Below are 55,319 nucleotides of genomic sequence, written 5' to 3' on the forward strand. Positions count from 1 at the left end.
AACTGCCCCCAACCCTTGGCTGATCCAGTGACCAATCCATTGGTTGACCTGGCTTTCGTCCTGGCCGGCCTGGCGCAGCCGGTTGAGCACGCTGACGTTGTGCAGCGGATGGATATCGCAGCCGATGATCGCCGCCACGCCCCGCACCTTGGCACGCGCCTCGGCCGTGGCCGGTAACAGCGCAGGTTGTGGATAAACCTCTTCCAGGTACTCGATGATCGCCGGCGACTGCACCAGCAGCTCACCGCCATCGGTACGCAACGCCGGAACGCGCCCCTGCGGGTTGACCGCGACATAACCCGCGCCGCGCTGTTCGCCCTGCAGCAGGTTGACCGGAAGGGACTGGTAACCCAGCCCCTTCAGTGCCAAAGCAATGCGTACCCGGTAGGACGAGGTGGAACGGTAATAGGTGTACAGCTCCATGCCCCTGCCTCCTCAGTTGGCCGCGACGACCTTGCCGCGGCATTCGCCGAAACCGATGCTGGCCACGCCCTCACGCACGCAGCGGGCACGCAGGATGATCTCGTCGCCGTCTTCGAGGAACTTGCGCACCTCGCCACTGGCCAGTTCCACCGGGTGCTTGCCACCTTCGGTTATCTCCAGCAGGCTGCCGAACGAACCTGGCGTGGCGCCCGACAGCGTGCCCGAACCGAACAGGTCGCCCGGTTGCAGCTGGCAGCCGTTGACGCTGTGGTGCGCGACCAGCTGCGCCACGGTCCAGTACATGCTGCGGGTGTTGCTCAGGGTCAGGCGGTGCGGGGCGAGGCCCTGCTCGCGCATTTGCTCGGTCAGCAGCAATACCTCAAGCTCGATATCGAATGCACCTGCGGCCTGGTCGCGCTTGTCCAGCAGGTACGACAGTGGCTGCGGGTCGCCCTCCGGGCGTGACGGCTGGGCACAGCGGAACGGCTCAAGCGCTTCGGCGGTAACTACCCAAGGCGAGATGGTGGTGATGAAGCTCTTGGACAGGAACGGCCCCAGCGGCTGGTATTCCCAGGCCTGGATATCGCGCGCCGACCAGTCGTTGAGCAGGCACAGGCCAGCCACGTGCTCGGCGGCATCGCCTACCGGGATCGCCTGGCCAATGTCGTTGCCCTGGCCGATCCAGATACCCAGCTCCAGCTCGTAGTCCAGGCGCGCGCAGGGGCCGAAGCTTGGCTCGGTGTGCCCGGCCGGCAGAGTCTGGCCCTTGGGCCGGCGCACATCGGTGCCGGATGGGCGGATGGTCGAGGCGCGGCCGTGATAACCGATCGGCACGTACTTGTAGTTGGGCAGCAGCGGGTTGTCGGGGCGGAACAGCTTGCCCACGTTCTTGGCGTGCTCGATGCCCACGTAGAAGTCGGTGTAGTCACCGATCTGCGCCGGTACATGCAGCTGGCAGGCGGTTGCCGGGTACAGTGCGGCCTGCAGAGCCGCCTTATGTTCACTGTGTTCGCCCAGCAGCACCAGCAGGCGCTCGCGCAGGGCAACGCGGGCACCGCGGCCGAGGGCGAAGAATGCGTTCAAGACCCCACCACGGGTGGCCTCGACCGCGGCCTTGGCTGCACCGTCGAACAGGCCGGCGGCCAGCACCGCCTCCAGGTCCAGGATCGCGTCGCCGATGGCCACGCCACAGCGCTTGGCTTCACCCGGCCGGCTGAAGATGCCCAACGGCAGGTTCTGCAGCGGGAAGTCGCTGTGCCCGTTGGCGTGCTCGACCCAGCTACGGGCAATGGCGGTCTGATTCATGGGTTATCTCCGGTTCGGGTTGAAGGTGCTCGGCAAGGTGGCCCAGCAACTATCGTAGTCGGCCTGCAACTGCGGGCATTCAAGGGCTTGCAGGCTCGGGCGCAGCACCTGGCTGGTCTCGAACATGAAGGCCATGGTGTTGTCGATCTTGTGCGGTGCCAGGTCGGCAGCAATAGCCTTTTCGCAGGTTTCGGCGTCGGGGCCATGGGCGCTCATAACCCCGTGCAGCGAGGCGCCACCCGGCAGGAAGCCCTCGGCCTTGGCGTCGTAGGCACCATTGATCAGGCCCATGAACTCGTTCATCAGGTTGCGGTGGAACCATGGTGGACGGAAGGTGTTCTCGGCCACCATCCAGCGTGGCGGGAAGATCACGAAGTCCATGTTGGCCATGCCATGCACGCTGGTCGGCGAGGTCAGCACAGTGAAGATCGACGGGTCCGGGTGGTCGAAGCTGACCGTGCCGATGGTGTTGAAGCGACGCAGGTCGTACTTGTACGGCACGTTGCTGCCGTGCCAGGCGACCACGTCCAGCGGCGAGTGCTGCAGTTCGCAGGCCCAATGTTCGCCCAGGAACTTCTGCACCAGCTGCACCGGGCCATCGGCCTCTTCGTAGTGCGCCACAGGGGTGAGGAAGTCGCGCGGGTTGGCCAGGCCGTTGCTGCCTATCGGGCCCAGGTCCGGGATGCGCAGCGGTGCGCCGTGGTTTTCGGCGATATAGCCGCGGGCCTCGCCGTCGAGCAGTTCGACGCGAAACTTCATGCCACGCGGGATGACCGCGATTTCCAGCGGCTCGACTTCCATCACCCCCAGTTCGGTGGCAATGCGCAGGCGGCCCTGTTGCGGCACCAGCAGTAGTTCACCGTCGGCGTTGAAGAACACCCGCTCCATCGACCGGTTGGCGCGGTAGATGTAGATGCTCACGCCGGCCGGTTTTTCCGCAGCGGCGTTGGCCACCATGGGCAGCCAGCCCTCGATGAAATCGGTCGGTTCGACGGGGATCGGCTGGGGGTTCCAGCGCAGGCGGTTGGGAGTGATGGGCCCCAGCGGGCCGGTCAGCGGCTGACGCACCAGGCGTTCGAAACGCGGGTGCAAGGCAGACGGACGAATACGATACAGCCAGGTGCGGCGCAGCTCGCTGCGGGTCATGGTGAACGCCGTGCCCGAGAGCAGCTCGGCATACAGCCCATAGGGCGCCTTCTGCGGCGAGTTCTGCCCGACCGGCAAGGCCCCTGGCAGCGCTTCGCTGGCAAACTCGTTGCCGAAGCCGCTGAGGTAGTGAAGGTCGGGTGACGTATCGCGATTCATCGATGCCTCCGGGCTCTGGCCGAGCCGTTGCTGGCAGCTGGCTGCTGGCCCGGGGCGGGATGGCAGCACGTCTGCATTGTTTTTATCGTAATCAGATTACGAATAACGTAATTTGCTACGGGCAATGCGTCAAGCTATAAAGGCGCGACTCGACGAATCCGGAAGAAGATGTCCATGGCCAAAGCCAGCTCCCCCGCCGACAACGGCAAGCAGAAAGTCCGCTCGGCGGAGGTCGGCACCGACATCCTGAAGGCTCTTGCCGAGCTCTCCCCGTCCACCTCTCTGTCGCGCCTGGCGGAACATGTGCAGATGCCAGCGAGCAAGGTGCACCGTTACCTTCAGGCATTGATCGCCAGCGGTTTTGCCGAACAGGATGCGGCCACCAACCATTACGGCCTGGGGCGCGAGGCACTGCGGGTGGGGCTGGCGGCGCTGGGCAGTATCGATGTGCTGAAGATTGCCGCGCTGCCGTTGTCTCAACTGCGCGATGAACTGAACGAGAGCTGCTTCGTTGCCGTATGGGGCAACCAGGGCGCGACAGTGGTCAGCATCGAGCCGGCAGTACGCGCGGTCACGGTGGTAACGCAGATCGGCTCGGTACTGCCGCTGCTCACTTCGTCCACCGGGCTGGTGTTCGCCGCCTATCTTCCCGAGCGCGAGACCGTGGAGTTGCGTGACCGGGAACTGGCCGCCCTGCAGCACAGCGCCGCCGACTACCAGGCAGTACTGGCGGGCATTCGTGAACGTGGCCTGCACCATGTGCACGGGCTGTTGATGCCGGGCGTGGATGCGCTGTCGGCCCCGGTGTTCAATGCCATGGGGCAGATCGCCGCGGTGATGACGGTGGTCGGGCCAACCTCGATCTTCCATGCCGACGAGCATGGTCCGGCGGCGCAACGGTTGCTGGCAGCAGCACGGGAAACCAGCTGGCGCATGGGCTATTCGCCCGCCAACTGAGCGCCTTCGGCACTATTGCCCGATACGTAAAGGTGAATGTCATAAGCGGCTATTTTTCCTGCAGGATCAGGCGCTTATTCTTACCTCACTGGCCGGCATGAAGGGCTCTCCCCCCCGCCTTTCAGGCCTGCGAGGTTCACCGACGTAGATTTTGAAGCTCCTTGATCTGACGTCTCGATTGGCCGCTGCGGCTTGCAGCGGCCTTTTTTATCTGCCCTGAAAATTTCTTCGCCTGTGCTGGCCTCTTCGCGGGTAAACCCGCTCCCACAGAGATATCACTACCCCAGGGGCTTGTGGTGTACCTGTGGGAGCGGGTTTACCCGCGAAGAGGTCAGCACAGGCATACAAGTTTCAGCCCAGCGGATACTTCTGCAAGTTCGCCATCATCTGCTGCAACGCCTGCAAGCTGTCCTGTGGGTGCACTGCCCCGTCGAAGTCGCCAATCCGTGCCCAGTTCTCCGCCACCTGCTCCGGAGTAAAGCCTTCACGCGGATCGAAGCCTACCCCCAGGCTGCGCTCCCAACGCACCTTGCCCACCCAACCGCCACCCACTTCGAACAGCTCACCACTGCCCTGGCACTGCTCGCTGCCCAGATACACCACCAGCGGGCTGACCAGCTCAGGCTTGAGCCGCTCGAACACCTGGGGCGGGATCAACCCTTCGGTCATGCGGGTGCCACCCGTGGGGGCGATGGCGTTGACCAGGATGCCGTGCTTGCGCCCTTCGATCGCCAGGGTACGTGTCAGCCCATACAGGCCCAGCTTGGCCATGCCGTAATTGGCCTGGCCGAAGTTGCCGTAGATGCCGGACGTGGAAGCGGTGAAGATCACCCGCCCCCAGTTCTGCTCGCGCAGGTGCGGCCAGGCGGCGCGGGTGACCTTGTAAGCCCCCTCGACATGCACCTGATACACCTGCTCCCAGTCGCTGTCTTCCATCTTGTGGAAGGTTTTGTCACGCAGGATGCCGGCATTGTTCACCAGCACATCGACCCGGCCGAAGCTGTCCAGGGCCTGCTCGACAATACGCGCGCCTTGGCTGACCGAATCATGGTTGGCAATGGCACTGCCACCAGCGGCGCGGATCTCCGCTACAACTCGGTCGGCGGCGGAGGCGCTGGCACCTTCACCGTGGGTGGACCCGCCGAGGTCGTTGACCACCACCCGCGCACCACGGGCAGCGAACAGCAGCGCATGGGCACGGCCCAGGCCGCCCCCGGCTCCGGTGACTATCACCACGCGATCTTGCAGACAGACAGGCTCGCTCATGCTCATGGCTCCAGGCAGATTCAGGTAGGCCGAGTGTCCGCCGCCAGCGGCGGGTGGACAATCAAGCTCACGCAGGCTGAATGCCTGGCAATAACGCAGCACGATGGTTACGGGGCCGCTTTGCGGCCCATCGCCGGCAAGCCAGCTCCCAAACCAACCGCGCCGGCCTCCAGGCATGCGCTGTACCTGTGGGAGCCAGCTTGCCGGCGATGAGGCCCTGTCAGGACCACGCCACTTTCTGCTGGAAACAGCTCAACGGTTGTTCACGAAAGGCCAGGTAATGGCGCAGCACCTGCACCGGCGCTTCGGTATGCGGGTAATGGCCGATGCCGTGCAACTGCACGGTGTCCGGCTCCGGCACCAGTTGCCGGTAGCGCTCCACCATGTGTGCGCCGGAAAGCGGGTCGTCCACGCCATTGATAAAGCGCAGCGGCACGCCTTCGTGCTGCATCGCGCCAACCCAGCGGTCCCGGTGCAACCTGCGCTCTGGCATGTAACCCACCAGCTTGTGCAGGATGCGCGTGCCACGGTTGGCGGCTATCAGGCTCCAGCAGTCATCCAGCGCACTTTCACTGGGGTGGGTGCAAGGGCCGTAGACCTGGGTCAAGTTGCGCACCAGGTCGTCGCGACCGAACGAGCGCCCTACCAGCCAGCCCAGGCGGCTGAGCAACAGCTTCTGTACCAGCAGCATGCGGCAGCTTTCGGGGAACAGCCCGCTGTTCAGGAACACGCAGCTGGCAATGCTGGCGCGCTGTTCATGATGCCGCGCCAGCATTTCCTGGGCCACACTGCCGCCGTAGTCATGGGCCAACAGATGCACCGGCTGGTCGACCTTCAGCTCGGCGAGCAAAGCCTGCTGCAGGTCGGCCTGCTCCATCAGGCTATACACGTGATCGACCGGTTTGGCCGAATCGCCAAAGCCGAGCATGTCACAGGCGATAACCCGGAAGCGCTGGGCCAAAGGCCCCCACAGGTAGTGCCAATCCCAGCTGGCGGTGGGGAAACCGTGCAACAGAAGCAGGGGCTCTCCTTGCCCTGCGGTCCAGTAGCGGATGCTCTGGCCCCGGAAGCTGAAACTCTGTCCCCGGGTACGCCAGACGCACAATGGAATTTCGGCCATGGGCATCAGAACGGTCCCGGTGAAGTGGTGTTGGCGGAATAGAGCAAGGCTGCGGTCATTGCATGTCACCTCGGCACTTACATGTGCTCTCTATGTCGAGGCTGAGTCTAGCCAGCAGCCCATGGGCTGGAACTTGCGTTGCCAGCCAGCTTGATGACTTGGCGAGTCAGTGGCACGAACGGTCAGAGCAGCATGGCCAGCAGCGGTGCCGCGAACAGGTTCAGCAGCCCGGTCAGGACCATGACCAGGCCGGCCACCGAGCCCTCCTCGCGGCCTACCTCCTGTGCCCGGCTGACACCGGCACCATGGGCGCCCACGCCGAACAGCGCGCCCCGCGCCAGCGGCGTGCGCAACGGCAACCAGCGCAGCAGCACACCGCCGAACATGGCGCCCAGCACGCCGGTGAACATCACGAACACCGCCGTGAGCTCCGGTACGCCACCCAGGTCATGGGCCAATGGCATGGCAAAGGGCGTGGTGATCGAACGCGGCACAAGCGACAGGCTGGTCGCGCTGTCCAGCGCCAACATATGAGCCAACCCCCAGGAACTGGCGATCGAAGCGCTGCTGCCGGCGACCATGCCCACCATCAGTGCCGGCCAGTGGCGCGCCAGCATGGCCCGTTGCTGCCAGATCGGCACCGCGAAGGCCACGGTCACCGGGCCAAGCACGCTCATCAGCCAGTGGGTGTTGCGGGCGTACTCGGCATAGGCGGTGTGCAGCGGCACGGCCACCGCCAGCAACAAAACCGGCACCAGGATCAGCGGCGACAGCAGGTAGCGCCCGCTGCGCCGGTACAACCAGCGGCTGCCCAGGTACGCCAGCAAGGTCAGGGCCAGCCAGAACAGCGGCATAGGTTCAAGGCTCATGGCGCAACCTCCAGCGGCACACCAGTTCCACGGTCAACGCGGTCACAACCATTACCATCAGGGTGCTCACGGCGATCACCAGCAGGATGCGCCAGCCCTCGTCACGAATCAGGGCGCCGTAATCGAGCAGGCTCATCAGCGCCGGGATGAAGAACAGCAGCATCTCAGCCATCAGCCAGCCGGCGCCCAGTTGCAGCATGGCCGGCTTGAGCACACCCGAGGCGAACAGCAACAGCAGCAATGCCAGGCCCATCACGCCGCCAGGAATCGGCCAGCCCAGCCAAGTGGCAAGCTGGCCACCGAGCAGGAACAGAGCACAGAGGATCGCCAACTCGACGAGCAGGCGCAGGGCTTTTTTCAACAACGCGGGTTTCATGGGGGGTTCCTCTACAGGCCCTCATTTTAAGATTTGGCTGCCTAGGCCAGAAGCGAATTGTTAGACTGAACACCATTCCAGAATGGAATGGTGATCATGGAATTCAAACAGCTGCGCAGCTTTATCGAAGTGGTCCACCGCGGCGGTTTTACCCAGGCCGCGCAGACCCTGCACATCAGCCAGTCGGCGGTGAGCAAGCAGGTGGCTCAGTTGGAGCAAGATGTGGGCCAGCCGCTGCTGGAGCGCCAGGCCTCGCAGTTGCACCTGACCGCTGCCGGGCGCATCGTGCTGGAGCGTGGCGAAGCCTTGCTGCGCCAGCGTCAGGCACTGCTCAGCGAACTGGACGACCTCAGCCAGATGGGCCGCGGTGAGCTGCGCCTGGGCTTGCCGATGCTGGGCAGCGACGCGCTGTTCGCCGGGTTGTTCGCCGAATATCGGCGGCGTCACCCGAACATCGCGATCCAGTTGCTCGAAGGCGGCAGCCGCAGCATCGAACAGGCGGTCAGGAGTGGCGAACTGGAACTGGGTGGCAGCCTGACGCCCAGTGACGAGGCGTTCGACTACCAGCCCTTCTGCAACGAGCCAATGGATGCCCTGTTGCCTGCCGGGCACGAGCTGGCAGGCCAGGAAGTGGTAGATCTGCGGCAGCTGGCCGATACGCCGTTCCTGCTTTACCAACGCAGCTTCGTGCTCAATGACCGGCTGCTGAAGGCGTGCCAGCAGCAGGGCTTTACCCCCAAGGAAGGCGGGCGCAGTGGCCAGGCGGACTTCCTCGCGGCGCTGGCGGCAGCGGGCCAGGGCGTGGTGCTGCTGCCCCGTGTGGTGGCGAAAGCGCTGGAGCGCCCCGGTGTGGTGCGCTTGCCGCTGCGCTCGCCGGCAGATTTGCGTTGGGATATCGCGTTCATCTGGCGGCGCGGGGCGTATCTGTCACGGGCGGCGCAGGCGTGGTTGGCACTGGTGAGCGAGTGGCCGGTGCTCGGCAGCAAGGGATGAGTTGCCGTTGCCGGCCTCTTCGCGGGTAAACCCGCTCCCACAGGAACACCACAGCCTCTGAAATCTGTGCAGTACCTGTGGGAGCGGGTTCACCCGCGAAGAGGCCGGTACAGGCGAAAAATACCCGTCAGGCGTTAAGTGTACTCACCAACTCAGCCAACCAAGGCTCTGCATCCGCCTCCGGAGTCACCGTCTCGCTGGCATCCAGGCGCAACATCGGCTGCACTTCGCGCACGCCCAGTTCGGCAAACAGTTCGCGCATCTGCTCGCCACCACCGCAATAGGTATCGCCATAACTGCTATCACCCAGCGCAATCACCGCACCCGGCAGGCCACGCCAGGCCGCAGGCAGGGTATCGCGAATGCTGCAATACAACGGCATGAGGTTGTCCGGCAGTTCGCCCATGCCAGTGGTCGAGGTCACGGCCAGCAAGGCGTCGGGGGCGAAACCTTCAAGGTCCTGCAAGGTGGCGCGCGCCGCATGCCAGGCCTCCAGGCCAGCAGCCTTGAGCAGCGATTCAGCGTGACGGGCGACTTCTTCGGCGGTGCCGTAGACCGATCCGGAAATAATGGCGACTTTCATCGGGTAGAGGATTCCGAAACTGAGTGAAAACGTAGGATACTAGCATCCGGCGCTGGCAAAAGGCCGCCTCTACCAAAGTCACCATCCTCAGCCCTGCTTCGCACCTTTGTTCACTCAATGGCCCGAACATGATCAATGCGCAACTACTGCAATCCATGGTCGATGCGTCCAACGACGGCATCGTGGTCGCCGAACAGGAAGGCGACGACACCATCCTCATCTACGTGAACGCGGCCTTCGAACGCCTGACCGGCTACAGCCGTGACGAAATCCTCTATCAGGATTGCCGCTTCCTGCAGGCCGACGACCGCGACCAGCTTGGCCGCGCCCGCATCCGCAAGGCCCTGGCCGAAGGCCGCCCGTGCCGCGAAGTGCTGCGCAACTACCGCAAGGATGGCAGCCCTTTCTGGAACGAACTGTCGATCACCCCGGTAAGGCACGATGCCGAACAGCGCACTTACTTCATCGGCATTCAGAAAGACGTCACTCGCCAGGTAGAACTGGAGCGGGAACTGGCACAACTGCGCGTTCGTCAGAAACCCGACGAACGCACCTGAACCAAGTTCGCCACGCACGGTCAATCCCGTTGAAGAAATCGCCATCGAGTTCGATCATGCAAGCAGAAGCGCTCCTGACCCAGGACGAGCTGGATTTCATACAGAACATGCAGCATTCGCCGCAGTTGAACCTGGCCGACCCCATGTCGAGCCTGCTGGTCAATGGCGACCATCGCATCCAGAGCTTGCTCACCCGCTTGGTGGCCAACGAGCAGGTAACTCTGCAGGCGCAGTTCAACAACCAGCAAATCAGCTTCCCGCTGCAACTGGTGGAAGACGAGTTCCACGCCCTGCACCTGCAACTGGGCTCACCGGAAATCTACGAGGACGGCCCCATGCTGCGCCCCTGGCGCCTGTCGATGGAGAAGCCGAGCGCACTGCTCGATGCCCATGGGCAGGAAACTGGCCTGTGGGTTCGCGAGATCTCGTTCAAGGGCACATTGCTGGAAGTCCGTGGCCTGCCAGCGGCACCAGCCCACTTCGAATTGCGTTTCGCCCCTGATGGCATCCCCCCCATCGAACTGCATGGCGTGCTGGGCCGGCGCATCGGCCCGGACCTGGCAGCCTACGACCTCAGCCAAAGCCCGGCCGAAGAGATCGAACGCCTGCGCGACTACATCCTCCAGGCCCATCGCCGGGCCCACCCCGAGCTACACACTCAGGTATCGAACTGACCGGCCAGAAACTGCCGCAAACGCTGGCGCATCACGCTACCCTGCGCACCCAGGCAAGCGATCGGGCTGCCAGCCAGGCTGTCCTGTGCCAGTTCCGCCGCTTCACCCGCCAGTAACAACGGGCACTCCAGCCCTGCCACTAGGCGCGTCAGCCGCCGTGTGAGCTCCGCCGTGGGCGGCTGATGGGAAAACAGCACCAGGGCATCCGGTTTCAGGCGTTCGCAGACCAGTGCCAGTTCTGCCAGCGGCTGCCCGCTCGCCAGTGGCGTCACGCCAACTTCATCGCTGCCCAAGGTCAGGCTGGTCACCAGCAAATCCAACTCGTGGCACTGCCCCGGCAATGGCGCCAGCAGCACCATGCGGCTGCGCGGCGCACGGGCGAGTTGCAAGCGGGTATACACCCGGCCACGCAGGAACTGATCGAGGAACAGCCACTCGCTGGCCTGCCCGTAGCCGCCCTGACCGGCCGCCAGGTCATGCCACACCGGCATGAACACTTCACTGAATACCTGGTCCAGGGTGCAGGCGGCAAATACCTCGTCGAACAGGCGGTCCAGGCCGACAAGGTCAAAACGTTGTAACGCCTGGCGAATCTGCTGCTGCCAGCGCCCCCAGGCGCCCGTCGCGCCACCTGCCTGCCCGGCACGGGCATGGTCGCGCGCGAGGATGCTGGCAACCTTGCTTACCGCCACGCCGCGCTCCAGCCAGCCAAGGATGCGGCGGATGTCATCGATGTCGGCCTGGGAATACAGGCGGTGGCCGCTGTCGGTGCGGGTTGGCTGGATCAGACCGTGGCGGCGCTCCCAGGCGCGCAAGGTCACGGCATTGACGCCGGTCAGGCGGGAAACCTCACGGATCGGAAACAGGTCCTGCGCGAGGCCCGCATCGATTACCGGATTCAGTCCCTGTTCGTTCATCTGCACGGGGTTCCCTGTGTGTCCAAGTTGAACACCTAGTCTACTACGGCAATACCAGACGCTGGGGCGCAACCGTTTGCCGGCTTACAGTTGCCGAAGATCGCGGATGGGCGATAATCCGCGCCCGATTCTTGCATGCATGCCTGTGTCGCCCACCACCCCGGGCCACTCAGCCAAAGGGGCCGGCTACCCGCCAGCCCCGTTGCCAGGAGATACACAATGTCTACCCCACCCGTCACCTTGATGGTGTCGCGCCGCGCCGCCCATGGCCGCTACCAGGACTTGCTGGCCTGGCTGCATGAAGGCGAGCAGCTGGCCACCGACTTCCCCGGCTACCTTGGCTCGGGCATCCTCGCGCCCCCCCACGACAGCGACGAATTCCAGATCATCTTCCGTTTCAGCGACGAGCCTACTCTGCATGCCTGGGAACATTCCGCCTCGCGTCGGGCCTGGTTGCAACGCGGGAACGGGCTCTTCGAACGCCCCAAGGAAGCGCGCGTGAGCGGCATCGACGACTGGTTTGGCACCAACATGGTGCAAAAACCACCACGTTGGAAGCAGGCTGTGGCCATCTGGCTGGCCTTCTTCCCGGTCTCGCTGGTGTTCAACCTGGTGTTCGGCCACTGGCTCGCTGCGCTGGACCTGGTACCACGGGTACTGCTCAGCACCCTGGGCCTGACGCCGGTGATGGTCTACCTGTTCATCCCCCTGTCCACCCGTTTGCTGGCCGGCTGGCTGCATGCGTCCCCCGCCCCTGCCGGCGCCCTGCGCAGCCGCTGAGGCCAGGCCGTACACGCGGTAGACAGTTCGGGTATGCTGGGCGGCAACCAAAGGACAGACAAGTTGACCGCCCCGAACATGAACAGCCCCATTCTCGTTACCGGAGCCAGCCAGCGCGTCGGGCTGGCCCTGGCCCTTGAACTGGCACAGGCCGGCCATACGGTGGTCAGTGCCAGCCGCAGCATCCAGCCACAGGCGGCCCACCCGAACATCGTGCAGTTCCAGGCCGACCTGTGCCAGCTGGCCGATCGACAGGCCCTGATCGACTACTTGCACAACCATTACGACGGCCTGCGCGCGGTCATCCACAACGCCTCGTTGTGGCTCGACGATGGCCTCGACAACCTCGAGACCATGTTCCGCCTTCACGTCGAAGCGCCCTACCACCTCAACCTGGCCTTGGGCGACCTGCTGGCCAAGGTGGAAAAGGCCGACATCATCCACATTTGCGACGAAACCTCTTCGCGCGGCAGCAAAAGCCACATCGGCTACGCCGCGACCAAGGCCGCGTTGCAGAACATGGTGCTGTCGTTCGCCGAAAAATATGCGCCCAAGGTGCGTGTGAACGGTATCCTGCCCGGGCTGCTGATCCTCAAGGAAGGGGGTGACGAAACCTACCGCCAGCAGACCCTGAAAAAGGCCCTGCTGGAGTTCGAACCCGGCGCCGGCCCGCTGATCGAGACGGTAAAGTACCTGCTCGCCAGCCAGTACAGCACCGGCAGCCAGGTGGTCATCAACGGTGGCCGCCACCTGAAGAACCGCATGACCTGAGAGAAGCCCATGACCCCACAGCAACAGCTCGAACTCGAGGCCGCCGCGTTCCGGCGCCTGATCGAACACCTGCAGAAGCGCACCGACGTGCAGAACATCGACCTGATGAACCTGTCCGGTTTCTGCCGCAACTGCCTCTCCAAGTGGTACAAGGCCGCGGCTGACGAGCGCCAGCTCGACCTGAGCCTGGATGACGCCCGCGAAGCGGTGTACGGCATGCCTTACGCCGAGTGGAAAGCCCAATACCAGAAAGAAGCCAGCGCCGACCAACAAGCGGCGTTCGAAAAAGGAAAACCTCGTGACTGACCTGAACACACTGCGCGCCAGCCTGGCCAGCGGCCAACACGTGTTTGCCGACACCCTGGCGTTCATTGCCGACAACTACAGCTACCAGCCACAGGCCTTCGACAATGGCGGCGTGGCGAATGCAGCCGGGCAGAACGAAGGTTCGTGCAAGACCCTGGGCCTGGCGCTGCTGGAAGGGCTGAGCGACCAGGAAGCGCTGCTGGCCTTTGGCGAGCACTACCGTGACGTGGTGGCCACGCCCGAGGGCAGCGACCATGGCAATATCCGGGCGCTGATCAAGCATGGGCTGGCGGGCGTCAAGTTCGCCGAGCTGCCGCTTGCGCGCAAGGCTTGAGATTTTGGGGCCGCTCCGCGGCCCTTTCGCCGGCGCAGACAGCATCAACCCATGATCCTTCCTGGGACCTCACCCGCCAACCCACCCTGCTGCAACCACTGCAAGGCCACCGGCCACAACCTTTCGCGAAAGCGGTCATGGAAGAACGCGAAATGGCCAATTTCATCGACCGAGATATCCACAGGCGCAATACGCAGGTGCTGGCGCTCGGCGCCCTGCAGATAACCCAGCAAACGCTCGGTCGCCGCCACGGTACCAAAGGGGTCATCGGTCAGGCTGATGGCCAGCGTCGCCGCCCGCACCTGGGCGAACGGTAGTGCCTCCAGTGCAAGCCCGCTGGGTCGGTGCTCATAGCGCGGGGTACGGGTGGTCCAATCGTGCACCACGCCGGATGGCGTGTCCTCCAGCCAACCCAGGCGCTTGCCGGGAAAATAACCGAACACGCGGGTGAGCAGCGGCATTACCACATGCCACTTGCAGAACAGCTGCCAACGCTGGTCAGCCGCATAATCACGCCAGTAGGCGAATTGCGCGCCAACCATCACCACCCGGCGAACCTTGCTCGCCGACGGTGCCAGCCCCACTGCGCACCCGCCAAAACTGTGCCCCACCACGTCCACCGGCTGGCCGGGGAAATGTTCTGCGGCATGCACCAGCATGGCTTCGAAATCCAGCCGGCCCCAGTCGCTCCATGATGCCTGGAAGCCACGCAGCGATGCCGGGCGGGATTCGCCGATGCCACGGTAGTCGTATGTCAGCACATCGCAACCTTGCGCGAACAGGTAGTCGGCGAAACGCGAGTAGTAGTGGCAGCGTACCGAAGTGGCAGCGTTGATGATCACCAGCGGGCGCTGGGGGTCAGGTCGGGCGTGGCGCCAGCGGAAACCGCCGAGGCTGTAGCCGTCGGCTGTGGTGTGGCGAAAGGCAGTGGCGGGTTGGGTGAGGCTGCTCATGGCACATTCCCTGTTGTTGTGCGCCAAAGCTAGCAAAGATTTTATAGCCTGTACCGGCCTCTTCGCGGGTAAACCCGCTCCTACAGGTACTCCATTCCCCTCAAGTTAGAAGTGATCCCTGTGGGAGCGGGTTTACCCGCGAAAGGGCCGGTACAGGCCGGCAGCGATTACAGCTCGATGCAGTCGAACTTCACATCGGTAGCCACGTCTTCGTCGTAGTTGACGTCAGCGCGCTCGAAGCCGAACAGGTTGAGGAACTGCTTCTTGTAACCGGCATAGTCGGTCAGCTCGAACAGGTTCTCGGTGGTCACCTGTGGCCACAGCGCCTTGCAAGCGTCCTGCACGTCATCACGCAGTTCCCAGTCGTCCAGGCGCAGGCGGCCCTTCTCGTCGACCTCGGCCGGCGCGCCGTCGGCACGGTACATGCGGTCGCGGTACATGCGGTCCAGCTGGTCCTGGGTGCCTTCGTGAACACCCTTCTCCTGCATGATCTTGAACACCATCGACAGGTACAGCGGCATCACCGGGATGGCCGAGCTGGCCTGGGTAACCACCGACTTCAGCACCGCCACGTTGGCGCCGCCCTTGACTTCATCGGCCAGCTTCTTGTCCAGGCGCAGGGCGGTTTCGTCCAGGTCCTGCTTGGCCTGGCCCAGCGCACCGTGCCAGTAGATCGGCCAGGTGATGTCGCTGCCGATGTAGCTGAAGGCCACGGTGCGGGCGCCTTCGGCCAGCACGTTGGCACCAGCCAGGGCGTCGATCCACAACTGCCAGTCCTGGCCACCCATGACGGTGACGGTGTCGGCGATTTCCTGCTCGGTAGCCGGCTCGATGCTGGCCTCGATGATGGTGTCCTTGTTGGTGTCGATGGCGGTCGACTTGTACGGCTGGCCGATCGGCTTCAGGGCCGAACGCACCAGTTCACCGGTCTGCGGCAGCTTGCGTACTGGCGAGGCCAGCGAGTAGATGACCAGGTCGACCTTGCCGCCCATTTCGTTCTTGATCAGCTCGATGACCTTGGCACGAGCTTCGTCGGAGAAGGCGTCACCATTGATCGATTTGCTGTACAGGCCCTCGGCCTTGGCGAACTTGTCGAAGGCTGCAGCGTTGTACCAGCCAGCGGTGCCGGCCTTGGTCTCGGTGCCTGGTTTTTCGAAGAACACGCCCAGGGTGTCGGCCTTGAAGCCGAACGCCGCGGTGATGCGGGCTGCCAGGCCGTAGCCGCTGGAAGCACCGATGACCAGAACCTTCTTCGGGCCATCCTCGCGCACGCCCAGCTTGCGGGTGGCTTCGATCTGGTCACGGACGTTGAGCTCGCAGCCCTTCGGGTGAGTCGTGGTGCAGATGAAACCGCGGACCTTAGGATGAATGATGGCCAATGTCTGTACCTCGTCAGGTTTATGCCGGGGGAAGCGCCGCCATGGGCGATTCCGGTTGATCAGAGGGTGAGACTACCCCCGCAGGTTATCCGACACATATTACGGGGTGATCAAAGGGATTCAAAACCGAGGTTTGCCTCTGCCGGCCTCCTCGCGGGTAAACCTGCCCACAGGGACCGCGCAGATCTTGAGGGCTGCGCAGCAGCTGTGGGAGCAGGTTCAGCCGGGAAGTGGCTGCCAACGTCAATCGCGGTGCCGACGGCGCCCCGTGATCATCGACCACGGCAGGTTTTCCCGCATGCGCACGCTCTCGTAGATGGCCGCCAGCACATGCACGCAAACCAGCACCAGCAGCGCGTTGGCCAGCCAGCTGTGCAGGTCCATCGGCCAGTCGACACCAAACAGTGCGTCCACCTCCTGCGACGCCCATCCGGTAAGGCCCAGGCCGGCGATGCAAGTCAGCATCAGCACCATCACCAGGGCGCCAATCGGCGAATGCCCCATATGATGGTCAAGCCCCCCATGCAGCAGCGCACGGGCATGTCCGACCAGGCTTGCCGGGGATGGCCAGAAATCGGCCCAGCGCGCGCTGCGTGGCCCGACAAAGCCCCAGACCACACGCACCACCACAACGGCTAGTGCGTAGTAGCCCAGCCACTGGTGCCAGTCTTCACCCTCTTCGTTGAAGAAGTAGTTGGCGAAGAACACCACGGCGATAGACCAGTGGCACAGCCGCAGTAGGGGGTCCCACAGCTGTACCGTGCCGTCGCTGTTCAATCGTGGTACTCGGTCTTGACTGCCTTGCCCGTCACTGGGTCATGGTAGATCTCGACCTTCTTGCCATCCTTGTCGAAACCGTAGATCTCGTAGCAGTTACCCTTGGTGACCTTGAACTTGTTGATCTTGTAGCCCTGCTCCTTGAGCTGCGCCTGGAATTTTTCCTGATCCTGCCAGGTGCTTTTGTCAGCGGTGGTGCATTCGGTGGCGGCGAATGCAGCGCTGCTGCCGATCAGGAGGGTCATGGCGATCAATATACGCATGGGCATGTGCTCCCATCCAGATGAGTGTAATAGCGCATCCCTGAGCATAGTTCCGCAGGTCGCTTCGCGCTCATTCATTTGCTTTACACATCAATCGCAAAGAAAAACAAACTTAACAAATGAGCCAAAGCCACCGATGCTTGAGGCATTACGCCCATCGCACGGAGAACAACAACATGAACGACGTGGTGATCGTCGCCGCAACCCGTACCGCCATCGGCAGCTTCCAGGGCGCCTTGGCCACTGTGCCTGCAGTAGACCTCGGTGCCGCCGTGATCAAGCGCCTGCTGGAACAGACCGGGCTGGCCCCGGAGCAGGTCGACGAAGTCATCCTCGGCCAGGTGCTTACCGCCGGTGCCGGGCAGAACCCGGCACGCCAGGCCGCGATCAAGGCCGGCCTGCCCTTCAGCGTGCCGGCAATGACCCTGAACAAGGTCTGCGGCTCGGGCCTGAAGGCACTGCACCTGGCCGCTCAGGCCATTCGCTGCGGTGATGCCGAGGTGGTCATCGCCGGCGGCCAGGAGAACATGAGCCTTGCCCCTTATGTGATGCCTTCAGCCCGCACCGGCCAGCGCATGGGCCATGGCCAGCTGATCGACAGCATGATCAGCGACGGCCTGTGGGATGCCTTCAACGACTACCACATGGGTATCACCGCTGAAAACCTGGTGGACCAGTACGGCCTCAGCCGTGAGCAGCAGGATGCCTTCGCCGCCGAGTCGCAGCGCAAGGCGGTGGCGGCGATGGAAGCCGGCCGCTTCGATGATGAAATCACCCCGATCGTGCTGCCGCAGAAGAAGGGAGAACCCAAGGTGTTCGCGCGGGACGAACAGCCACGCCCGGATACCACCGCTGAATCCCTGAGCAAACTTCGCCCGGCGTTCAAGAAGGACGGCAGCGTCACCGCTGGCAACGCCTCGAGCCTGAATGACGGTGCCGCCGCCGTACTGCTGATGAGCGCCGCCAAGGCAAAGGCCCTGGGCCTGCCGGTGCTGGCCAAGATCGCGGCTTACGCCAGTGCCGGTGTAGATCCGGCGATCATGGGCATCGGCCCGGTGTCGGCCACCCAGCGCTGCCTGGACAAGGCCGGCTGGCAACTGGCCGAGCTGGACCTGATCGAAGCCAATGAAGCCTTTGCCGCGCAGGCGCTGGCCGTGGGCAAGGCGCTGGAATGGGATGCCACGCGGGTCAACGTGAATGGCGGGGCGATTGCCCTTGGCCACCCGATTGGTGCGTCCGGGTGCCGGGTGCTGGTGACCCTGCTGCACGAGATGATCAAGCGGGACGCCAGGAAAGGCCTGGCAACCCTGTGCATTGGTGGCGGGCAAGGCGTGGCCCTGGCAATCGAGCGGTGATCACAGATTGAATTGAACAGGCCTGGCCCTTTCGCGGGTAAACCCGCTCCCACAGGAACCCCACTGAAGCTGAATCCAGTGGGGACCCTGTGGGAGCGGGTTTACCCGCGAAAGGGCCGGTACAGCCAGCGAAAAATCAGGCGGTGGCACGCAGCTCGCGGGCAGCTGCGACCATGTTCACCAGCGCTGCCTCGGTCTCCGGCCAGCCGCGGGTCTTCAGCCCGCAATCCGGGTTGACCCACAGGCGCTCGGCCGGGATACGCTGGGCAGCCTTGTGCAGCAGCTTGACCATTTCCTCACGGGTCGGCACCCGTGGCGAGTGAATGTCATACACACCCGGGCCGATGTCGTTGGGGTAGGCGAACCGTTCGAAAGCCGCCAGCAGCTCCATGTCGGAGCGCGAGGTCTCGATGGTGATCACATCGGCATCCATCGCCGCGATCGACTCGATCACGTCGTTGAACTCGCTGTAGCACATGTGGGTGTGAATCTGGGTTTCGTCACGCACCCCCGAAGCACACAGGCGGAAGGCCTCGGTGGCCCACTCCAGGTAATGGGCCCAGGCGCCGTGGCGCAGCGGCAAGCCTTCACGGAACGCCGCTTCGTCGATCTGCACGATCCTGATACCCGCCGCTTCCAGGTCGACCACTTCGTCGCGGATCGCCAGCGCCAGCTGGCGCGCCTGCACTTCGCGGCTCACGTCTTCACGCGGGAACGACCACATCAGCATGGTCACCGGGCCGGTCAGCATGCCCTTCATCACCTTGCTGGTCAGGCCCTGGGCATAAGTGATCCACTCCACGGTCATGGCCTTCGGCCGGCTCAGGTCGCCAACGATCACCGCAGGCTTCACACATCGCGAACCATAGCTCTGCACCCAACCGAAGCGGGTGAATACATAGCCATCGATCTGCTCGGCGAAGTACTCGACCATGTCGTTGCGCTCGGCCTCGCCATGCACCAGCACATCCAGGCCCAGGTCCTCCTGGATTTTCACCGCATGGCGGATCTCGCTGTGCATGGCCTCGACGTAATCGGCCTCGGTCAGCTTGCCCTGCCTGTAGGCCTGGCGTGCCAGACGAATCGCCGAGGTCTGCGGGAACGAACCGATGGTGGTGGTCGGGAACGCCGGCAGGTCGAGCCCCGCACGTTGCTTGACGATACGTTGGGCAAAGGCTGATTTTCGCTGGCTGTCAGCGGGCTTGATGGCTGCCAGGCGGGCCTGCACGCCAGGCTTGTGAATACGCGGCGAAGCGGCGCGGCTGGCCTGCACGGCCTGGCTCTGGGCCAATGCGGCGGCCACGTCGGCGGCGTGCGGGGCATTGATGGCCTTGGCCAGCAGCGCCACTTCCTGGCACTTCTGCACGGCGAAGGCCAGCCAGCTGTGCAGTTCGGCATCGAGCTGGTCTTCACGGTCCAGGTCCACCGGGCTGTGCAGCAGCGAGCAGGACGGCGCCACCCACAGCCGCTCACCCAGGCGCTCATGGGCATGGCGCAGTACCTCCAGCGCCTTTTCCAGGTCGCAGCGCCAGACGTTGCGGCCATTGACCAGGCCCAGCGACAGCACCTTGTAGGCCGGCAGGCGGTCGAGGATGGTCGGGTACTGCTCGGGCGCCCGCACCAGGTCGATGTGCAGGCCATCGACCGGAAGGTTGGCGGCCAGGCCCAGGTTGTCTTCCAGGCCGCCGAAGTAGGTGGCGATCAGCTTCTTCAGTGGCGCCCGCTGAAGGATGTTGTAGACGCGCTCGTAGGCATTCTTCCAGTCCTGAGGCAGGTCCAGGGCCAGGATCGGCTCATCGATCTGCACCCATTCCACGCCTTGGGCAGCCAGGCGGTTGAGGATCTGGTCATACAGCGGCAGCAGGCGGTCGAGCAGCTCCAGCTTGTCGAAATCGCCACCTTTGGTCTTGCCCAGCCACAGGTAGGTCAGCGGGCCGATTACCACCGGTTTGACCGCATGGCCCAGGGCCTGGGCTTCTGCCACTTCTTCGAACAGTTGCTCCCAGCTCAGGGCAAACTGTTGGTCGACAGTGAATTCGGGGACCAGGTAGTGGTAGTTGGTGTCGAACCACTTGGTCATTTCCTGGGCGTGCGCGCCGCCGCAGCAATTGTCACCCACGGCGCCACGGGCCATGGCGAACAGGGTCTGGAGAGTGGGCCTGGCAGCGTCGTGGCTGCGGAAGCGCTGCGGGATCACGCCGAATGTCAGCGAGTGGGTGAGCACTTGGTCGTACCAGGCGAAGTCGCCAACCGGCAGCAGTTCGATGCCGGCGTCTTTCTGCACCTGCCAGTGGCGGGCACGCAGCTCGCGGCCGACGGCGCGCAGGCCGGCTTCGTCGAGTTCGCCCTTCCAGAAGGCTTCCTGGGCCTTTTTCAGCTCGCGGTCGCGGCCGATACGTGGAAAGCCCAGGTTGTGTGCCAGTGCCATGTCTTGTCCCTCAGCATGCATAAATGAATGAGGGGATTTTCCCGGCGCCGGCATCTTGAGACAAACTCATTAAATTTGAGATGAACTCAAGATTTTCTCATGTTTGTGAATTTGTACTGCCTGTACTGGCCCTTTCGCGGCTAAAGCCGCTCCTACAGGTACCGCGCCACCCTGTGGGAGCGGCTTTAGCCGCGAAAGGGCCGGCACAGGCAAACCCGGATGTCTCATTCAGAGCACCACCCTGCGCATCCGGACATGACCGCACCCGCCTTCTGCCGCACAATGCCAGCCTGACCAAACTAGGTACCCGGCCCCATGAGCCTGCTGAAAACCGCGCTGCGCGAAAACACCTTCGTCTGCGTCATGGAGTTCGTCCCCAAGCCCTCCACAGAACGCTTCGCCGCCATGGACGCGATCCTGGCCCGTGCGCACCTGTGCGGCTGGCCGATGACCGTGGCAATCGGCGACCGCGTCGGCAGCCCGCTGGACATGTCGCCACTGGACGCCCTCGCCTCGTTCAGCAACCCGGTACCCGCCCTGCCGCACTTCTCCGGCAAGGATCGCGAACGCCACCACCTGCTCGCCCAACTGCAACGCATGGATGCCGCCGGCCTCGACCAACTGTTGCTGCTTACCGGCGACCGCCTGCCCGGCCACCAGCCCGGCCAGCGCCCGGTACGCTACCTGGAATCGGTCGCAGCCCTGCAGATCGCCCGCCAGGCCTGCCCGCACTGGCTGCTTGGCGCGGCGCTCAACCCGTTCAAGTACTGCGAGGAAGAAGGCGGCGCCCAATACTTCAAGGCCGAGAAAAAACTGGCGGCGGGCGCCGACTTTCTCACCCTGCAACTGGGTTTCGATGCCGGCAAACACCAGGAAGCCATGCACTGGATGAGCCGCCAGGCCACGCCCAGGCCGATGCTGGCCTGCCTGATGAGCCTCACCCACGGGCGTGCGACGATGCTCGAGCACGTGGCCGGCGTGACCGTCACGCCGTCCATGCGCGACATGCTGGAAGCGGAAGCGGCGCAGTCCAAGGCCTTTGCCCAGGCGCGCAGCGTCGACCGCCTGGCCTTGCAGATCATCGGCGTGAAGCTGATGGGCTACGCCGGCGTGCATCTGTCGGGGGTTCATGAACTCAAGCAACTGCTGGCCCTGGAGGCACGCATCGAGCACTGGCAGGCGCAAATCCACACACTGGAACAATGGGCGCCGGCCTGGCAGGCCAGCTGGCAGATGCCCGGCCTGCCGGCAGTCAGCTTCCATCCGCCGCAGGCAAGCTGGCGCCAGGGCGAGTCACGAGTCGATGCTTCGTTCAAGGAGAAAGCGCGCTATCACCTGATGCACGGCATGCATTCGCTGCTGTTCAGCCGCCGCAATAGCCTGAGCAAGGCATTTGGCTGGGCCGTGCGCCAACCGATGTGGGCTACCCGCCTTGGCTCGCAGGTGCTGCACAAGGTGGAACACGCGGTGAAGCACCCGCTGGTAGGCTGCGACACCTGTGGCCGCTGCCGCCTGGAAGACACCCTGTACATCTGCCCGGAAACCTGCCCCAAGGGCCTGGCCAACGGCCCCTGCGGCGGCACCGCGCTGAACCGCTGCGAGTTCGGCGACCGCGAATGCATCCACAGCGTCAAGTACCGCACCGCCAAGGCGGTGCGGCAGACGGCGCTGCTGACCGAGCGCCTGATCCCGTGCATCGAGCTCGAGACACGCCACCGCAGCTCATGGCCGCAGTGGTTCCAGGCCCAGACGCCGCGTCAGCTCAGCCCGCAGCCAGCGCCTCGAACCCAGCCCGAATCGTAGCTTCGGGCAATTCGTCAGCGATGAACACCATCACGCTCTCGCGAGTTTCACCCTCGGCCCACTCGGCGTCCCAGTCGAAGCCATAGAGCTTGAGCACACCCTGGAACACCAGCTTGCGCGCTTCACCGGCAATGTTCAGCACGCCCTTGTAGCGCAGCAGCTGCTTGCCGTGGGTTTCCAGCAGTTCGTTCATGAAGTCGCTGAGGCGGTCGATGTCCAGCGCGCTTTCCGTGCGCAGCACCAAGGTGGAGATCCGGTCCGGGGTAGCGGGCTTGAGCAGCGGGCGTAGCGCTGGCTTCAGGTTCGCGCCCAGATCGGGGTTGAGGTTGAAACCACGCACATCCAGCAGCTCGGCCAGGTCGATGCGACCATGCTCGACCACACGGATCGCCGCCCGGCCATTGATGCGGGCCAGGCGCTCGCGCATGGCCTCGACCGCAGCGGGCTCGACCAGGTCGGTCTTGCTCAGCAGCAGGCGATCGGCAAAGCCGACCTGGGCCTGGGCGATGGTCTGGGTCAGGTGCAGCTCGGCGTGGGCGGCATCGACCAGGGTGATGATGCCGTCGAGGATGTAGCGCTCACGCAACTCTTCGTCGATGAAGAAGGTTTGGGCCACCGGCGCCGGGTCGGCCAGGCCGGTGCATTCGATTACCAGGCGGTCGAAGGCGATCTCGCCGGCGTCCAGGCGTTCGAGCAGCAGGTACAAGGCGCGGGTCAGGTCGCCGTGGATGCTGCAGCACACGCAGCCATTGGCCAGGGTCATCACCTGCACCGGCTCGTCGCCCAGCAGCTGGCTGTCGATGCCGGCCTCGCTGAATTCGTTTTCGATCACGGCGATCTTCAGGCCGTGCTCGGCCTTGAGCATGTGCTTGAGCAAGGTAGTCTTGCCGGCACCGAGGAAGCCAGTGAGTACGGTTACGGGGATAGGCGTCTGCACGCAGAACATCTCCTGTGCAGTGGAATTTGGAGGGTGTGCCGCAGCCCTTGTGGGAGCGGCCTTGTGTCGCGATAGGGCCGCAAAGCGGCCCCGGCAATATCTGCGGCGAAGCTGAAAATGTGGGGCCGCGTTGCGGCCCTATCGCGACACAAGGCCGCTCCCACAAAAACCGCGCTAGCCGATCAGGCTAGCGCGGTCCGTTAGCAGCACTTGGGCCCGGACTTGCCGCCGTAACGCGCTTCCTGGCGTTCGCGGAAGAACTCCTCGTACGTCATGACCGGCTTGTCCGGGTGCTTGGTCTGCATGTGCTCGACGTAGTTGTCGTAGTCGGGCATGCCGACCATCAGGCGGGCTGCCTGCCCCAGGTATTTACCCAGTCGACCCAGGTCGTTGAACATCGCAGCAGTCCTCTCAAGCGTCAGGCAGGGCCTGGAACGGGGTTTCCTTGTCGGTGCGCTCCTTGCGGCCGAGGGCGGCGAAACCGACCTTGACAGCGAAGAACAGCACGCTGAACACCACCATCAGGAACAGCACGGTCAGGCCGGCGTTGGTGTAGGCATTGAAGATCACGTGCTGCATCTGCCCGATGTCCTTGGCCGGGGCCAGTACCTGGCCGGCGTCCAGTGCGGTGCTGTACTTCTTGGCCAGGGCCAGGAAGCCGACTGCCGGGTTCGGGTCGAACAGCTTGATCAGGCCTGCGGTGGTGGTGCAGATCAGCAGCCACACGGCCGGCAGCAGGGTGACCCAGACGTAGCGCTGGCGCTTCATCTTGATCAGCACCACGGTGCCGAGCATCAGGGCGATACCGGCCAGCATCTGGTTGGAGATACCGAACAGCGGCCAAAGGGTGTTGATGCCACCCAGCGGGTCGATCACGCCCTGGTACAGCAGGTAGCCCCACAGGGCCACGCAGCCGGCAGTACCGATCAGGTTGGCAGTCCACGATTCGGTGCGCTTGAGCGCCGGCACGAAGCTGCCCAGCAGGTCCTGCAGCATGAAGCGCCCGGCACGGGTGCCGGCGTCCACTGCGGTGAGGATGAACAGCGCCTCGAACAGGATCGCGAAGTGGTACCAGAAGGCCATGGTGTTTTCACCCGGCAGCACCTGGTGCAGGATCTGCGCGATACCCACGGCCAGGGTCGGCGCACCACCGGCACGGGCCAGCACGGTGTGCTCGCCAATGTCGCGGGCAGTGGCCTCGAGTTGCTCAGGGGTGATCAGGAAGCCCCAGCTGCTGACCGTCTGCGCCACCGACGCCACATCGGCACCGACCACCGCGGCCGGGCTGTTCATGGCGAAGTACACGCCTGGTTCGATCACCGAGGCGGCGACCATGGCCATGATGGCAACGAACGACTCCATCAGCATGCCGCCGTAGCCGATGTAGCGAGCGTTGGTTTCATTGTCCAGCAGCTTCGGCGTGGTCCCTGAGGAGATCAACGCGTGGAAGCCGGACACCGCACCACAGGCGATGGTGATGAACAGGAACGGGAACAGGGTGCCCTTCCACACCGGGCCGGTGCCGTCGGTGAACTGGGTCAGCGCCGGCATTTTCAGCTCGGGGGCGATGATCAGGATGCCAATGGCCAGGCCGACGATGGTGCCGATCTTGAGGAAGGTCGACAGGTAGTCACGTGGCGCCAGGACCAGCCATACCGGCAGTACCGCGGCGACGAAACCATAGCCCACCAGCATCCAGGTAATCTGCACGCCGGTGAAGGTGAACGCCGGGCCCCAGGTCGGGTCTGCGGCAATCTGGCCCCCCAGCCAGATCGAAGCCAGCAGCAGCACCACGCCGATGACCGAGATCTCACCGATATGGCCCGGGCGGATGTAGCGCATGTAGATGCCCATGAACATCGCGATCGGGATGGTCGCCATCACCGTGAACATGCCCCAAGGGCTTTCGGCCAGGGCCTTGACCACGATCAATGCCAGCACCGCAAGGATGATGATCATGATCAGGAAGCAACCGAACAGCGCGATGGTGCCTGGAATGCGGCCCATCTCCTCGCGCACCATGTCGCCCAGCGAGCGGCCGTTGCGGCGGGTGGACAGGAACAGGACCATGAAGTCCTGCACCGCACCGGCCAGCACCACGCCGGCGATCAGCCACAGCGTGCCGGGCAGGTAGCCCATCTGCGCGGCGAGTACCGGGCCGACCAAGGGGCCTGCGCCAGCGATGGCGGCGAAGTGGTGGCCGAAGAGGATGTGTTTGTTGGTCGGGACGTAGTCCAGGCCGTCGTTGTTGAGCACCGCCGGGGTGGCACGGCGAGGGTCGAGCTGCATCACCTTGGTGGCGATGAACAGGCTGTAGTAACGATAGGCGACCAGGTAGATGGCCACTGCCGCGACCACGATCCACAAGGCATTGATCGCCTCGCCGCGACGCAGGGCAACCACACCCAGCGCACAGGCTCCTATGACTGCCAGCGCCAGCCACGGAATGTGGCGTAGCAGGCTATTATTGTTGTTCATGGTTTGCTTCCAGCTGGTGGATTGGAAAAGACCGCCCATCGAGTCTAGGGCGAGTCATCGCGCATTGCCACACTTGCTTTGGTCTAGAGCCTCTGCGGCCAGATTGCGGTACCTGATGTACATACCACTCTAACTATAGTCAGGATGTCACCTGAGGACCTATGCGAGGATCTAACCCATGAGCGACCACGACGAACGCCGCCGTTTTCAGCGCATCGATTTCGACGCCCCCACCGAGCTGCGCCAGGGCCTGCGACGCTGGCCTGCGAAGCTGCTGGACCTTTCACTCAAGGGTTTGCTGATCGAACGACCGGCCAATTGGGATGTCGACCTGACCCAGGACTTCGATGCCATCATTCACCTGGGCCCCGATGCACGCGTGCAGATGCAGGTTGAACTGCGTCATGAGGAACCAGACCGCCTGGGTTTCATCTGCTTGTACATCGACCTCGATTCGATGAGCCATCTGCACCGTCTTGTGGAATTGAACGTGGCCGACAGCACCGAAATGATGCGTGAGCTGCGCGAACTGATCGAATAATGAAATCTCTTAGCTAGCTAATCGCTTCCCCACCTTTTGTTTCCTGTCTACCCAGACAGCTTTAAGCCTGGGTAGCAGCGTTTTGTACACACCCCTCTAGCACAGCCTCTGACAAGTTGGTACGCCTTCTGCATTGAGTTCCCGCACACCTTGCGGGCGCTCTTGTGCGCGCTCCGATCAAAATATTGTATACAATTCTTGTGGCAATCATTTGTAGGAAGTGTCTACAGTAGCACCACAACAATAAACAGAGAGCCTGCTCCATGACTACGTCCCCTAGCACGTCTCCCGCCAAGCGCCCCGAGGATGAAAACCTCGGCCTTGGTGCCAACCTGGCCTATGGTCTGCAGCATGTGCTGACCATGTACGGGGGGATCGTCGCGGTACCCCTGATCCTGGGGCAGGCCGCGGGCCTGAACGGTGCCGAAATCGGCATGCTGATCGCCGCTTCGTTGTTTGCCGGTGGCCTGGCCACCCTGCTGCAAACCCTCGGTCTGCCGTTCTTCGGCTGCCAGTTGCCGCTGGTGCAGGGCGTTTCGTTCGCCGGTGTGGCAACCATGGGTGCAATCCTCAGCAGCGAGGGCGGCGGTGGCCTGCCGGGCGTGCTCGGTGCGGTCATGGCAGCATCGCTGATCGGCTTTCTGATCACCCCGGTGTTCTCGCGCATCACCAAGTTCTTCCCGCCGCTGGTGACCGGCATCGTCATCACCACCATCGGCCTGACCCTGATGCCCGTGGCCGCTCGCTGGGTGATGGGTGGCAACAGCGCCTCACCGGAATTCGGCAGCGTGGCCAACATCGGCCTGGCGGCCCTGACCTTCGCCATCGTGCTGCTGCTGAGCAAGCTGGGCAGCGCGGCGATTTCACGCCTGTCGATCCTGCTGGCCATGGTGGTCGGCACCCTGATCGCCTGGGCGCTGGGCATGGCCGACTTCAGCAAGGTCACAGAGGGCCCGATGTTCGCCTTCCCCACGCCGTTCCATTTCGGCATGCCGGAATTCCACATCGCCGCGATCCTGTCGATGTGCATCGTGATCATGGTGACCTTGGTGGAAACCTCGGCCGATATCCTCGCCGTGGGTGAGATCATCGACACCAAGGTCGACTCCAAACGCCTGGGCAATGGCCTGCGCGCCGACATGGCATCGAGCATCCTGGCGCCAATCTTCGGCTCGTTCACCCAGAGCGCGTTCGCCCAGAACGTCGGCCTGGTAGCCGTGACCGGGGTCAAGAGCCGCTACGTGGTGGCCACCGGTGGCTTGATCCTGGTGGTGCTCGGCCTGCTGCCGATCATGGGCCGGGTGATTGCCGCAGTCCCTACTCCGGTACTGGGTGGCGCGGGCATCGTGCTGTTCGGCACCGTGGCTGCCAGCGGTATCCGCACCCTGTCCAAGGTCAGCTACAAGAACAACGTCAACCTGATCATCGTCGCTGCCTCGCTGGGCTTCGGCATGATCCCGATTGCCGCACCGACCTTCTACCACCACTTCCCGAACTGGTTCGAGACCATCTTCCACTCGGGCATCAGCTCGGCGGCGATCATGGCCATCCTGCTGAACCTGATCTTCAACCACTTCACCGCCGGCAACTCGGACCAGCAGTCGGTGTTTGCCGCCGCGTACGAGCGCACCATCCAGTACTCGGACATTTCAGCGCTGCGTGATGGCGACTACTTCAAGGATGGCAAGCTGTTCGATGCCGAGGGTAATGAGGTGCCGATGCTGGAACTGGACGAGCATGGCAATGAAACGGTCAGGCGCAGTGCGGTTGCCGAGCATTGACCGCTGACTGAGCGGTGAGGTGGGGGGCCGATGCGCATCGTCGGCCCCTTTTTCGTTTTGCCTGTGCCGGCCCTTTCGCGGGTAAACCCGCTCCCACAGGGTTTGCGCAATCCTGAAGCTGATGCGGTACCTGTGGGAGCGGGTTTACCCGCGAAGAGGCCAGTACGGGCCACGAATTATTCGAACAACGCATCCAAAGCCTGCTCCAGCCGGGTAACGGCAATCACCTGCAACCCGGCCGGAGCCTCTTTCGGCGCATTGCCCTTGGGCACGATGGCCCGCTTGAAACCATGCTTGGCGGCCTCCTTCAAACGCTCCTGACCACTGGGCACCGGCCGTACCTCGCCAGACAGGCCGATCTCGCCAAACACCAGCAGGCCATGGGCCAGGGGCCGGTTGCGCAGGCTGGACATCACCGCCGCCAGCAACGCCAGGTCCGAGGCGGTTTCCAGCACCTTCACCCCACCCACCACGTTGAGGAACACGTCCTGGTCATGGGTGGGAATACCGCCGTGGCGGTGCAGCACTGCCAGCAACATGGCCAGGCGATTCTGGTCAAGGCCCAAGGTCACCCGGCGCGGGTTGGCAAGGTGGCTGTCGTCGACCAGCGCCTGCACCTCCACCAGCATCGGCCGGGTGCCTTCCCAGGTGGCCATCACCACGCTGCCCGGTACTTCCTCCTGGGTGCGGTTGAGGAAGATCGCCGAGGGGTTGGACACCTCCTTCAGGCCCCGGTCGGTCATGCCGAACACACCCAGCTCGTTGACCGCGCCAAAGCGGTTCTTGACTGCCCGCAGCAGGCGCAGGCGGCCATCGGACTCACCTTCGAAATACAGCACGGTATCGACCATGTGCTCGAGTACCCGCGGGCCGGCGAGCGAGCCTTCCTTGGTCACGTGGCCGACCAGGAAGATCGCCGTGCCGCTCTGCTTGGCGTAGCGCACCAGCAACGCCGTACTTTCGCGCACCTGGGCCACACCGCCGGGTGCCGATTGCAGCTGCTCGGTGAAAATGGTCTGGATCGAGTCGATCACCATGACCCGCGGTTTTTCGACGCGGGCCGTGGCGATGATGGTCTCGATGCAGGTTTCGGTCATCACCTTGAGCTGGTCCTGGGGCAGGCCCAGGCGCCGGGAGCGCATGGCCACCTGCTGCTGCGACTCCTCGCCGGTGACATACAGCGCCGGCATGCCCACGGCAATGTTGCACAAGGTCTGCAGCAGGATGGTCGATTTACCGATGCCGGGGTCACCACCGATCAACACCACCGAGCCATCCACCAGGCCACCGCCCAACACGCGGTCCAGTTCGGTGCTGCTGGTGGTGAAGCGCGGGATCTCCTCGACGCTGACTTCGGCCAGGGTCTTGATCTGCGCCTGCTGCCCGGTCCAGCCAGCACGGCCGCTACTGGGCGCAGCGGCACCGCCGCTTTCGATCATGGTCTCGACCAGGGTGTTCCAGGCCCCGCATTCGCCACACTGGCCGGCCCATTTGGGGAAGGTCGCACCGCACTCGGTGCAGCCATACAAGCGCTTGGCCTTGGCCATTGGCTGGGGTCTCCTGGAAAAAACCGCCATGATAGCCGAGCTGGACGTGTCTCGAACGCCTCGGGATGCGACAAAACTATTCGTTCTAACAGCGGTCTGTGGCCCTGAACACAACGCATGAAGCGTTTAAGTGGCTTACACTGCGTAAACCTCACCTTTTGTTACAAGGAACCAAACATGGGCATGATCAGTGAGTTCAAGGCCTTCGCGGTCAAAGGCAATGTCGTCGACATGGCGGTTGGTATCATCATCGGCGCGGCCTTCGGCAAGATCGTCTCGTCTTTCGTCGGTGACGTGGTCATGCCGCCACTGGGCCTGTTGATCGGTGGTGTGGACTTCAGCGACCTGGCAATTACCCTGAAGGCTGCCGAAGGTGACGTTCCGGCGGTGGTGCTGGCGTATGGCAAGTTCATCCAGACTGTGATCGACTTCGTCATCGTGGCCTTTGCCATCTTCATGGGGGTCAAGGCGATCAACCAGCTCAAGCGTGAAGAGGCCGTGGCGCCGACTGCACCGCCTGTGCCGACTGCAGAAGAGACCTTGCTGACCGAGATTCGCGACCTGCTCAAGGCGCAGAACCAGAACCGCTTGCCTTGAATTTGCGGGGGGCCGCTTTGCGGCCCCATTAGCCTTACCAGTAATTCTCTACCGCCACCTGCCCCGGCCGCTTGCTCAGGCTCAATTGCAGGTCGCGCGCCTTCAGTACCTTGCGCGTCTCATCAATCATCTCCGGGTTGCCACACAGCATCACCCGCGAATGTTCCGGCGACAGTTCCAGCCCCGCCGCCTTCTCCAGCTCGCCATTCTCGATCAGCGTGGTAATCCGCTGGTTCAACGCCCCTGGGTGCTGTTCACGGGTCACCACCGGAATGAACTGCAACTTGCCGGCGAATTCAGCCAGGTAATCGCGCTGCTCCAGCCCGGCAATGTCGTCCACATAGGCCAGCTCTTTCGCTTCGCGCACCGAGTACACAAGCTTGATGTTGTCGAAACGCTCCCAGGCCTCGAAGTCCTGCAGGATCGACATGAACGGCGCAATGCCAGTACCGGTTGCGAGCAACCACAGGTCACGGCCACCAACGAAGCGGTCGAGGGTAAGGAAGCCGAAGGCCTGGCGATCGATCAGCAGGGTATCGCCTGCCCCCAGCCGGCTCAGTTCGCTGGTGAACTCCCCGCCTGGCACCACGATGGAGAAAAAATCGAGGTGCTCGTCATGGGGCGCGCTGACCATGGAATAGGCGCGCCACACCACACTGCCATCGGCCTTGGTCACGCCAAGGCGGGCAAACTGGCCGGAACGGAAGCGGAACCCCGCATCGCGCGTAACCCGCAGGCTGAAGAGGTTCGGCGTGAGTGGCTGAACATCGAGCAGGGTCTGGCGGGTGAACTTTTCGGCGCTAGCGGTCATATCGGGCTCCAGGTTTGGCGTGCGCACAGTGTCGCGCAAAGTGACGCGGATAAAAACCACTGCTTTGTAGGGCCTCGTCTGCGACGATCCTGTCTTACTCGCAGCAAATCCTGACTGCTATAACAAAAAATTCTCAGCGAATCGGTAGGTCCTTTCCTACAATCATGCGGGTACCCAAACGGACTGGTTCCTGAGGCAAGGAGTATTTCAGATGCTTAACTGGAAACCCGAGCATCTTCATTTGTTCGTCGACGAACGCTGCCCACAGAAGTTGTTCGACATCGCCGTGCATCTGGCGCAGGACCTGGGCATGGAGTACCTGGGACTGAACATTCGCATCCAGATCGCGACGCAAACCCCCCACCTGTTCCTGTACAGCAATTACCCCCGCGAATGGATCGAGCGCTACCAGCGCGATGAGTTCTACAAGCAGGACGCGGCCGCCAATGTGAGCCACAGCTCGACCATGCCGGTGCTGTGGACTGATGACCTGTATCACGAGGCTCCGCAGTTTCGTGAAGCGGCCTGCCGGAGCGGTCTGCGCTATGGTTGGACACAGTCATTGCACGACCAGCGGCACAACGAAAGCCAGATCAGTGTGGCCAGGCCCGCCGGGGCCATCGATACAGTCGAACTCTACAGCAAGGCCGGCAATGTGCAGTGGCTGTGCCATACGCTGCATGCGGTGCTTGGCGAACATCACCTCAAAGCACTGTGCCCGCCACAACCGAAAATGAGCGAGCGGGAGCTGGAAGTGCTGAAATGGTCCGCCGCCGGCAAGACCGCCGCAGACGTTGCCTGCATCCTTTCACTGTCGCAAAGCACGGTGAACTTCCATATTCGTAGCGTTATCACCAAGACCAACGCCGCCAACAAGGCCGGCGCCATCGCCATCGCCGCCCTGCGTGGCTGGCTCTGAGCTCGAAACCTGCGACCTTGGGCAAAGCCCTGTAGAATCGCCCGGCAAAGCCCGGGGCGAACCGCAACGGGCAGTTTCATACCCGAGCCAGACGCCATGCCCCTGTTGACCACCCCATACGCCGAACTCGACCTGATCCGCCAGCCGGAACAGGCCAACGACCCGCTGCAGGCTTTCGATGCCGCCGACGAGTACCTGCTTGCGCAGCTGCACGAGCAGGCACCCGAGGCCAACTGCCGGGTGCTGGTGCTCAATGACAGCTTCGGCGCCCTGGCCGCCAGCCTGGCAGGCAAGCTGCAGGTGGTCAGCAGTGGCGATTCGCACCTGGCGCACCTGGCCCTGGAAAAGAACCTGGCACGCAATGGCCTGCCGTTCGACAGCGTGCCGTTCGTGCCGGCCAGCGAACATTGGCAAGGCCCGTTCGACCGGGTACTGGTGCGCGTGCCCAAGACCCTGGCCCTGCTCGAAGAACAGCTGATCCGCCTGCAGGGCCACCTGGCACCCGGTGCGCAGGTGATTGCCGGGGCGATGATAAAGCACCTGCCACGGGCGGCCGGAGACCTGATGGAGAAGTACATCGGCCCGGTGCAGGCCTCGCTGGCGCAGAAAAAGGCCCGCTTGCTGACCGCGACGGTGGCCGAACGGCCGGTCGCCCGCTCGCCCTACCCTAGCCGCTACCGCCTCGACGCGCCGGCGCTGGAACTGCTCAACCACGCCAACGTGTTCTGCCGGGAGGGGCTGGATATCGGCACGCGGGCGTTCCTGCCGCACCTGCCCCGCGAACTGGGCCGCGCGCGAGTGGCGGACCTGGGCTGCGGCAACGGCGTGCTGGCGATAGCCAGTGCCCTGGCAAACCCGGATGCCCAATACACCCTGGTCGACGAGTCGTACATGGCGGTGCAATCGGCGCGGGAGAACTGGCAGGCAGCGCTGGGCGAGCGCCCGGCTGTGTTCGAGGCAGCCGATGGGTTGGCGGGGGTAGAGAAGCAGTCGCTGGACGTGGTGCTGTGCAACCCGCCGTTCCACCAGCAGCAGGTGGTGGGCGATTTCCTCGCCTGGCGCATGTTCCAGCAGGCGCGTGAAGCGTTGGTGGTGGGTGGGGCGCTGTATATCGTGGGTAACCGGCACCTGGGCTATCACAGCAAGCTGGCGCGGTTGTTCCGGGGGGTGGAGCAAGTGGCGGCAACGCCCAAGTTCGTTATCCTGAAGGCCCGCAAGTAAGCCTGTACCGGCCCTTTCGCCGGCAAGCCAGCTCCCACAGGTACTCCACTGCATTCAGGGCAGTGACTTACCTGTAGGAGCTGGCTTGCCGGCGATAGGGCCAGAACAGGCTTACCTCAATGGGTGGTCAGCCCCGCAGCCCCCATGAACAGGCGCATCACGTAGGCCGCCACGCCCAGGGCCGCCACGCTCATCGCCCAGATCAGCAGCAGCCAGCCCAACCGCTGCCACAGGGGTTTCTTCTCCTCCAAGCCAGGCTTGCCGGTCATCATGCAGCCCTCCTAGTGATAGCCGTCTTCATGGGTCACCTTGCCGCGGAACACGTAGTAGCTCCAGAAGGTATACATGAGGATGAACGGCAGGATGAACAGTGTGCCCACCAGCATGAAGCCCTGGCTCTGCGGTGGCGCCGCGGCATCCCAGATCGAGATCGACGGCGGGATGATGTTCGGCCACAGGCTGATGCCCAGGCCGCTGTAGCCGAGGAAGATCAGCACCAACGTCAGCAGGAACGGCGTGTAGTGCGCATTGCGCGCCACCGCCTTGAGCAACCCGTAGAAGGTTACCAGCACCAGGATCGGCACCGGCATGAACCAGACCAGGTTAGGCATGCTGAACCAGCGCTCGGCAATCTGCGGGTAGGCGATCGGTGTCCACAGGCTGACGATGCCGATCACCACCAGCAGCACCAGCGCCAGCGGCCGGGCAATGTCGTGCATCTTCTGCTGCAGCGACCCTTCGGTCTTCATGATCAGCCAGGTGCAGCCCAGCAGGGTGTAGGCAACGATCAGCCCCAGGCCGCAGAACAGGCTGAACGGGGTCAGCCAGTCAAGGGTGCCACCGGCGAAATGCCGGTCGACCACCTTGAAGCCTTCGAGGAACGCACCCAGCGCCACGCCCTGGAAGAAGGTGGCGATCAACGAGCCCCAGATGAACGCCTTGTCCCAGATGTGGCGCTTGTCGGCCTTGGCCTTGAAGCGGAACTCGAAGGCCACGCCGCGGAAGATCAGACCGATCAGCATCAGGATCAATGGCAGGTACAGGGCCTCCAGCACTACCGAGTAAGCCATCGGGAACGCCCCGAACAGCCCGGCACCGCCCAGCACCAGCCAGGTCTCGTTACCATCCCAAACGGGGGCGACGGTGTTCATCATCACATCACGGTCATGCTCGCCCTTGACGAACGGGAAGAGCATGCCGATCCCCAGGTCGAAACCATCCATCACCACGTACATCATGACGCCGAAGATGATGATCACGGCCCAGATCAGCGGAAGGTCGATACCCATGGCTCAGTTCCCCTTGCTCAGGCTGGCGGAGTTGGCCTCTCGGCCATCATCGGCGGCGGACAGCGGTCGCGCCGGCGTGCGTTTGGTGCCAGGGCCACCAGGGTTGTGCTCGTCACCCTCACCGGTCCGCGGCCCTTTGCGCACCAGGCGCATCATGTAGCCAAGACCGGTACCGAACAGGGCGAAGTACACCACCACGAAGGCCACCAAGGTGAAGCCGAGCTGGGCGTAACTGTGGTTGGACACACCGTCTGCCGTGCGCATCAGGCCATACACCACCCAGGGCTGGCGGCCGATTTCGGTGGTGAACCAGCCGGCCAGCAGCGCGATCAGCCCGGAAGGGCCCATCCACAGGGCCAGGTACAGGAACGGCCGCGAGGTGTAGAGCGTGCCGCGCTTGCGCAGCCAGAGGCTCCACAGGCCGACGAAGATCATCAGGAAACCCAGCCCGACCATGATCCGGAACGACCAGAAGACGATGGTCGAGTTGGGCCGGTCTTCGGGGGGAAACTCCTTCATCGCCGGCACCTGCTTGTCCAGGCTGTGGGTCAGGATCAGGCTGCCGAGTGCCGGGATCTCGAGCTTGAAGCGGGTGGTTTCGGCCTGCATGTCGGGGATGCCGAACAAGATCAGCGGGGTCGGCTCGCCGGGCACGTTCTCCCAGTGGCCTTCGATCGCGGCAATTTTCACCGGCTGGTGCTTGAGGGTGTTCAGGCCATGGAAGTCACCAATCACCGCCTGGATCGGGGCGACGATCAGCGCCATCCACATGGCCATCGACAGCATCTTGCGCACGGCCGGGTTGTCACGCCCGCGCAGCAGGTGCCAGGCCGCCGAGGCACCAACGAAGAACGCGGTGGAAACGAATGCGGCAGTGGCCATGTGCATCAGGCGGTAGGGGAACGAGGGGTTGAATACCACTGCCAGCCAGTCCACCGGCACAACCCGGCCGTCGATGATCTCGTGACCTTGCGGGGTCTGCATCCAACTGTTGGAGGCGAGGATCCAGAAGGTCGAGACCAAGGTGCCGAGCGCCACCATCACCGTGGAGAAGAAGTGCAGGCCACGGCCGACACGGTTCCAGCCAAACAGCATGACCCCCAGGAAGCCAGCCTCCAGGAAGAACGCGGTCAATACCTCGTAGGTGAGCAGCGGGCCGGTGATAGCGCCGGCGAAGTCTGAGAAACGACTCCAGTTGGTACCGAACTGGTAGGCCATGACCAGGCCGGAGACCACCCCCATGCCGAAGTTGACGGCGAAGATTTTCGACCAGAAGTGATAGAGGTCACGGTAGACCTGGTTGTTGGTCCGCAGCCAGAGGCCTTCGAGGACTGCCAGGTAGCTCGCCAGGCCAATGGTGATGGCCGGGAACAGGATATGGAACGACACGGTAAAGGCAAACTGCATTCGGGCGAGCTCTAAGGCCTCTATTCCGAACATGGTGCTTCCTCTTCAGATAATCCGGCGTCCGGGCCGCTGGCCCCGTCGCCCACTGCCCCCACGGTAGTCGAGTGCGGCGCGTTGGAATTGTTCTGTTCGATCGCAGGGATTTCGGCCCAAGGGCCCGATCGTTACATCTGGAACGATTGACCCAGATCAACGATTGCTAGGAAGCATAGTCCTGAATGGCCCGCCGGGCCGTGTGGTTGATTGCCGCGTGACCGGTTGCCCCACCCCCTTCCACGCCGAATGAAAAAGTGCCGACCCCAGCAAACAGTAACCGTTTGTTACAAACAGATGATACGCTGCGCCCCCCTCTACTGCGCCGAGGCCCCTGGTTTCCGATGTCCGATTCCGAACCGCAGTTGTTGCGTCACCACCGCCCTTTCCTGGCCTTCTGGCTGGCCCGCGTGTTCACCGCCAGCGGCTTCCAGATGCTCACCGTGGCAATCGGCTGGCACCTCTACCAGCTGACCGGCAATGTGCTGGACCTGGGCCTGGTCGGCCTGGTCGAATTCGCCCCACGGGTGCTGTTCATGCTGCATACCGGGCATGTCGCCGACCGCTATGACCGGCGCAAGGTCGCTGCGCTGTGCCAGAGCCTGCAGGGACTGATAGCCCTGGCATTGGCGCTTGGCAGTGCCACCGACAACGTCACCCGCGAGCTGATCTTCGCCCTCGCCTTCCTGCTCGGTGCCACGCGTTCATTCGAAATGCCGGCGACCCAGGCGCTGCTGCCCAACGTGGTACCGGCCGGGCTGTTCCCACGCGCGGTGGCAGCTTCGGCCTCGGCCACCCAGTCGGCAACCATCGTGGCTCCGGCGGTGGGCGGCTTCCTGTATGCCTTCGGCAGCATCTGGGTATACGGCCCCACCGTGGCCCTTTACGCCATCGCCTGCGTGCTGACCCTGAGCCTGCAGGCACGCGGCCAGGTGGCACAGCGCGGGCGCGCCAGCATCGAATCGCTGCTGGCCGGCATCCGCTTCATTCGCAGCCGGCCGGACATCCTCGGCGCCATCTCGCTGGACCTGTTCGCCGTACTGCTGGGCGGGGCCACCGCACTGCTGCCGGTGTTCGCCAAGGACATCCTGCTGACCGGCCCGCTGGGCCTCGGCCTGCTGCGCTCTGCGCCAGCGGTGGGGGCGTTGCTGATGTCGCTGTGGCTGGCGCGCTTCCCGTTCGAGCGCAATGTGGGGCGGACCATGTTCACGGCAGTGGGCGTGTTCGGCGTGGCGACCATTGCCTTCGGCCTGTCGACCTCGTTCTGGTTCTCGCTGGCAGTGCTGGTGGTGCTGGGCGCGGCGGACATGATCAGCATGGTCATCCGCGGCGCTTTCGTGCAGTTGGAGACGCCGGATGAAATGCGCGGGCGGGTGAGTGCGGTGAACGGTCTGTTCATTGGTGCCTCGAATCAGCTCGGCGAGTTCGAATCGGGGGTGACCGCGCACTGGTTTGGCACAGTGCCGGCTGTGGTGCTGGGTGGGGTGGGTACGTTGGTGGTGACCGGGGTGTGGATAAAGCTGTTCCCGACACTGGCCAAGCGGGACCGGTTGCATAATGGTTGATCTGTAGCCTGTACCGGCCCTTTCGCGGGCAAACCCGCTCCCACAAGGACCGCGCCGCCTTCAGCCCTGGTGGAGTACCTGTGGGAGCGGGTTCACCCGCGAAGAGGCCGGCACAGGGAAAAAATGACCATTCCCCAACGGCCATAGGCCCCCGCCAAGCATGCTGGTATGATGCGCGGCTTTTTTCCGCCCCACACAAAACCACGGCAACCGGTACGGTCTGTGCTTTGCTGATGGGGTCGATATATTCATGGCGCCGGGGGCGCCTTGGGGAGCGGGCATGCTGGAAAGGCTGTTTCAACTAAAAGCACACAACACCAATGTGCGCACCGAGATTCTCGCGGGCGTCACCACCTTCCTGGCCATGGCCTACATCCTGTTCGTCAACCCGAGCATCCTCGGCGAGACCGGCATGGACAAAGGTGCGGTATTCGTCGCCACCTGCCTGGCCGCGGCCATCGGCTCGGTGACCATGGGCCTGATCGCCAACTACCCGATCGCCCTGGCGCCAGGTATGGGCCTGAACGCGTTCTTCACCTACACCGTGGTCCTGCACATGGGCCACACCTGGCAGGTGGCACTGGGTGCGGTGTTCCTGTCGGCGGTGATGTTCTTCCTGCTGTCGATCTTCCGCATCCGCGAATGGATCGTGAACAGCATCCCGCTGCCGCTGCGTTCGGCCATTGCCGCGGGTATCGGCCTGTTCCTGGCGCTGATCGCCCTGCATAACGCAGGCATCGTCGTCGATAACCCGGCCACCCTGGTGGGCCTGGGCGACCTCAAGCAGCCGGCACCGATCCTCGCCACCCTGGGCTTCTTCCTGATCGTCGGCCTTGAGTCGCTGAAAGTGCGCGGTGCCGTGCTGATTGGCATTCTCGCCGTAACAATCGCCTCGATCCTGATGGGCGTGACGCCCTTCGGCGGCGTGGTCTCCATGCCGCCTTCGTTGGCGCCGACCTTCCTGCAACTGGACATCGCCGGCGCGCTGGACGTGGGCCTGGTCAGCGTGATCTTCGCCTTCCTGTTCGTCGACCTGTTCGACAACTCCGGCACCCTGATCGGTGTGGCCAAGCGCGCCGGGCTGATGGGCAAGGACGGCCACATGCCGAAAATGGGCCGTGCCCTGATCGCCGACAGTACCGCCGCCATGGCCGGTTCCCTGCTGGGCACCTCGACCACTACCAGCTACATCGAATCCGCCGCGGGCGTGAGCGCCGGTGGCCGCACCGGCCTGACCGCCATCGTGGTCGCCGTGCTGTTCCTGCTGGCGCTGTTCTTCGCCCCGCTGGCCGGTAGCGTGCCGGCCTTCGCCACCGCCCCGGCGCTGCTGTTCGTCGCGGTGCTGATGGCCTCGGGCCTGGCAGAAATAAACTGGGACGACGTCACCGAAGCCGCACCGGTGGTGGTGACCGCCCTGGCCATGCCGCTGACCTACTCGATCGCCAACGGCATCGCCTTCGGCTTCATTTCCTGGACCGCCGTCAAGCTGATCTCCGGCCGCCACCGCGACCTGAACCCGGCCCTGGTGATCCTTTCCATCCTGTTCGTCATCAAGCTGGGCTGGTTCAACGCATGAGTGCTGCTTTCGACCCCTCCTCCTACACCACCCAGCTGGACGCCAAGGTGGCCCGGCTGCGCGAGCTGCTGGCGCCGTTCGGCGCGCCGGAGCCGGCTGTTTTCGACTCGCCGCGCGAGCATTACCGCTTGCGCGCCGAATTCCGCCTGTGGCGCGAGGATGGCCAGCGCCACTACGCCATGTTCGCCCCGGGCGAGAAGCACAAGGCGATCCTGATCGAGGACTTCCCTATCGCCAGCCAGCGCATCAATGCACTGATGCCGCGCCTGAAGGCGGCCTGGCAGGCCAGCGAGGAGCTGGGCAACCGCCTGTTCCAGATGGAGTTCCTCACCACCCTGGCTGGCGATGCCATGGTCACCCTGTGCTACCACCGCCCGCTGGACGAGGCATGGGAAACGGCCGCACGGCAGCTGGCCGAAGAGCTGGGCGTCAGCATTATCGGCCGCTCCAAGGGCAAACGCCTGGTCATCGGCCGAGACTACGCGGTGGAAAAACTCGAAGTCGCTGGCCGTGTGTTCAGCTACCGCCAGCCGGAAGGCGCGTTCACCCAGCCCAACGGCGCGGTGAACCAGAAGATGCTGAGCTGGGCCTTCGAGGCTATCGGCGAGCGCGACGATGACCTGCTGGAGCTGTACTGCGGCAACGGCAACTTCACCCTGCCGCTGGCCACCCGCGTGCGCCAGGTGCTGGCCACGGAAATCAGCAAGACCTCGGTCAATGCCGCGCTGAGCAACCTTGACGAGAACGCTGTGGATAACGTGCGGCTGGTGCGCCTGTCGGCAGAAGAGCTGACCCAGGCGCTGAATGAGGTGCGGCCGTTCCGCCGGCTGGAAGGCATCGACCTCAAGAGCTACGAGTTCGGTACGGTGTTCGTCGACCCGCCACGGGCGGGGATGGATCCGGACACCTGCGAGCTGACCCGGCGTTTCGAGCGGATCCTGTACATCTCGTGCAACCCGGAGACGCTGGCGGCGAACATTGCCCAGCTGCAGGATACGCACCGCATCGAGCGGTGTGCGTTGTTTGACCAGTTCCCGTATACCCACCATATGGAGAGTGGGGTTTTGCTGGTTCGGCGCTGACGGTTGAAAGTGACTGGGGCCGCTCTGCGGCCCTTTCGCGACACAAGGCCGCTCCCACAAAGACCTGCGTACGCCGATCAATGTGGGAGCGGCCTTGCGTCGCGATGGGCTGCAAAGCAGCCCCCAGACTCGACTCAGAAGTCGAAGAACACCGTCTCCCCTTCCCCCTGAATACGGATATCGAAGCGATACGCCGTCTTCCCGTCCACCTCGCAACGCTTGGCCACCAGGGTCTCGCGCCGCTGCGGCTGCTCGATCAGGTTGAGCACCGGGCACTTGGCATTAGCCTCGGCCTCGTCATCGAAATACAGCCGCGTGTGCAGGTGGATGTTGATCCCCCGGGCAAACAGGCTGATGTTGATGTGCGGCGCCATCGGCACGCCCGCAGCGTTGTTCACCGCACCCGGCTTGACCGTGTGCAGGGTCCACTCACCGGCATCGAAAGTGGTGGCGGTGCGACCAAAGCTGTTGAAGGCGTTTTCCAGGTTGTAGGCATCCTGGTACTCACCGTTGGCATCGGCTTGCCACACTTCCAGGAACGAATCGCGCACCAGGTGGCCGTTACCGTCATACACCTGGCCGATCAGCAGGATGTGCTCGCCCGGCGCGTCCGGCTTGGCCAGGCGGTTCCAGATTTCCTGGTCGCGGGTCGGGTTGCCGGCCGCTTCCAGGGCCAGGCCGATGTGTACGTAGGGGCCGGCAGTCTGCGAAGGGGTTTCCGGCAGCAGTTCGATTGGCATGGCGGGGTCCTCAGCAGTTTTCGAAGTGGGTCTTGCGCTGGCCGCGCAGCACGATGTCGAAGCGGTAGGCCAGGCAGTCCATCGGGTTGGCGTTGCTCATGTCGAGCTTGGCGATCAACTGCTGCACGGCTTGCGGGTTGGCGATCGACTTGACGATCGGGCACATCGGGATCAGCGGGTCACCCTCGAAGTACAGCTGGGTAATCAGCTTGGTGGCGATCGACGGGCCGCTGATGGCGAAGTGGATGTGCGCCGGGCGCCAGTCGTTCGGGCCGTTGCGCCATGGGTACGGGCCCGGCTTGATGGTGCGGAAGCTGTAGTAGCCATCACGGTCGGTCAGGCAGCGGCCGACGCCACCGAAGTTCGGGTCCAGCGGCGCCAGGTAGCGGTCGTTCTTGTGACGGTAGCGGCCGCCGGCGTTGGCTTGCCACATTTCCACCAGGGTGTTCGGCACAGGCTTGCCGTACTGGTCGACGATACGGCCGGCAACGATGATGCGCTCGCCGATCGGCAAGCCGCCGTTGTTGAAGTTCAGCAGCAGGTCATGGTCATGGGCGCCGAAGCCCAGGTGGGAAAAGTCCGGGCCGGTGGTTTCGCTGATCGACTGCGGGATGCTGACCAGTGCCTGGCGTGGCGAACGGGCAATGGACGTCTTGTAGTCAGGCGTAAGAGCTTTCGGGTGCCAGTTGCGATCACGGATCACGAAGCGGCTGTTGTCCTGGGCGGGCATGCCGGTTTCCTCTCTTGGAATTATGGAAATGCGCGGGGGGATTATTTGAACCCCTGTCGCGGGCAAGCCCGCTCCCACATGCAGTTTCAGGCAGGTAGCGCGCAATGAATATTGAAATCAGCCACATCAAACATAACCATTTGGTTATGCATAAGCACCTTGGCCTGACACTCGCCGCTGTCGTGGACTAATCTTTGTCTTCTTGTTTCACGCTTCGGAGAGCATTCATGGATTGGCGAAAAGGCCGACGCAGCGACAATGTGGTCGATGCCCGAGGCGAAGGTGGTGGCGGCGGCATGCGTTTCGGCGGCGGCAAGGGGCTCGGGCTTGGTGCGGTGCTGCTGATTGTCGGTATCGGCTGGCTCACCGGCCAGGACCCATTGCAGATTCTTGGTCAGCTCGCCGGCCAGATGGAGCAGCAACAGCAGGCACCCAGCAGCGCGGGCGGCAAGGCGCCGCCGGCCAACGACCAGCAGGCCGAGTTCGTCGCCTCGATCCTGGGCGACACCGAAGACACCTGGAAAGCCCTGTTCGCCGAGGGCGGCAAGCAGTACCGCGACCCCAAGCTGGTGCTGTTCAGCGGCCAGGTCAATTCGGCCTGTGGCTTTGCCTCGGCGGCGGTGGGGCCGTTCTACTGCCCGGCAGACCAACGGGTCTACCTGGACATGTCGTTCTTCCGCGAAATGGAAACCCGCTTCGCCGCCGCCGGCGACTTTGCCCAGGCCTACGTGATCGCCCACGAAATCGGCCATCACGTGCAGACCCTGCTGGGCGTGTCGGCCAAGGTCGATGCCGCGCGCCGCAGCGGCCAGCGCATGGAAGGCGACAATGGCCTGCTGGTGCGTCAGGAACTGCAGGCCGACTGCCTGGCCGGTGTATGGGCCTACCAGGCGCAGAAGCGCCTGAACTGGCTGGAGCCGGGCGATGTCGAAGAGGCCCTGAACGCGGCCAATGCCATTGGCGATGACCGCTTGCAGCAGCAAGGCCGCGGGCGCGTGGTACCAGACTCGTTCACCCACGGCACCTCAGCGCAACGGGTGCGCTGGTTCAAGACCGGGTTTGCCGAGGGTGAGGTGAACCGCTGCGATACCTTCAGCGCGCGCAACCTTTGAATAGCTTCCAAAACCCACGCGATCCCTGTAGGAGCGGCTTTAGCCGCGAACACCGGCAAAGCCGGTGCCATCCACCGCGAAGGGCTGCAAGGCAGCCCCAATCAAACCAGTTACAAATCTGCTGAAAAAGCGTTTCAGCTTCCTCCATCACTGCCGATAACCCCTGCACGAATCAGCGGGCATCCAGAACAACAACGCCTGGCGATCGAAGATCAAGCGAGCGAAAACAACTTCTGGAGAGCGTGCATGAACAGCTGGTTCGCCAACATCAGCGTCAACCTCAAACTCGGCCTGGGCTTCGGCCTGGTACTGATCCTCACCGGCCTGCTGGCCCTGACCGGCTGGACCAGCCTGGGCAGCCTGATTGACCGCAGCAACTGGATGGGCGATATCGGCCAGCTCAACAAGGACCTGACCGACCTGCGCATTGCACGCCTGCAGTACATGATCGCCAACGGTGACGATGCTGCCGCCGCCAACACCCAGACCAAGCTTGACGCCTTCAGCAAGCAACAGGCCTACCTGGCCAGCACCTTCAAGAGCCCGGAAAACATCAAGCTGCTAGGTGAACTGGGCGAGACCATCAGCGCCTACAAGGTGTCGCTGAACAAGATGCGCCAGGGCTACGATGCCACCCGCACCGCGCGCACGGCCATGGACGGCTCGGCCAGCCGTGCCGACCAGGCCATGGACGCCCTCAGCCAGGAAGTCATGGCACGCCCCGAAGCCGACAGCGTGCGCCTGGCCCAGTACCAGCTGATCAGCAAGGCCCGCCAGCAACTGCTGCAGGTGCGCATCGACGTACGCGGCTACATTGCCGAAAACAGCGCTGCCAACGAGCAGGCAGCCCTGCGCCAGCTGGACACCGCCCTGGCCGAAATCGACAACCTCAAGCGCCAGCTGCCGGCCGAAGACACGCGCCTGCGACAGTTCGAAGGCTCGGTGCTGGCCTACCGTGAAGCCGTACGTCAATTCCGCGATGCGGTCGCCAACATCACCACTGCGCGCGCCGAGATGACCGTTCAGGGTGCCGACATCGTCAAGCGCAGCGACGCTCTGTACCAGATCCAGCTGCAGCGCCGCGACATGGAAAGTACCCAGGCCCGCAGCCTGCAGGCCATCGCCACGCTGCTGGCGCTGTTGGTCGGCGTGCTGGCGGCAGTGCTGATCACCCGGCAGATCACCCGCCCACTGCGCGACACCATGGTGGCAGTTGAAAAGATCGCCAGCGGCGACCTCACCCAGCACCTGCGCGTCACCCGCCGCGACGAACTGGGCGTGCTGCAACAAGGCATCGCCCGCATGGGCACCACTTTGCGCGAGCTGATCAGCGGCATCCGCGATGGCGTCACCCAGATCGCCAGCGCTGCCGAGGAATTGTCGGCAGTGACCGAGCAGACCAGCGCCGGCGCCAACAGCCAGAAGGTCGAGACCGACCAGGTGGCCACCGCAATGCACGAAATGGCCGCTACCGTTCAGGAAGTGGCACGCAATGCCGAGCAGGCCTCGCATGCTGCCACCGGTGCCGATGACGAAGCCCGTGCCGGCGACCGCGTGGTAGGCGAAGCAATTGGCCAGATCGAACGCCTGGCCGAAGAAATGCACCGTTCCACAGAAGCCATGAACCTGTTGCAGCAGGAAAGCCAGAAGATCGGCAGCGTGATGGACGTGATCAAGTCGGTGGCCGAACAGACCAACCTGCTGGCGCTGAACGCAGCGATCGAGGCGGCGCGTGCCGGCGAGGCTGGCCGTGGTTTTGCCGTGGTTGCCGATGAAGTGCGCGGCCTGGCCCAACGCACGCAGAAATCCACCGAAGAGATCGAAGAACTGATCGCAAGCCTGCAGCATGGTACCCAGCAAGTGGCTACGGCCATGCACGGCAGCCGTACCCTGACCGATAGCAGCGTCGAGCTGGCGCGTAAGGCCGGGGCTTCGCTGGAGAGCATCACCAGTACCGTGTCGAGCATCCAGTCGATGAACCAGCAGATTGCCGCGGCGGCGGAACAGCAGAGTGCGGTGGCGGAGGAGATCAGCCGCAGCATCCTGAATGTACGCGATGTGTCGGAGCAGACGGCGGCGGCCAGTGACGAGACGGCGGCGTCCAGCGTGGAGTTGGCGCGGTTGGGTGGGCAGTTGCAGACGTTGGTCAGCCAGTTCCGCGTCTGATCCTGGAATTTTGGGGCCGCTTTGCGGCCCTATCGCGACACAAGGCCGCTCCCACATTGATCGGCGTACGCAGGTCTTTGTGGGAGCGGCCTTGTGTCGCGATAGAAGGGCAAAGCCCTCCCAGCATTCTGGCAGGTATTACTTGACGATCATGCCTACCCCGCGCCCACGCGGATCCGAAGCGGTCTCCAGCTTCGTCCCATCAACCCGGATCGCCTGGATATCCCCCATCTCCCAGCCCTGGTCCTCCAGCACATAGCCCATCTTCTTCAGTTCATCAGCCACCGGCCCGGTAAGCGGTGCATAGCTGTCGAAGTAGATGGTGTCCTTGGGCAGCAACTGATGGTGCACGCGCTGCGCCGCCACCGCCTTGTCCAGCGGCATGCCGTAGTCGTACAGGTTGTTCATCACCTGGAAGATCGAGGTGAAGATCCGCGAGCCACCCGGGGTGCCGATGACCAGCTCGACCTTGCCATCGCGGGTCATCAGGCTGGGGCTCATGGACGACAGCATGCGCTTGCCCGGGGCGATGGCATTGGCATCGCCACCTACCACACCAAAGGCATTCGCCGCCCCCGGCTTGGCGCTGAAATCGTCCATCTCGTCGTTGAGCAGGAAGCCGGCGCCTTTCACCACCACACCACTGCCGTAGTCGAGGTTGAGGGTGTAGGTGTTGCTGACCGCATTGCCCTGCTTGTCGACGATCGAGAAGTGCGTGGTCTGGTGCGGTTCCAGGCCCGGCTTGACCTTGTCGGTATCGGAAATGGCCTTCGGGTTGACCTGCGCGGCGCGCTTGGCCAGGTAGTCCTTGGCCACCAGCTGATCCACCGGCACTTTGGTGAAGGCCGGGTCGCCAAGGTAGTCGGCGCGGTCGGCGAACACGCGCTTCTCGATCTCGGCCAACAGGTGTATGTACTGCGCCGAGTTGTGCGCCACCCCCTTGAAGTCCGCCGCCCGGTTTTCCTTGATACCCAGCAGCTGGGCCAGGGCGACACCACCGGAGCTTGGCGGTGGCGCGGTATACACCACGTTGCCACGCCAGCTCACGGCCATCGGCTCACGCCATACGGCCTTGTAGTCCTTGAGGTCCTGCTTGGTGATCAGGCCCTTGTCGGCCTGCATCTGCGCCACCAGCAGGTCGGCGGTCTTGCCCTGATAGAACTCGCTCACGCCCTTGTCGGCGATGCGTTCCAGGGTCTGGGCCATTTCCGGTTGCTTGAAAAGCTCGCCGACCTTCATGTTGCCGAAGTAGTCGTTGAAATTGGTCGCGGTCTTGAACATGCCCTGGGCGTCGTTGCGGTACTGGTACTGCTTGGCCGCAACCTTGAAGCCGTTTTTCGCATAGCCGATGGCCGGGGTCAGCAGTTCGCTCCAGGGCAGCTTGCCGAACTTCTGATGCGCCTCCCACAACCCCATCACCGTGCCCGGAACGCCAGCAGCACGTGCCCCGACCAGGCTGAGGTTTTCGATGACCTCACCCTTTTCGTCCAGGTACATGTTGCGCGTGGCGGCCTTGGGCGCGACTTCGCGGTAATCGAGGAAGTAGGGTTTGCCGTCTACGAACAGGGTCATGAACCCGCCACCGCCGATGTTGCCAGCCTCGGGATAAGTCACCGCCAGGGTGAAAGCCGTGGCCACTGCCGCATCCACCGCGTTGCCGCCTTTCTTGAGGATATCGGCGGCCACCTGTGCACCATATTGATCGGGCGCGGCCACTGCGCCGCCCTCAAGATTGGCGGCATGGACCGAGGAACAGCTCAGGATCGCGGCTGCGAGAGCCAGGTACTGGAACGGAGCAATACGCATGACACTTCCTTGGTGTTGTTTTTGTTGAGCAGTCAGTAAGGCCGAAGCGCTTCGACTGTGCAATAAACCGCAGGAAGTTTCGCCGCCCGTGGACAGGACCTGTCGCGTTCAGGCAACTCAGCTGGCGTACATCGCCAACTTGCGCTGGATGAAATCGAGGAAGCACTGGATACGCAGCGCCAGCTGGGTGTTGCGGTAGTACACCGCATGGATCGGCTGGCGATAGCCGTTGTTGGCTTCGCTCAGCAGCACTTGCAGGCGCCCGGCGCGGATGTCCTCGTGGGTCATGAAGTGCGAAAGGCTGACGATGCCCTCGCCGGCCAGCGCCAATTGGCGCAGGGTCTCGCCGCTGGAGGCGATCAGCGCCGGGCGGATGCTCCAGCGGTCACCCTGGGCATGGCGCAGTGGCCAGTGGTTGAGCGATTCGGGCTGGCTGAAGCCAAGCAGGCAGTGGTTGGCCAGGTCCTCAACCCGCTGCGGCGTGCCGTGTTGCTCGAGGTAGGCCGGGCTGGCCAGCACCTGTACCGGGCTGCATCCCAGGCTGCGCGCGTGCAGGCTGGAGTCGGCGAGTTCACCGATGCGGATTGCCACATCGGTGCTCTGCTCCAGCAGGTCGATGATCAGGTCGTCGGTATTGAGTTCCAGTTCGATGCCAGGGAATTGGCGGCGGAACTCACCGATCCACGGCAGGATGGCATGCAGCATGAACGGCGCGGCGGCGTTGATGCGCAGGCGCCCGGTGGGGGTCTGGCGGTTCATCGACAGGCGCTCTTCCATCTCGTCCATCTGTTCCAGGATCAACCGCGCGCGCTCGAGGAAGAAGCGGCCCTCCTCGGTCAGGTCCATGCGTCGGGTAGTGCGGTTGACCAGCGTGGTACCCAGCTTGCCTTCAAGGCGCGACAGGGTACGGCTGACGGCAGACGGAGTCTGGCCCATCTGCTCGGCAGCAGCGGAAATCGAGCCGCAGTCGATGACGGTGACAAATACCTGGAGTTCTTCGGATCGGGTTTTCACATCTGCGCCTGTGATTGGTCTCTGCAGGGATAGATAGCCGCTTGTCGAGGCCAAGTCCAGCGGTGCCTGTGTTGGCCTCTTCGCGGGTAAACCCGCTCCCACAAGTGCTGCACGGTTGTCAAAGACTGTGGGGTACCTGTGGGAGCGGGTTTACCCGCGAAGAGGCCAGCACAGGAAAAACCTTACTGTGCCTTGCCAAATACCTTGTCCAGATGCGCCTCATAGGCCGCCAAAGCAGCCGGCACATCCGGCCGCTTCATCACATCCACCGCCAGGAAAGTCGGCAACCCGGTCATGCCGAGGAACTGGTTGGCCTTGTGGAATGGGAAGTACACCGCGTCCACCCCCTTGCCCTCGAAGAAATCGCTAGGGTCGTCGAATGCCTGCAGCGGTGCATTCCAGGTCAGCGAAAGCATGTACTGCTTGCCGTGCACCAGGCCACCACTGCCGTACTTCTGCGAGTGGTCCGAACGGGTACGGCCGTCGTTGGCATACAAACTACCGTGGCCGGCGGTGAACACCTCGTCGATGTACTTTTTAACGGTCCATGGCGCGCCCATCCACCAGCCGGGCATCTGGTAGATGACCACATCGGCCCAGAGGAACTTCTCCACCTCTTCCTGGGCATCATAGCCACCGTCGATGAAGGTCTGGCGTACATCGAAACCGGCCCGGTCCAGGTGAGCGATGGCCGCTTCGTGCAAGGTCGTGTTCAGACGACCGTCGGAGTGGGCGAACTGTTTACCACCGTTGAGCAAAAGGATCTTCTTCATGCGGGCCTCGCGGAAAAAAAATTCAGGCCGGCAGGTTAGGGGCTCGCGGGCGCGGGATACAGTAATGCAGCGGCAAAATACAATTGACCTGAAGTCACGAATCAATAATGCATTATTGCTTTAGAATCGCATCACCTCCCATCACCGAGTAGCGACCCATGAGTGAGCAGTACGCCTTCATCCTCAAAGCCAAGACCCGCCCGGAAATGGCTGAAGCGTTCGAAACCCTATTCCGCGCTTACGTCGAGCCAAGCCGCCAGGAGCCGGGCTGCATCGAGTACCACATGCTGCGCGACAAGCAGGACCCGAGCCTGTTCGTGTTCTTCGAGGTCTGGGCCGACAAGGCCGCGCTGGATGTGCATTCGGCACTGCCGCACATGACCGCGTTCTTCGAAAAACGCATGGACTACCTGGAACGCGATTTTGACATCCAGATGATCGACATGCTCAGCGCATCAAGCGCTAACCGCTGATCAGCAAATGGCCGCCGAGCGCGGCCAGGCCGATGAAGAAGCACCGTTTGAACAGCGGCGTACTGATGCGCTGCCGCAGCCACTGGCCGGCCAGCATGCCGACGAAGGCCGGCGCCAGCATCAGCAGCGAAGCACCCAGCGCCTGGCCACCCAGGGCATGCTGCCCGGCCAGGCCAACGGCCAGGGCCAGGGTCGAAACCGTGAACGAAAGGCCCAGGGCCTGGACCATCTGATCCCGATTCAAACCCAGGCTCTGCAGGTAGGGTACAGCCGGTATCACGAACACCCCGGTCGCCGCCGTGACCACGCCCGTGACCAGCCCGCAAAGCGGCGCCAGCCAAAGCTCCCGCCCCGGTGCCAGGCGCAGGCCCGGACCGACCAGCCCGTACAGCGCATACACCATCAAGGCCGCGCCCAGTGCATGTGCGGCCCAAGGGCCGCTGTTGATCCCCAGCCAGGCGCTGCCCAGCAAGGTACCGACGAAGATCATCGCCAGCATCGGCCACAGGCGTGCCAGCAACCTCCGCAGGTGCCCCCCACTGGCCAGCTGCCAGAGGTTGGTGAGGGTCGAAGGCACAATCAGCAATGCCGCAGCCTGCGCCGGTGACATAGCCAGGCCCAGCAGGCCCATGGCGATTGTCGGCAAGCCGAGGCCGATCACCCCCTTCACCGCGCCGGCCAGCAGGAAAGTCAGTACCACCAGCAGCGACAGCGCTGGGCCAATGTTCTGGTAGAAAGCGAGCAAGGTATTCATGGGCCGATGATGGCGTGCGTCGGCCGGGCTGAAAATCTGCCATATACTCAGCCAGACTCTTGCCAGGACAGAGCCACATGCATTTCGACCTGATCGACCTCAGGCTGTTCCAGCACACCCTGGAGTGCGGCAACATCACCGCCGGTGCCAGCCGCAGCCATCTTTCGCTGGCAGCAGCCAGTGCGCGGATCCGCGCCATGGAGGCTTCGCTGGGCATCCCTTTGCTGGAACGCAACCGCCGTGGCGTGCAAGCAACTCTGGCCGGCCAGGCACTGCTGCAGCATGCCCGGCTGATATCGCAGCAGGTCGAGCGCCTGCAGTTCGACCTGGGCCAGTACGTTCAAGGGCAGCAGGGCCAGGTGCGCCTGCTGTGCAACACGGCTGCACTCACGGAATACCTGCCGGAGCTGCTGGCCGGCTACCTGGCTGAAAACCCAGGCGTCAGTGTGGATGTGCAGGAGTTGCCGAGCCTGCGCATCGTGCAGTCGATTACCCAGGGCATGGCGGACCTGGGCATAGTTTCAACCGCCGCCCCCAGCGAGCACCTGCAGACCCGGCCGTTTCGCGAAGACCCACTGGTGCTTGTAACGCCGCAGCGCCATCCACTGGCCAGCGAGGAAGCGCCGAGCTTCATCGATAGCCTGGCCCATGGCTATGTCGGCCTGGGTGTCGGCAGTGCACTGGCGTTGTACCTGGAAGAGCAGGCACTGCGCGAGGGCCGGCGCATGCGGGTTCGGGTGCGTGCCGAAGGGTTCGATGGCGTGATCCGCATGGTTGCGGGCGGAGCCGGAGTAGGGATTGTGCCGCTGGCTGCGGTGAAGCGCTGGCAAGGGGTATTGCCGTTGCACTGGGTGGCGATGACGGAACCATGGGCCAAACGCCGGTTGCTGGTGTGTGCACGCGATTTTGCGGCATTGCCGGGGTATGCCGCAGGGTTGGTAACCACCCTCACCCGCTGACGAAGTGGATGGCACGGGCTTCGCCCGTGTTCGCGGGTGAACCCGCTCCCACAGGATATGTGGTAGCTCTCGGATGGACGCTATACCTGTGGGAGCGGGCGAGCCCGCGAAGCAGGCACCGCGATTGATGGCACGGGCTTCGCCCGTGTTCGCGGGTGAACCTGCTCCCACAGGATGTGTGGTATCTCTCGGCTGGACACTATACCTGTGGGAGCGGGCGAGCCCGCGAAGCAGGCACCGCGATTGATGGCACGGGCTTCGCCCGTGTTTGCGGGTGAACCTGCTCCCACAGGATGTGTGGTATCTCTCGGCTGGACACTATACCTGTGGGAGCGGGTTTACCCGCAAAGAAGGCTCACACACAATGGCGCCATAACGCCCCACCGAAAAGGACTTTCCAGTGGCATCGATCTACCAGCTCAAACCGCACTTCCAGGCCATGCTCCGCCCTGCTGTCCAGCGCCTCCATGACCGCGGTGTCACCGCCAACCAGGTCACTGTCGCCGCCGCCCTGCTGTCAATCCTGCTGGGCCTGCTGCTGGCTGCCCTGCCCCATCTCACCTGGCTGTTCATCCTGGAGCCAGTCTGGATGCTGCTGCGCATGGCACTGAACGCTGTCGACGGCATGCTCGCCCGCGAGTTCGGCCAGCAATCCACCCTCGGTGCCTACCTCAACGAACTGTGCGACGTGATCGCCGATGCCGCGCTGTACCTGCCCTTCGCCCTGCTGGCCGGTGTATCGCCAACCTTGGTCGTGCTCGTGGTGCTCAGCGCCACCTTCAGCGAATACGCCGGTGTCATGGGCCCACTGGCCGGTGCTTCACGGCGCTACGATGGCCCAATGGGCAAGAGCGACCGGGCCTTTGCCTTCGGTGTGCTGGGTACCGGTGTCGCTCTAGGCCTGCTGAATGGCACCTGGCTCAACGGCTTGTTGCTGGTCATCCTCGCACTCTCGCTCTATACCCTCTACAACCGGGTTCGCCAGGGGCTGGCCGAAACCCGCTGAGCCCACTGCCGTCGCAAAAGGATGTCGACCATGCGCCAAGCGCAAGCGCTGCACTTCTCCACCCATGACGGCGTCGAGCTGCATTACCGTCACTGGCCTGCCACGCGTAACCAACACCAGCCACGCCGGGCCGTGGTGATGTTCCATCGCGGCCACGAACACGGCGGGCGCATGGCACACCTGGCCGACGAGCTGGACATGCCGGGCTACGATTTCTTCGCCTGGGATGCCCGCGGCCACGGCCATTCGCCGGGCGCGCGTGGCGACAGCCCGGGCTTCGCCACCAGCGTGCGCGATGTGCAGACCTTCATCGAGCACATCCAGGCCAGCCATGGCATCGCCGAACAGGACCTGGTGGTGCTGGCGCAGAGCGTAGGGGCCGTGCTCGTGGCCACCTGGGCCCACGACTACGCGCCCAAGGTGCGCTGCCTGGTGCTGGCCTCGCCAGCGTTCAAGGTCAAACTGTATGTGCCGTTCGCCCGCACCGGCCTGAAACTGCTGAAAGCCTTGCGCGGAAACTTCTTCGTAAACAGCTACGTCAAGCCCCGCCTGCTCACCCACGACCCCGAACGGGTCATGTCGTACGTGGCCGACCCGCTGATCAGCCGGCCGATTTCGGTGACCATGCTGCTGGGCCTGTACGAAGCCGCCGACCGGGTGGTGGCGGATGCCCAGGCCATTCAGTTGCCAACCCAGCTGCTGGTGTCCGGTGCCGACTTCGTGGTCGAACGCCAACCGCAGGAACGCTTCTTCGAACGCCTGGGCAGTGCGCGCAAGGAAATGCACATCCTGCCAGGCTTTTTCCACGACACCCTTGGCGAGCGTGACAGGGCCCATGCCTTGCGGCGCATCGAGCGGTTTGTCGAACATTGCTTCGCCAGCCCCGCCGCCCTGCCGTCACTACTCGATGCCGACAAGATCGGCGCCAGCTGCGCCGAAGCCGAAAGCCTGGCCGCACCGCTGCCGCGCAACTCGCCCCGCGACCTTTACTGGCGTGCTACCCGTGCCGGGCTGCGGCTGGGCAATGGGCTGTCCGAAGGTGTGAAGCTGGGTTTCGATACCGGTTTCGACTCGGGCAGTACCCTGGACTACGTGTACCGCAACCAGCCGACCGGCAAAGGCAAGCTCGGCCGCCTGATCGACCAGAACTACCTCGACGCCATCGGCTGGCGTGGCATCCGCCAGCGCAAGCTTCACGTAGAGGAACTGCTGCGCCTGGCCATCGTCCGCCTGCGCGAACAGCAGCGGCCGGTGCACATCGTCGATATCGCCGCCGGCCATGGCCGCTACATTCTCGAGGCCCTGCAGGAGCTCGAACAGCTGCCGGATTCGATCCTGCTGCGTGACTACAGCGAACTGAACGTGCAGCAAGGCAGCGCACTGATTGCAGAAAAGGGCCTGGCCGACATCGCCCGCTTCGTCCAGGGCGATGCCTTCGACCGCCAGAGCCTGGCCACCCTGGAACAACCACCGACCCTGGCCGTGGTCTCCGGCCTGTACGAACTGTTCGCCAGCAACCAGTTGGTAGGCAACTCGCTGGCCGGCCTGGCGGATGCGCTGGAAGATGGCGGCTATTTGGTCTACACCGGCCAGCCGTGGCACCCGCAACTGGAAATGATCGCCCGCGCCCTCACCAGCCACCGCGGCGGGGAGGCCTGGGTGATGCGTCGCCGCAGCCAGGCCGAAATGGACCAGCTGGTAGAAGCGGCCGGGTTCCGCAAGCTGGCCCAACGCATCGATGAATGGGGCATTTTCAGCGTCAGCCTGGCACAACGGGTGCGCTGAATGAGCCCATCACGCGAGCCCCGGCTGATCCGCCGAGGCGTGTTCTGGCTTCTGTTGCTGGGGCCGCTGTTTTTCCTCAGTTACGGGCTGGCGAACAACCATACCGCCGGGCGCAGTGATGTCGGCAGCCTGGTGTTCGGCTGGGAAAGCCGCATGCCGTTGTGGCCGTGGACGATCATCCCGTACTGGTCGATCGACCTGCTCTACGGTTTGTCCTTCCTGCTGCCACGCACGCGCCAGGAAATGGACCGGCACGCGCTGGCGCTACTCACCGCGCAGCTGATCAGCGTCAGCTGCTTCCTGCTCTGGCCGCTGCGTTTCACCTTCGAGCGGCCGGAACTGGGCGGGGTGTTCGGCTGGATGTTCGATGTGCTCATGGGCTTCGACAAGCCGTTCAACCAGGCACCGTCGCTGCATATTGCCCTGCTGGTGATCATCTGGACGATGTTTGCCCGGCACGTGCAGCGCCAGCCCTGGCGTTGGCTGATGCATGGCTGGATGGCACTGATCGGGGTGTCGGTGCTGACCACCTGGCAGCACCATTTCGTCGACGTGCCGACCGGGGCATTGGCGGGGTTCGTCTGCGTCTGGTTGTGGCCACATCAAGGGCAACTGCCCTGGCAGCAGGTGCGCCTTGCGCGGGATGCCAAGCGTTGGCGGTTGGCGTTGTTCTATACAGTGGGTGGGCTGCTGTGCGCAGTGCCTGCCGTTGCGTTGGGCGGCGCCTGGCTGTGGTTGACCTGGCCGGCCGTGTCGCTGGCTTTGGTGGCGCTGAACTATGGCGTGCTCGGTGCAGGCGGGTTTCAGAAAGGCGCCGATGGGCGCTTGTCGAATGCAGCCAGCTGGCTGCTGGCACCGTACCTGATTGGGGCGTGGGTCAACTCGCGGTTGTGGACCTGGCGGCACCCGCAGGCGGATGAAGTGTGTGATGGCGTCTACCTTGGGCGGATTCCTGGGTGTGGCGCGCAGTTCGCTGCGGTGGTCGATTTATGCGCAGAACTACCGTGCATTGTTGGCCGCCCTGTCGCGGACACTTGTGGGAGCGGCCTTGTGTCGCGAAAGGGCCGCGAAGCGGCCCCAGATTTTCAGCTTCGCAGCAGATATTGCTGGGTCCGCTTCGCGGCCCTTTCGCGACACAAGGCCGCTCCCACAGGGTCCGCGTCAGCCGGTCAGGCAGCGCATGGCTACGCATGTTTTCCTACCTTGGACCTGATCGCCCCGGAAAGCCCATTGCTGCACCAAGCCGCCGTCGCCATCGAACGCCTGCGCTCGCAAGGCCCGGTGCTGGTCTGCTGCGCCCTGGGCTATTCGCGCAGCGCCAGCGCCGTGGCAGCCTGGCTGGTGCTCACGGGCCGCTGCAGTGATGCTCGCCAGGCCGAAGCGCTGATCCGCAAGGCCCGCCCTGGCGTGGTGCTGCACAGCGCACACCGCCAGGCCTTGCAACAGCTAGGGACACAACCATGACGCTGTACGTGGTGGCCAGCCTGCTGGGCCGAGGCAAACAACTGGAACGCCTGTCGGACGGCCTCACCCTGCTGGCCCTGGCCTACGGTTTGGCGCCCTTGCTGGGTGCCCAATTGCAACCGCTGGCCAGCCTGCTGTGCATTGCGCTGCTGGTACTAGGCGTGCTGCACAAGTACTGGGCCGTCCGTGTGGCCATCGATGCCCAATTGTTCGCCCGCCTCGCCGCCAGCCGCGACCTGGCGGCGGACACCCAGGCCCT

Annotated in this window: 54 protein-coding genes and 1 pseudogene (2 of these 55 cut by a window edge); 27 read left to right on the top strand and 28 right to left on the bottom strand. The window is 63.7% G+C overall.

The annotated features are described in order from the left end of the window. The 3 genes in view from maiA to hmgA are tightly spaced (at most 12 nt apart) and all read right to left on the bottom strand, a layout consistent with a single transcriptional unit that may run on beyond the window. Positions 1-423 carry the 5' portion of a maleylacetoacetate isomerase gene (gene maiA / locus QN085_RS21705; protein ID WP_023661852.1) on the bottom strand. 210 nt of this gene lie to the left of the window's left edge, so 423 of the gene's 633 nt are visible here — the first part of the coding sequence; it begins with the start codon at positions 421-423; the stop codon falls past the left edge of the window. Positions 424-435: 12 nt separating this feature from the next. After that, on the bottom strand, positions 436-1,728 hold the full coding sequence (fahA, locus tag QN085_RS21710; protein WP_041505621.1) for a fumarylacetoacetase: 1,293 nt from the start codon (positions 1,726-1,728) through the stop codon (positions 436-438). A 3-nt stretch (positions 1,729-1,731) separates the two neighbouring features. Next, positions 1,732-3,033: a homogentisate 1,2-dioxygenase gene (gene hmgA, locus QN085_RS21715; protein ID WP_023661853.1), complete on the bottom strand. Its 1,302-nt coding sequence runs from the start codon at positions 3,031-3,033 to the stop codon at positions 1,732-1,734. A 174-nt stretch (positions 3,034-3,207) separates the two neighbouring features. Between hmgA and QN085_RS21720 the strand changes: the two genes are divergently transcribed. Then, on the top strand, positions 3,208-3,990 hold the full coding sequence (locus QN085_RS21720) for an IclR family transcriptional regulator (RefSeq protein ID WP_023661854.1): 783 nt from the start codon (positions 3,208-3,210) through the stop codon (positions 3,988-3,990). Between the two features lie 351 nt (positions 3,991-4,341). On the opposite strand, the gene QN085_RS21725 is transcribed toward QN085_RS21720, so the two are convergent. The 4 genes from QN085_RS21725 to QN085_RS21740 form a co-directional block, all read right to left on the bottom strand. After that, positions 4,342-5,256 (bottom strand): SDR family oxidoreductase, encoded by a 915-nt coding sequence (locus tag QN085_RS21725; protein WP_024087730.1) that lies wholly within the window; start codon positions 5,254-5,256, stop codon positions 4,342-4,344. A gap of 220 nt (positions 5,257-5,476) precedes the next feature. Then, complete coding sequence (locus QN085_RS21730; protein WP_024087731.1) at positions 5,477-6,382, bottom strand: alpha/beta fold hydrolase; 906 nt, start codon at positions 6,380-6,382, stop codon at positions 5,477-5,479. A gap of 176 nt (positions 6,383-6,558) precedes the next feature. Continuing rightward, positions 6,559-7,245, bottom strand: coding sequence for an LrgB family protein (locus QN085_RS21735; protein ID WP_024087732.1), 687 nt, complete (start codon positions 7,243-7,245; stop codon positions 6,559-6,561). Beyond that, positions 7,235-7,621, bottom strand: a complete 387-nt coding sequence (locus tag QN085_RS21740) for a CidA/LrgA family protein (RefSeq protein ID WP_013974193.1) — start codon at positions 7,619-7,621, stop codon at positions 7,235-7,237. Before QN085_RS21740 ends, QN085_RS21735 begins: the two co-directional genes overlap by 11 nt. Before the next feature lie 96 nt (positions 7,622-7,717). On the opposite strand from QN085_RS21740, the gene QN085_RS21745 reads away from it, so the two are divergent. Further along, entirely contained in the window at positions 7,718-8,614 is an 897-nt protein-coding gene (locus QN085_RS21745; RefSeq protein WP_041505620.1) for a LysR family transcriptional regulator, read from the top strand. Between the two features lie 127 nt (positions 8,615-8,741). Here the strand turns inward: QN085_RS21745 and QN085_RS21750 are convergent, their stop codons facing one another. After that, positions 8,742-9,197 carry a flavodoxin gene (locus QN085_RS21750; RefSeq protein WP_023662006.1) on the bottom strand — a complete coding sequence of 152 codons (456 nt, stop codon included), beginning with the start codon at positions 9,195-9,197 and terminating at the stop codon, positions 8,742-8,744. Between the two features lie 128 nt (positions 9,198-9,325). Between QN085_RS21750 and QN085_RS21755 the strand changes: the two genes are divergently transcribed. Continuing rightward, positions 9,326-9,754 (top strand): PAS domain S-box protein, encoded by a 429-nt coding sequence (locus tag QN085_RS21755; protein ID WP_023662007.1) that lies wholly within the window; start codon positions 9,326-9,328, stop codon positions 9,752-9,754. Between the two features lie 56 nt (positions 9,755-9,810). Further along, positions 9,811-10,428, top strand: a complete 618-nt coding sequence (locus tag QN085_RS21760; protein WP_024087734.1) for a hypothetical protein — start codon at positions 9,811-9,813, stop codon at positions 10,426-10,428. Here the strand turns inward: QN085_RS21760 and QN085_RS21765 are convergent. Beyond that, positions 10,413-11,345 carry a MerR family transcriptional regulator gene (locus QN085_RS21765; protein WP_024087735.1) on the bottom strand — a complete coding sequence of 311 codons (933 nt, stop codon included), beginning with the start codon at positions 11,343-11,345 and terminating at the stop codon, positions 10,413-10,415. The two genes, QN085_RS21760 and QN085_RS21765, sit on opposite strands and share 16 nt — an antisense overlap. Positions 11,346-11,564: 219 nt before the next feature. On the opposite strand from QN085_RS21765, the gene QN085_RS21770 reads away from it, so the two are divergent. Genes QN085_RS21770 through QN085_RS21785 form a run of 4 tightly spaced genes read left to right on the top strand, consistent with a single transcriptional unit; the run spans position 11,565 to position 13,536 of the window. Continuing rightward, complete coding sequence (locus QN085_RS21770; protein WP_023661194.1) at positions 11,565-12,125, top strand: putative antibiotic biosynthesis monooxygenase; 561 nt, start codon at positions 11,565-11,567, stop codon at positions 12,123-12,125. Between the two features lie 33 nt (positions 12,126-12,158). Further along, positions 12,159-12,896, top strand: a complete 738-nt coding sequence (folM, locus tag QN085_RS21775; protein WP_013974200.1) for a dihydromonapterin reductase — start codon at positions 12,159-12,161, stop codon at positions 12,894-12,896. 9 nt (positions 12,897-12,905) lie between these two features. Then, complete coding sequence (locus QN085_RS21780; RefSeq protein ID WP_013974201.1) at positions 12,906-13,202, top strand: DUF1244 domain-containing protein; 297 nt, start codon at positions 12,906-12,908, stop codon at positions 13,200-13,202. Next, the gene (locus tag QN085_RS21785) at positions 13,195-13,536 is read left to right on the top strand and encodes a HopJ type III effector protein (RefSeq protein ID WP_003260709.1); all 342 of its coding nucleotides are present in this window, start codon (positions 13,195-13,197) and stop codon (positions 13,534-13,536) included. Before QN085_RS21780 ends, QN085_RS21785 begins: the two co-directional genes overlap by 8 nt. A 44-nt stretch (positions 13,537-13,580) precedes the next feature. Here the strand turns inward: QN085_RS21785 and QN085_RS21790 are convergent, their stop codons facing one another. The 4 genes from QN085_RS21790 to QN085_RS21805 all read right to left on the bottom strand — a co-directional run bounded on the left by QN085_RS21790 (position 13,581) and on the right by QN085_RS21805 (position 16,908). Continuing rightward, entirely contained in the window at positions 13,581-14,489 is a 909-nt protein-coding gene (locus QN085_RS21790; RefSeq protein ID WP_023661195.1) for an alpha/beta hydrolase family protein, read from the bottom strand. Between the two features lie 167 nt (positions 14,490-14,656). Further along, complete coding sequence (fabV, locus tag QN085_RS21795; RefSeq protein ID WP_023661196.1) at positions 14,657-15,868, bottom strand: enoyl-ACP reductase FabV; 1,212 nt, start codon at positions 15,866-15,868, stop codon at positions 14,657-14,659. 243 nt (positions 15,869-16,111) lie between these two features. Continuing rightward, positions 16,112-16,645, bottom strand: coding sequence for a cytochrome b/b6 domain-containing protein (locus tag QN085_RS21800; RefSeq protein ID WP_023661197.1), 534 nt, complete (start codon positions 16,643-16,645; stop codon positions 16,112-16,114). Then, positions 16,642-16,908: a PepSY domain-containing protein gene (locus tag QN085_RS21805; RefSeq protein ID WP_024087737.1), complete on the bottom strand. Its 267-nt coding sequence runs from the start codon at positions 16,906-16,908 to the stop codon at positions 16,642-16,644. Before QN085_RS21805 ends, QN085_RS21800 begins: the two co-directional genes overlap by 4 nt. A 176-nt stretch (positions 16,909-17,084) precedes the next feature. On the opposite strand from QN085_RS21805, the gene QN085_RS21810 reads away from it, so the two are divergent. Further along, a complete protein-coding gene (locus QN085_RS21810; RefSeq protein ID WP_023661199.1) occupies positions 17,085-18,263 on the top strand; it encodes an acetyl-CoA C-acetyltransferase in 1,179 nt (392 codons plus the stop codon). A gap of 136 nt (positions 18,264-18,399) precedes the next feature. On the opposite strand, the gene metE is transcribed toward QN085_RS21810, so the two are convergent. Continuing rightward, the gene (metE, locus tag QN085_RS21815) at positions 18,400-20,691 is read right to left on the bottom strand and encodes a 5-methyltetrahydropteroyltriglutamate--homocysteine S-methyltransferase (protein WP_285688400.1); all 2,292 of its coding nucleotides are present in this window, start codon (positions 20,689-20,691) and stop codon (positions 18,400-18,402) included. A gap of 315 nt (positions 20,692-21,006) precedes the next feature. Here metE and QN085_RS21820 point away from each other — a divergent pair, with 315 nt between their 5' ends. Continuing rightward, a complete protein-coding gene (locus tag QN085_RS21820) occupies positions 21,007-22,494 on the top strand; it encodes a methylenetetrahydrofolate reductase C-terminal domain-containing protein (RefSeq protein WP_023661105.1) in 1,488 nt (495 codons plus the stop codon). Here the strand turns inward: QN085_RS21820 and yjiA are convergent. From yjiA to QN085_RS21835, 3 genes are all read right to left on the bottom strand, one after another. After that, positions 22,454-23,431, bottom strand: a complete 978-nt coding sequence (gene yjiA, locus QN085_RS21825; RefSeq protein ID WP_024087739.1) for a GTPase — start codon at positions 23,429-23,431, stop codon at positions 22,454-22,456. The two genes, QN085_RS21820 and yjiA, sit on opposite strands and share 41 nt — an antisense overlap. 200 nt (positions 23,432-23,631) lie before the next feature. Then, on the bottom strand, positions 23,632-23,829 hold the full coding sequence (locus QN085_RS21830) for a YbdD/YjiX family protein (protein WP_013974210.1): 198 nt from the start codon (positions 23,827-23,829) through the stop codon (positions 23,632-23,634). Positions 23,830-23,842: 13 nt separating this feature from the next. Continuing rightward, a complete protein-coding gene (locus tag QN085_RS21835) occupies positions 23,843-25,909 on the bottom strand; it encodes a carbon starvation CstA family protein (RefSeq protein ID WP_041505618.1) in 2,067 nt (688 codons plus the stop codon). 178 nt (positions 25,910-26,087) lie between these two features. Here QN085_RS21835 and QN085_RS21840 point away from each other — a divergent pair, with 178 nt between their 5' ends. After that, complete coding sequence (locus QN085_RS21840; protein WP_013974212.1) at positions 26,088-26,450, top strand: PilZ domain-containing protein; 363 nt, start codon at positions 26,088-26,090, stop codon at positions 26,448-26,450. 263 nt (positions 26,451-26,713) lie between these two features. Continuing rightward, positions 26,714-28,231: a nucleobase:cation symporter-2 family protein gene (locus QN085_RS21845; RefSeq protein ID WP_013974213.1), complete on the top strand. Its 1,518-nt coding sequence runs from the start codon at positions 26,714-26,716 to the stop codon at positions 28,229-28,231. 176 nt (positions 28,232-28,407) lie between these two features. Here the strand turns inward: QN085_RS21845 and radA are convergent, their stop codons facing one another. Next, positions 28,408-29,778 (bottom strand): DNA repair protein RadA, encoded by a 1,371-nt coding sequence (gene radA / locus QN085_RS21850; protein ID WP_003251626.1) that lies wholly within the window; start codon positions 29,776-29,778, stop codon positions 28,408-28,410. A 177-nt stretch (positions 29,779-29,955) separates the two neighbouring features. Between radA and mscL the strand changes: the two genes are divergently transcribed. Beyond that, positions 29,956-30,375: a large-conductance mechanosensitive channel protein MscL gene (gene mscL, locus QN085_RS21855; RefSeq protein WP_013974214.1), complete on the top strand. Its 420-nt coding sequence runs from the start codon at positions 29,956-29,958 to the stop codon at positions 30,373-30,375. Between the two features lie 34 nt (positions 30,376-30,409). Here mscL and QN085_RS21860 read toward each other — a convergent pair whose 3' ends face one another. Then, positions 30,410-31,186: a ferredoxin--NADP reductase gene (locus tag QN085_RS21860; protein WP_023661108.1), complete on the bottom strand. Its 777-nt coding sequence runs from the start codon at positions 31,184-31,186 to the stop codon at positions 30,410-30,412. Positions 31,187-31,397: 211 nt separating this feature from the next. Between QN085_RS21860 and QN085_RS21865 the strand changes: the two genes are divergently transcribed. Next, positions 31,398-32,105, top strand: coding sequence for an autoinducer binding domain-containing protein (locus QN085_RS21865; RefSeq protein WP_013974216.1), 708 nt, complete (start codon positions 31,398-31,400; stop codon positions 32,103-32,105). A gap of 96 nt (positions 32,106-32,201) precedes the next feature. Further along, positions 32,202-33,326 carry a methyltransferase gene (locus tag QN085_RS21870; RefSeq protein ID WP_013974217.1) on the top strand — a complete coding sequence of 375 codons (1,125 nt, stop codon included), beginning with the start codon at positions 32,202-32,204 and terminating at the stop codon, positions 33,324-33,326. A 116-nt stretch (positions 33,327-33,442) separates the two neighbouring features. On the opposite strand, the gene QN085_RS21875 is transcribed toward QN085_RS21870, so the two are convergent. The 3 genes from QN085_RS21875 to QN085_RS21885 are packed head-to-tail and all read right to left on the bottom strand — an operon-like array spanning position 33,443 to position 36,055. Next, positions 33,443-33,598 (bottom strand): DUF2474 domain-containing protein, encoded by a 156-nt coding sequence (locus tag QN085_RS21875; protein ID WP_013974218.1) that lies wholly within the window; start codon positions 33,596-33,598, stop codon positions 33,443-33,445. A gap of 9 nt (positions 33,599-33,607) precedes the next feature. Next, the gene (cydB, locus tag QN085_RS21880; protein WP_013974219.1) at positions 33,608-34,615 is read right to left on the bottom strand and encodes a cytochrome d ubiquinol oxidase subunit II; all 1,008 of its coding nucleotides are present in this window, start codon (positions 34,613-34,615) and stop codon (positions 33,608-33,610) included. 3 nt (positions 34,616-34,618) lie between these two features. After that, the gene (locus QN085_RS21885; protein WP_023662143.1) at positions 34,619-36,055 is read right to left on the bottom strand and encodes a cytochrome ubiquinol oxidase subunit I; all 1,437 of its coding nucleotides are present in this window, start codon (positions 36,053-36,055) and stop codon (positions 34,619-34,621) included. A gap of 344 nt (positions 36,056-36,399) precedes the next feature. On the opposite strand from QN085_RS21885, the gene QN085_RS21890 reads away from it, so the two are divergent. The 3 genes from QN085_RS21890 to trmA all read left to right on the top strand — a co-directional run bounded on the left by QN085_RS21890 (position 36,400) and on the right by trmA (position 40,278). Further along, positions 36,400-37,620 (top strand): MFS transporter, encoded by a 1,221-nt coding sequence (locus QN085_RS21890; RefSeq protein ID WP_013974221.1) that lies wholly within the window; start codon positions 36,400-36,402, stop codon positions 37,618-37,620. A 280-nt stretch (positions 37,621-37,900) separates the two neighbouring features. Then, the gene (locus tag QN085_RS21895) at positions 37,901-39,196 is read left to right on the top strand and encodes an NCS2 family permease (protein ID WP_013974222.1); all 1,296 of its coding nucleotides are present in this window, start codon (positions 37,901-37,903) and stop codon (positions 39,194-39,196) included. After that, complete coding sequence (gene trmA, locus QN085_RS21900) at positions 39,193-40,278, top strand: tRNA (uridine(54)-C5)-methyltransferase TrmA (protein ID WP_023660841.1); 1,086 nt, start codon at positions 39,193-39,195, stop codon at positions 40,276-40,278. The genes QN085_RS21895 and trmA overlap by 4 nt, the downstream gene beginning before the upstream one ends. A 134-nt stretch (positions 40,279-40,412) precedes the next feature. Here the strand turns inward: trmA and pcaG are convergent, their stop codons facing one another. Both pcaG and pcaH read right to left on the bottom strand, forming a co-directional pair. Then, positions 40,413-41,018, bottom strand: coding sequence for a protocatechuate 3,4-dioxygenase subunit alpha (gene pcaG / locus QN085_RS21905; RefSeq protein ID WP_013974224.1), 606 nt, complete (start codon positions 41,016-41,018; stop codon positions 40,413-40,415). 10 nt (positions 41,019-41,028) lie between these two features. After that, positions 41,029-41,748, bottom strand: a complete 720-nt coding sequence (gene pcaH, locus QN085_RS21910; protein WP_024087742.1) for a protocatechuate 3,4-dioxygenase subunit beta — start codon at positions 41,746-41,748, stop codon at positions 41,029-41,031. 227 nt (positions 41,749-41,975) lie between these two features. On the opposite strand from pcaH, the gene ypfJ reads away from it, so the two are divergent. The 3 genes and pseudogenes from ypfJ to QN085_RS26060 all read left to right on the top strand — a co-directional run bounded on the left by ypfJ (position 41,976) and on the right by QN085_RS26060 (position 45,026). Continuing rightward, positions 41,976-42,860 carry a KPN_02809 family neutral zinc metallopeptidase gene (gene ypfJ, locus QN085_RS21915; protein WP_013974226.1) on the top strand — a complete coding sequence of 295 codons (885 nt, stop codon included), beginning with the start codon at positions 41,976-41,978 and terminating at the stop codon, positions 42,858-42,860. A 381-nt stretch (positions 42,861-43,241) separates the two neighbouring features. After that, positions 43,242-44,123, top strand: a pseudogene (locus QN085_RS26055) (methyl-accepting chemotaxis protein); the annotation flags it as partial. Between the two features lie 198 nt (positions 44,124-44,321). Further along, positions 44,322-45,026 carry a methyl-accepting chemotaxis protein gene (locus QN085_RS26060; protein WP_406834074.1) on the top strand — a complete coding sequence of 235 codons (705 nt, stop codon included), beginning with the start codon at positions 44,322-44,324 and terminating at the stop codon, positions 45,024-45,026. Positions 45,027-45,164: 138 nt separating this feature from the next. Here QN085_RS26060 and ggt read toward each other — a convergent pair whose 3' ends face one another. From ggt to mdaB, 3 genes are all read right to left on the bottom strand, one after another. Next, positions 45,165-46,832: a gamma-glutamyltransferase gene (ggt, locus tag QN085_RS21925; protein ID WP_013974228.1), complete on the bottom strand. Its 1,668-nt coding sequence runs from the start codon at positions 46,830-46,832 to the stop codon at positions 45,165-45,167. Between the two features lie 117 nt (positions 46,833-46,949). Next, positions 46,950-47,846 (bottom strand): LysR family transcriptional regulator, encoded by an 897-nt coding sequence (locus QN085_RS21930; protein ID WP_024087744.1) that lies wholly within the window; start codon positions 47,844-47,846, stop codon positions 46,950-46,952. A 182-nt stretch (positions 47,847-48,028) separates the two neighbouring features. Further along, complete coding sequence (mdaB, locus tag QN085_RS21935; RefSeq protein ID WP_013974230.1) at positions 48,029-48,619, bottom strand: NADPH:quinone oxidoreductase MdaB; 591 nt, start codon at positions 48,617-48,619, stop codon at positions 48,029-48,031. Between the two features lie 158 nt (positions 48,620-48,777). On the opposite strand from mdaB, the gene QN085_RS21940 reads away from it, so the two are divergent. After that, positions 48,778-49,092, top strand: a complete 315-nt coding sequence (locus QN085_RS21940; protein ID WP_003258316.1) for a putative quinol monooxygenase — start codon at positions 48,778-48,780, stop codon at positions 49,090-49,092. On the opposite strand, the gene QN085_RS21945 is transcribed toward QN085_RS21940, so the two are convergent. Further along, the gene (locus tag QN085_RS21945) at positions 49,082-49,846 is read right to left on the bottom strand and encodes a sulfite exporter TauE/SafE family protein (protein ID WP_013974231.1); all 765 of its coding nucleotides are present in this window, start codon (positions 49,844-49,846) and stop codon (positions 49,082-49,084) included. The two genes, QN085_RS21940 and QN085_RS21945, sit on opposite strands and share 11 nt — an antisense overlap. Positions 49,847-49,923: 77 nt before the next feature. Here QN085_RS21945 and QN085_RS21950 point away from each other — a divergent pair, with 77 nt between their 5' ends. The 5 genes from QN085_RS21950 to QN085_RS21970 form a co-directional block, all read left to right on the top strand. After that, positions 49,924-50,805 carry a LysR family transcriptional regulator gene (locus QN085_RS21950; RefSeq protein WP_023660844.1) on the top strand — a complete coding sequence of 294 codons (882 nt, stop codon included), beginning with the start codon at positions 49,924-49,926 and terminating at the stop codon, positions 50,803-50,805. Positions 50,806-51,205: 400 nt separating this feature from the next. Continuing rightward, positions 51,206-51,811: a CDP-alcohol phosphatidyltransferase family protein gene (locus QN085_RS21955; RefSeq protein WP_023660845.1), complete on the top strand. Its 606-nt coding sequence runs from the start codon at positions 51,206-51,208 to the stop codon at positions 51,809-51,811. Between the two features lie 30 nt (positions 51,812-51,841). Beyond that, positions 51,842-53,596 (top strand): bifunctional alpha/beta hydrolase/class I SAM-dependent methyltransferase, encoded by a 1,755-nt coding sequence (locus tag QN085_RS21960; RefSeq protein WP_024087745.1) that lies wholly within the window; start codon positions 51,842-51,844, stop codon positions 53,594-53,596. Next, positions 53,597-55,060, top strand: a complete 1,464-nt coding sequence (locus tag QN085_RS21965; protein WP_041505616.1) for a phosphatase PAP2/dual specificity phosphatase family protein — start codon at positions 53,597-53,599, stop codon at positions 55,058-55,060. Then, positions 55,057-55,319, top strand: partial view of a hypothetical protein gene (locus QN085_RS21970; RefSeq protein ID WP_013974236.1) — the 5' portion only. Its footprint extends 169 nt past the window's final position; 263 of the gene's 432 nt are visible here — the first part of the coding sequence; the start codon lies at positions 55,057-55,059; its stop codon lies off the right edge, out of view. Before QN085_RS21965 ends, QN085_RS21970 begins: the two co-directional genes overlap by 4 nt.

The sequence above is a fragment of the Pseudomonas sp. M2(2023) genome (genome assembly GCF_030263955.1).
In the GTDB taxonomy this organism is placed as follows: Bacteria; Pseudomonadota; Gammaproteobacteria; order Pseudomonadales; family Pseudomonadaceae; genus Aquipseudomonas; species Aquipseudomonas asiatica.

Bases quoted from the DNA above. Each gene is read 5' to 3' on its own strand.
- fahA (WP_041505621.1), bottom strand. From the start codon at position 1,728: ATGAATCAGACCGCCATTGCCCGTAGCTGGGTCGAGCACGCCAACGGG.
- hmgA (WP_023661853.1), bottom strand. From the start codon at position 3,033: ATGAATCGCGATACGTCACCCGACCTTCACTACCTCAGCGGCTTCGGC.
- QN085_RS21720 (WP_023661854.1), top strand. From the start codon at position 3,208: ATGGCCAAAGCCAGCTCCCCCGCCGACAACGGCAAGCAGAAAGTCCGC.
- QN085_RS21725 (WP_024087730.1), bottom strand. From the start codon at position 5,256: ATGAGCGAGCCTGTCTGTCTGCAAGATCGCGTGGTGATAGTCACCGGA.
- QN085_RS21730 (WP_024087731.1), bottom strand. From the start codon at position 6,382: ATGCCCATGGCCGAAATTCCATTGTGCGTCTGGCGTACCCGGGGACAG.
- QN085_RS21735 (WP_024087732.1), bottom strand. From the start codon at position 7,245: ATGAGCCTTGAACCTATGCCGCTGTTCTGGCTGGCCCTGACCTTGCTG.
- QN085_RS21740 (WP_013974193.1), bottom strand. From the start codon at position 7,621: ATGAAACCCGCGTTGTTGAAAAAAGCCCTGCGCCTGCTCGTCGAGTTG.
- QN085_RS21745 (WP_041505620.1), top strand. From the start codon at position 7,718: ATGGAATTCAAACAGCTGCGCAGCTTTATCGAAGTGGTCCACCGCGGC.
- QN085_RS21750 (WP_023662006.1), bottom strand. From the start codon at position 9,197: ATGAAAGTCGCCATTATTTCCGGATCGGTCTACGGCACCGCCGAAGAA.
- QN085_RS21755 (WP_023662007.1), top strand. From the start codon at position 9,326: ATGATCAATGCGCAACTACTGCAATCCATGGTCGATGCGTCCAACGAC.
- QN085_RS21760 (WP_024087734.1), top strand. From the start codon at position 9,811: ATGCAAGCAGAAGCGCTCCTGACCCAGGACGAGCTGGATTTCATACAG.
- QN085_RS21765 (WP_024087735.1), bottom strand. From the start codon at position 11,345: ATGAACGAACAGGGACTGAATCCGGTAATCGATGCGGGCCTCGCGCAG.
- QN085_RS21770 (WP_023661194.1), top strand. From the start codon at position 11,565: ATGTCTACCCCACCCGTCACCTTGATGGTGTCGCGCCGCGCCGCCCAT.
- folM (WP_013974200.1), top strand. From the start codon at position 12,159: ATGCTGGGCGGCAACCAAAGGACAGACAAGTTGACCGCCCCGAACATG.
- QN085_RS21780 (WP_013974201.1), top strand. From the start codon at position 12,906: ATGACCCCACAGCAACAGCTCGAACTCGAGGCCGCCGCGTTCCGGCGC.
- QN085_RS21790 (WP_023661195.1), bottom strand. From the start codon at position 14,489: ATGAGCAGCCTCACCCAACCCGCCACTGCCTTTCGCCACACCACAGCC.
- QN085_RS21805 (WP_024087737.1), bottom strand. From the start codon at position 16,908: ATGCGTATATTGATCGCCATGACCCTCCTGATCGGCAGCAGCGCTGCA.
- QN085_RS21810 (WP_023661199.1), top strand. From the start codon at position 17,085: ATGAACGACGTGGTGATCGTCGCCGCAACCCGTACCGCCATCGGCAGC.
- metE (WP_285688400.1), bottom strand. From the start codon at position 20,691: ATGGCACTGGCACACAACCTGGGCTTTCCACGTATCGGCCGCGACCGC.
- QN085_RS21820 (WP_023661105.1), top strand. From the start codon at position 21,007: ATGAGCCTGCTGAAAACCGCGCTGCGCGAAAACACCTTCGTCTGCGTC.
- QN085_RS21830 (WP_013974210.1), bottom strand. From the start codon at position 23,829: ATGTTCAACGACCTGGGTCGACTGGGTAAATACCTGGGGCAGGCAGCC.
- QN085_RS21835 (WP_041505618.1), bottom strand. From the start codon at position 25,909: ATGAACAACAATAATAGCCTGCTACGCCACATTCCGTGGCTGGCGCTG.
- QN085_RS21840 (WP_013974212.1), top strand. From the start codon at position 26,088: ATGAGCGACCACGACGAACGCCGCCGTTTTCAGCGCATCGATTTCGAC.
- QN085_RS21845 (WP_013974213.1), top strand. From the start codon at position 26,714: ATGACTACGTCCCCTAGCACGTCTCCCGCCAAGCGCCCCGAGGATGAA.
- radA (WP_003251626.1), bottom strand. From the start codon at position 29,778: ATGGCCAAGGCCAAGCGCTTGTATGGCTGCACCGAGTGCGGTGCGACC.
- mscL (WP_013974214.1), top strand. From the start codon at position 29,956: ATGGGCATGATCAGTGAGTTCAAGGCCTTCGCGGTCAAAGGCAATGTC.
- QN085_RS21860 (WP_023661108.1), bottom strand. From the start codon at position 31,186: ATGACCGCTAGCGCCGAAAAGTTCACCCGCCAGACCCTGCTCGATGTT.
- QN085_RS21865 (WP_013974216.1), top strand. From the start codon at position 31,398: ATGCTTAACTGGAAACCCGAGCATCTTCATTTGTTCGTCGACGAACGC.
- QN085_RS21870 (WP_013974217.1), top strand. From the start codon at position 32,202: ATGCCCCTGTTGACCACCCCATACGCCGAACTCGACCTGATCCGCCAG.
- QN085_RS21875 (WP_013974218.1), bottom strand. From the start codon at position 33,598: ATGATGACCGGCAAGCCTGGCTTGGAGGAGAAGAAACCCCTGTGGCAG.
- cydB (WP_013974219.1), bottom strand. From the start codon at position 34,615: ATGGGTATCGACCTTCCGCTGATCTGGGCCGTGATCATCATCTTCGGC.
- QN085_RS21885 (WP_023662143.1), bottom strand. From the start codon at position 36,055: ATGTTCGGAATAGAGGCCTTAGAGCTCGCCCGAATGCAGTTTGCCTTT.
- QN085_RS21890 (WP_013974221.1), top strand. From the start codon at position 36,400: ATGTCCGATTCCGAACCGCAGTTGTTGCGTCACCACCGCCCTTTCCTG.
- QN085_RS21895 (WP_013974222.1), top strand. From the start codon at position 37,901: ATGCTGGAAAGGCTGTTTCAACTAAAAGCACACAACACCAATGTGCGC.
- trmA (WP_023660841.1), top strand. From the start codon at position 39,193: ATGAGTGCTGCTTTCGACCCCTCCTCCTACACCACCCAGCTGGACGCC.
- pcaG (WP_013974224.1), bottom strand. From the start codon at position 41,018: ATGCCAATCGAACTGCTGCCGGAAACCCCTTCGCAGACTGCCGGCCCC.
- pcaH (WP_024087742.1), bottom strand. From the start codon at position 41,748: ATGCCCGCCCAGGACAACAGCCGCTTCGTGATCCGTGATCGCAACTGG.
- ypfJ (WP_013974226.1), top strand. From the start codon at position 41,976: ATGGATTGGCGAAAAGGCCGACGCAGCGACAATGTGGTCGATGCCCGA.
- QN085_RS26060 (WP_406834074.1), top strand. From the start codon at position 44,322: ATGGCCGCTACCGTTCAGGAAGTGGCACGCAATGCCGAGCAGGCCTCG.
- ggt (WP_013974228.1), bottom strand. From the start codon at position 46,832: ATGCGTATTGCTCCGTTCCAGTACCTGGCTCTCGCAGCCGCGATCCTG.
- mdaB (WP_013974230.1), bottom strand. From the start codon at position 48,619: ATGAAGAAGATCCTTTTGCTCAACGGTGGTAAACAGTTCGCCCACTCC.
- QN085_RS21940 (WP_003258316.1), top strand. From the start codon at position 48,778: ATGAGTGAGCAGTACGCCTTCATCCTCAAAGCCAAGACCCGCCCGGAA.
- QN085_RS21945 (WP_013974231.1), bottom strand. From the start codon at position 49,846: ATGAATACCTTGCTCGCTTTCTACCAGAACATTGGCCCAGCGCTGTCG.
- QN085_RS21950 (WP_023660844.1), top strand. From the start codon at position 49,924: ATGCATTTCGACCTGATCGACCTCAGGCTGTTCCAGCACACCCTGGAG.
- QN085_RS21960 (WP_024087745.1), top strand. From the start codon at position 51,842: ATGCGCCAAGCGCAAGCGCTGCACTTCTCCACCCATGACGGCGTCGAG.
- QN085_RS21965 (WP_041505616.1), top strand. From the start codon at position 53,597: ATGAGCCCATCACGCGAGCCCCGGCTGATCCGCCGAGGCGTGTTCTGG.